The following is a 56,316-nucleotide window of genomic DNA, read 5'->3' as shown; positions in this document are numbered from 1 at the left end:
AACCGGCACTTTTTGGCAATCGATTCGACGAGTGTGAAGCGAGCGTCAGGGTCGAGGATCGCCAGGACAAGGCCAGGAAAGCCGGCGCCGGCGCCGATATCGAGCCATCCGCGACCCATGCCGGCGAGCGCAAGCAGCTGTGCCGAGTCTGCAAAGTGCCGGCTCCAGAGATGCGGCAGGGTGCTTGGACCCACGAGATTCATCCGCTGCTGCCATTCGGCGAGCAGGGCCGCGTAAGTGTCCAGCGCGGCCAATGTTTCACGTGGAACATCATAAGCGGCCGCGAAATCGTTGCGGCCGATCATGCGGCGCGGCGCGCAAAGGGAAGCAACGCCACCAACGCCGCCGGTGTGATGCCCGGGATGCGACTGGCGGCGCCCAGGGTTGTCGGGCTGGCAGCGGCCAGCCGGTCTGCCATTTCGTGGCTAAGGCCCGGCACGCGCCGATAATCGAGGCCGGTGTCGAGGGCGACATTCTCATCCCGGCGAAAATTGGCGACGTCGGCGTCCTGCCGATCGAGATAGGTCGCATAGGCCGAATCGACGCGGAGCGAGGCAAGCAGCGCCGGGTCGAGCGTCGCCAATTCGGGCCAGACCCCCGCAATCACGGCGTCGATGACCATGGGGAAGCGAAGCCATTCGAAGGCCGAGCGAATGACACCGTCCTGTCGCGCATCGATCCCCGCGGCCTTCATCTGCGCCGGTGACGCCGTGAGGCGGTCCAGACGACTGCGGGCGTTGGCCCGTTCGGCATGGGACGCGGCGAAGCGCTGTGCCTGGGCGGCGGGGACCAGTCCGTGCGCGATGCCCGTCGGCGTCAGGCGGGCGTCGGCATTGTCGGTGCGCAGCCGGAGCCGGTATTCGGCGCGCGACGTGAACATGCGATAGGGTTCACTGACGCCATGTGTCGTCAGATCGTCGATCATCACGCCGATATAGCTGTTGGCACGGTCGAGAATGAGCGGCGCCGAGCCAAGAGCGCTGGCTGCGGCATTGGCGCCGGCGACGAGGCCCTGGGCCGCGGCTTCCTCATAGCCGGTAGTGCCGTTGATCTGGCCGGCAAGAAACAGGCCCGGGATCGCCTTGACGGCGAGCGTCGGTGCCAAGGCGCGGGGATCGACATGATCATATTCGATGGCATAGCCGGGTTGCAGGATGCGCGCGTCTTCCAGGCCGGCGATGGTAGCGATGAACTTGGCCTGCACTTCGGCGGGCAGCGAAGTCGAAAGGCCATTGGGATAGATGGTCGCGTCGTCATAGCCCTCAGGCTCCAGAAAAATCTGGTGGCCCTCGCGATCACCGAAGCGGACGACCTTGTCTTCGATCGACGGGCAATAGCGCGGCCCAACGGAAGCGATATGGCCGCCGTAAAGCGCCGACTGGTGGAGGTTGTCGCGAATGACCTGGTGCGTCCGGATGTTCGTGCGGGTCAAGCCGCACGGAAGCTGGGGATCGGGGGTGCCACCGGTGACGCTGAATCGGGTCGCGGGGTGATCGCCATGATGCAGAGCGACGCGCGCCCAATCGATGCTGCGAGCGTCGAGGCGGGGCGGCGTTCCGGTCTTGAGGCGAGCGACCGGAAGGCCCAACCGGCGCAGGCCATCGCCAAGGTTGGACGCCGATGCGCCGACGCGGCCGCCGGCGTTGCGCTGGTCGCCCATGTGGAGGACGCCGCCGAGGAAAGTGCCGGTCGTCAGTACGACGGTCCTGGCGTCGATGTCCCCATTGGCGGTTGCGATGCCGACGAGTTGGTTGTCGTGAGAGCGCAGTGCTGTTGTTTGCGCAACGACGAGGTCGAGATTCCGCATGGCGTCCAATGCGGCGGCCATGGCTGTGCGATAGCGTTTGCGATCGACCTGCGCGCGGGGGCCGTGGACCGCTGGACCCTTGGAGCGATTGAGCGTCCGCGACTGGAGTGCGGCGGCGTCGGCCGCCGCGCCCATGACGCCGCCGAGTGCCTCGATTTCGCAAACGAGGTGCCCCTTGCCAATGCCGCCGAACGCCGGATTGCACGACAATGTGCCCGGGTCGCTGGCTTGCAAGGTCACCAATGCTACGCGGGCGCCCATGCGGGCGGCCGCAAGTGCAGCTTCGCAGCCGGCATGACCGGCGCCGACGACGATGACATCATATTGGGCCATGTCGCAGCCAATAGCGAAGTTTCGACAAATGTTCCACGTGGAACATCACATCTATTTGCCGATGCAGAACTGTCCAAAAATCCGGTCGAGGATGTCATCGACATCGACACGCCCCGCGATACGACCAAGGGCATGGGCCGCACGCCTTAGATCCTCTGCCCGCAACACCTCATCGTCGGTGCCGGCCGCCGCCTGCACTGCAGCGGCGGCGTCCGCAAAGGCCGCGCGGTGGCGGGCGTGGGCGAGAAGGGCGGGCTCGCCGGGCCGTGTTGCTGCGGCCGCCCAGTCTGCCAGCGCCGCCCGCAAGGCTGCAATGCCATCACCGGCCAGAGCCGACACGCGATAATCGACCTCGGTGACGGCGCTGGGATCGAGATCGCATTTGTTCAAGACCCGCCAAGCCCCAACCGGCATACCGCCTTCATCGACGCCGGGAGCCGAAATATGAAGGACAAGGTCGGCAGCGGCGGCGCGCGCCTTGGCACGGCGGATGCCTTCCAGCTCGATCGGGTCGTCGGTGGCGCGCAATCCGGCAGTGTCGACCAGCGTTGCAGCGGCGCCGTTCAGATTCATCGGCACTTCGATCGTGTCACGAGTGGTGCCGGCGATGGGGGTGACGATCGCCATGTCCCGCGTCGATAAAGCGTTGACCAGGCTCGACTTTCCAACATTCGGCGGACCGATCACGGCGATGGTCAATCCTTCGCGGATGCGCGCCGCGCGCCCTGAATCGGCCACCAGGGCATTGAGCTCTGCCGCTATCAGATGCAGGCGCTCGGTGCTGGCCTGGGCGATGTGCGCGGCGACATCGGCTTCGTCCTCGGCAAAATCGAGCCCGGCCTCGGCCTGGGCCAGCACTGAAAGGATCTGATCTCGCCAGCTATCGGCGAGCCGTGTCAGGACACCGCCGGCGAGGGCAAGCGCCTGGCCTCGCTGGGTGGCGGTTTCGGCGGCGATGAGGTCGGCGAGCCCTTCGACCTGGGCAAGGTCGAGGCGGCCGTTGGCAAAGGCGCGGCGCGTGAACTCGCCGGCCTCGGCGAGGCGGACATCCGGGTGGCGGGTCAGCGCGTCGAGCACGCCCGACACCACGGCAGCGCCGCCGTGGAGGTGCAATTCTGCCAGATCTTCGCCGCTGGCAGTCGCGGTACCCGGGAACACAACGATCAGCGCGGAATCGAGAAGCTGTGCGTTTGGGTCACGCAGGGTCCGCAACGACATCCGGCGCGGGGGCGGTAGCGAGCCGCAAAGTCCCGCAACTGCGGCAAAGGCCGCTGGGCCGGAAATGCGGATAATCGCGACGGCGCTCGGTGGACGTCCGGTCGCGAGCGCGGCAATTGTCGAGCGTGTCACCGCCGGGCAGCTGGCATCATTGCGGCGGTCGCGGCACCGCTGCCATGAACATCTTTTGCCATTGTTCGAATCCATCGGCGATGCCAGGCATCCAGGCCCGTGTCAGCCGCTCAAAGTCGGCCGGGTTGAGACCGTCGGTCATCGTCGTCTTCAGCCGCTCCAGATACAGATCGTGGACCGGGGTCAGGTCGGGCAGGCCGAAAAAGGCGCGCGCTTCCGCCGGCGTGCAATCGATGTCGAATGTCACCTTCATTGGCGCCTCCTGATGCGGCAACCGCCGCGCTTGCCTGTTCCCGGCCTGAGGGCTTGGTTCACGGACAATCGCACTCTAGCCTTCGTCGCCCGCATTGGGCAAGTTGGTTGCAGAAGGGCTTTGGGACGGGTGTGGATGCACGCTGGCCAATATCTTATAAAACAGCGGGTTACCGCGCAACATACGAGAACATGATATGCAAAGTGTGACGTTTGACGCGGTTGGTGGGCCCGAGGTTTTGCGCCTTGGCGAGATCTCACTCGGTCAGCCGGAGCCCGGACAGATCTTGCTGCGCCAGACTGCGGTCGGGCTCAATTATATCGACACCTATCACCGGACTGGCCTTTATCCGGTTCCTTTGCCGTCCGGAATCGGACTGGAGGGCGCCGGCGTTGTCGAGGCCGCCGGGGCAGGCGTGGCGCTCGTGCCGGGCACCCGTGTCGGCTATTGCTGGGGGCCGATCGGTGCCTATGCCAGTCACAGGTTGATCGGGGCCGACCGTGTCGTCGTGTTGCCCGACGGGGTCAGCGATGAAATGGCGGCGGCAGGCCTGTTGAAGGGTTGCACCACCGAATTCCTCGTGGAGCGCTGCGCGCGGGTGCAGCCGGGCCAATGGGCGCTGGTGCAGGCGGCGGCCGGCGGCGTCGGACTGTTGCTGGTGCAATGGCTGAAGCATGTCGGCGCGACGGTCATCGCGGTGGCAGGGTCGGCCGAAAAGGTTGCGCTGGCGATGGCCAATGGTGCCGATCATGGCATTGTCTTCGACGCATCGCTGGCGGAGCAGGTGCGCGGCCTGACCGGCGGCCGCGGGGTCGATGTCGTTTTCGATGGAGTGGGCAAGGCGACATTCGAAGCCTCGCTCGACTGCCTGGCACGGCGCGGGCTCAATATCAGCTATGGCAACGCCTCCGGGCCGGTGGGTGCCGTCGATTTCGGAATCCTGGCGCGCAAGGGATCGTTGTTCACGACGCGGCCGACGATGTTCGACTATTATGTCGACCGCAGCGAGATCGAAACCTATGGCGGGCGGGTGCTCGACATGTTCGCCAGTGGTGCGATCAAGGTCCATGTCGACCAGCGCTACGCCCTTGCCGATGCAGCACAGGCCCACCGCGACCTTGAAGCGCGCAGGACAACGGGTTCGACCGTGCTGGTGCCGTAATAGGGAATTGGGGGCTTTGGAGCCCTTAATCCCGCCGCGCCGTGAACACAAAGGCGGGCGGCCAGTTGCGCGGTTCGAGCTGAACGGTGACGTGGCGAAAGACGTGGCGCAGTTCCCTCAGCCAGGTGGTGGAATATTGATACCCAACCAGGCGCGCACCGGGGGCGAGGATGTCGGCGGTGGCATGGACGATGGCCTGGCGGACGGCCACCGGCATGATCGAGAAGGGAAGGCTGGAGACGGCAATGTCGGCATGGTCGATGCCGGCAGCGGCAAGGGCGGCGCCGACGGTCTCGGCCGAAGCGGCGACGACCGTCAGCCGCGGATCGGTGATCTCACGGCGCAGATAATCGACAAATTGGCCGTTGATTTCAAAGGCAAACAGTCGCGCGTCGGGGCCAAGCCGGGCAAGCAGGGCGCGGGTGACGCAGCCTGTGCCGGGCCCGTACTCGACGGCGACACGGATTTTCTGCCAGTCGGTGTGGCCAAGCAGCCGTTTGACGAGGCGCGGCGAGGACGGGATGACTGAGCCGACGCGTCGCGGATTGGCAAGAAAATTGCGAGCAAACAGCAGCCGCGGCCGGGCGCGTGCGAGCATGATCGAGTATCTCAGGCCGCAGCGCTGGGGCGCGCCGCGGCGCGGCCGTGCCACTGGGGCAACCAGCTGGCGCTTGCCGGCAAGGGCTGGCCGACGCTGGTGCCGAAATCGACAAAGGCCAGCAGCATCAGGTCGGCAAGCGTGAAGCGATCGCCGCAGACCCAGGTCCGGCCTTGCATCAAATGGTCGAGCCAGAGGAATTTTTCCTGCACCATGGCCTTCATTTCGGTGGCGGCTTCGACGCTCAGCAGGGTCATGCGCGGGGCGAACAATTGCCGACCTTCGCAGGCGCGAAAGCTGGTGGTCAGGGGATCGGCAATGGCAAGGTCGATGCGCCGCGTCCACATGCGGGTTTCGGCGCGCTCTTCGGGCGTCGTGCCGATGATCGGCGGCATGGGCTGCAGATCTTCGAGATAGTCGGCGATAACGGTGATTTCGGCAATGACCGTGCCATCATCGAGTTCGAGGGCGGGTAGCCCGCCGGTCGGAACCTTGGCGAGATAGCCGGCCTGGCGATTCTCGGCGCCCATCAGATCGACAGTGATCGTGTCGATCGCCATGCCCTTTTCGGCGATCGCCATGCGGACGACGCGGGGATTTGGCCCGATCGAATCATAAAGTTTCATGCAATGGGTCTCCCGGCACCAGCGTTTGGCCGGTGCCGGGAGACGTCATGGGCGGATTGACGACGCGGCGTCAATCCGCCTGTGCGATTGGCTGGGCCGGTCGCCGCGCCAAACGCCCCGGATCAGCGCGGATTGTAGCGCTTGCGACGATCGCGATCGTAATAATATTCGCGATTGCTGTTGTCGTAATAATAGCGCTGCCCGTTGCGGTCGTTGTAGCGGTTCTTGTCCTCGGTCACGACGCCGAGAATGGCGCCCGCTGCAGCGCCGAGGGCGGCGCCGGCCGCGACATTGCCGCCCGTGAGCGCGCCGACGGCGGCTCCACCTGCGGCGCCGATGGCACCGCCCTTCAGGCCGCGCGACGCTTCACGATTGCCATATTGGTCCGTGGTGCAGGCGCCGAGCGATGCGGCAGCAATGACTGCCATGACAGCGGTGCGAAAGGCCATTGGGGGAACTCCTTGGTGCGATATTACGCGCTGTAAACAAACGGATCGTCGGCTGGTTCCCTCAGGTGGCGAGTGCGGCGGCGTTGCGGGCCTGGGTATCGGCGTCGATCGGCCAGCCGCGAAGGACGATGATCGCACCGATGGCGAGGACCACCGCCGGAACGACGAACAGCAGCACAAGCCCGTCGATCGCCGATGGGGCGTTGGCGGCGCCGAGATTGGGAACAAAGCCGATCAGCTGCAGGATCGAATAGCTGAGGCCGACGGGAATGGCGTAACCGAGCTTCTGGACCGCAGCGAGGGCCGCATAGAAGAGACCCGTTTTCTGCTGGCCCGACCGCAGCGTTTCTGCGTCGGAGACATCGGCGAGCATGGCGCGCAGCAGGAAGGCCGGGGCGACGGCGGGGATGCCGGCAAAGACCATCGCAACCGCTGCGATGCCGAATTGATTGCCGGGAATGATGATCGTCGCGGTCTGGAAAACGCAATAGGCCATAAGCGACCAGATCAGCGCGCGATGTTTCGAAAAGCGCCGGGCGACGCGAACCCAGAGCGGCGCCGACAGCAGGCCGGCGGCAAAATAGAACAGCAGCAGGTTCATGGCGCTGGCGGTCGAATAGCCGCGCGCGGCGACGAAGAAGAACAGGAACAGCGCGCCGGTCATCCCCGGCGCCAGGCTGGCAAGCAGGTCGGCGAGCAGGATGCGGCGCAGCAGCGGCAGCTTCAGCACGGCCATGATGTCAGCGAACCGATGATGCTCTCCACCGGTGCGCGCCCGTTCGCGGACGCGCAACAGGCACCAGCCGACGGTGAGGGGCAGGGCCGCCATTATCGTCCATCCCATGGCATGGACGCCGAAGCTGGGATCGTCGCTGGCGGCCAGCTTCTGGGCCAGGGGCGGAACGCCGAGAATGAGGAAAAGGCCGAGCAGGTTGCTCGCCTGCCACCAGCCGAAGATGCGCGAGCGTTCGTGATAATCGTCGCTGAGCACCGCGCCCCAGGCGGTGTGCGAGACGAGCAGCGCCGAATAGCCGAGGTACATCAGCATCAGCCCGGCAAAGGCCCGCAGCGGTGTCAGCCCGGGGCTGGCCATGAACGTTGCGTAGACGCCCAGCGCCATGACCAGCGCGCCGCCGGCCATCCAGGGCCGGAACCGGCCGGCGCGTGTGTCCGTGCGGTCGACGAGATGGCCGACGATGGGATCGAGCGGAACATCGATGAAGCGGACGACGAAGAACAGGAAGCCGACCACAGCGAGGTCGAGCCCCAGGGCGCTGGCGTAATAGGGCGGCAGATAGACGACGACCGGCAGACCATTGGCCGCGATCGGCAGGCACGGCGCGGCAAACGCCGCCAAGGTGCCGCGGCTGATCTTCAACTCCGCCTCTCCCCAATTTGCAGTGCAACATTACAGTCGCTTAATGCCACGCTACGCAAGCCTCCGGATGGGGTCAACATGGACGAATCCGGCGTAGCGGGCATTGCGCCGCGGGCCGCCGTCTTATATCGGCAACACACGAAATCCCGTTCGTTCGGAGCCTTGCCATGTTGTCCCGCCCATTGCTTCTGCTTGCCGCCAGCCTGGCCGCGCTCACGCCGGCCGCCGCGCAGACTCCGGCCCCGTCGGCTGCCGCCGCCGCGCCATCGGCGCCAGTGGCGGCGACGACCCCTGCCGAGCGCTTGCGTGCGCTGTTCAACGCCAGCGACGAAGCCAGTCTCGACCGCAACCCGCTGGCGCGGGTGTTTCGCGGCGACCTGAGCCATGCCGGCGAATTCGGTGACAATATTTCGGACGCCTGGATCGCGGCCGAGAAGCAGGCGTCGCAAAACGACCTGGCGGCGTTGGGCAAGATCGACCGCAATGCGCTCAACGCCAATGACAAGGTCAGCTACGACGTGTTCAAATGGCAGACCGAAAGCGACCTGAAGGGCTTCGACCCGGCCATATTGGCGGCGACCACGGTGCGGCCGATCGACCATTTCTATGGGATCCACACATTCTTCCCCGAATTCTCGTCGGGTGAAGGTGCGGCGCCGTACAAGACAGTGAAGGATTATGACGACGGACTGGCGCGCATCCCGGGGTTCGTGACCTATATCGACACGGCGATCCTGCGCTTTCGCCAGGGTGTGAAAAGCGGCGTCGTCCAGCCGAAACTCGTCGTCCAGAACGTCATCGACCAGCTCGACAATCTGCTGAAGCCGGGCGTCGATGCCGCGGTGATGATGAAGCCGGTCAACAATTTTCCCGCTACCATTCCCGCGGCCGACCAGGCGCGGCTGAAGGCGGCCTATGCCGCCGCCATCGGCACCCAGGTCAACCCGGCGCTGACCCGGTTGCGCGATTTCCTGAAGACCGAATATCTGCCGGTGGCGCGCGACAGCGTCGGCCTGGGGCAGATGCCGGGCGGGGCGGACCTGTACCGCAACCTCATCCGCCGGACGACGACGACCGAAATGACCGCTGACGAGATCCACACGCTGGGCCTCGCCGAGGTGGCGCGGATCACCAAGGGCATGGAGGCGGTGAAGCGCCAGGTCGGCTTCAAGGGGACGCTGCAGGAATTCTTCCAACATCTGCGCACCGATCCCAAGTTCCAGCCGGCGTCGAAGCAGGACCTGACCGACCGTTTCTATGCCGTCGGCAAGCGCGTCGATACGACGGTGCCGGGCCTGTTTTCGACCCTTCCCAAGTCGAAGCTGGAAATCCGCCCGGTGCCGGCGTTCAAGGAAAAGACCGATGCCGCCGGGTCGTACCAGGGCGGCGCGCCCGACGGGTCGCGGCCAGGGGTGTTCTATTTCAACACCTATGACCTGCCGACACGATCGACCTGGGGCATCGAGACGCTGTACCTGCACGAAGCCATCCCCGGCCATCATTTCCAGATCAGCCTGGCGCAGGAGAACACGTCGCTGCCGCCGTTCCAGCGCTTTGGCGGCAACACCGCGTTCGTGGAAGGCTGGGCGCTCTATGCCGAAAGCCTGGGGCCGCAGCTCGGGATGTTCAAGGACCCCTATCAGCTGATGGGGCGGTACAATGACGAGATGCTGCGCGCGATGCGGCTGGTCGTCGACACCGGCATCCATTCCAAGGGTTGGACGCGCGACCAGGCAATCAAATATATGCTCGACAACAGCCCGATGGGCGAATCGGATGCCACCGCCGAAGTGGAGCGTTACATCGCCATCCCCAGCCAGGCACTGGCCTACAAGGTCGGCCAGCTGACGATCAGCCGGCTGCGCGCCAAGGCCGAAAAGGCGCTGGGGCCTAAGTTCGACATCAAGCAGTTTCACGAACAGGTGCTGATGACCGGGGCGCTGCCGATGGCGGTTCTGGAGAAGAAGATCGACGACTGGATTGCGGTGAAGAAGGCGGGGTAAGGGAGCGGGTCAGCCCTTTTCGTCGAAGCGGCTGAGCCGTTCACCGCCGAGAGCGACCAGGCCCAAAAACAGCCAGCCGAACATCATCATCGACCCGCCGATCGGCGCCAGCGCCGCGACCCAGCGCGGGGCGCCCAGTGCGAGTGCGTCGAGGTCGGCGGCGAAGATCAGGCTGCCCAGTGCCACCGCCCAGGCGCCGCTGCGCACCAGTTTCGTATTGCGCCAGGCGATCAGGCCGAAGACCGCGGCGACATGCGGCAGCTGGAACATGACGCCCGTCATGATCCATTCGCGCGCCTGCGGATCCTTGATGCCATGTGCGGCAAAGGTGCCGAAGGTCAGTGCCAGCACGGCATTGGCGGCGGCAAAGGCCGGCAACCAGCGCGGGGCGGCGCTCAATTGCTTGCTCGCAGCAATTCGCGCGCGGTGATCATGCGCATGATTTCATTGGTGCCTTCAAGGATCTGGTGGACGCGCAGATCGCGAAAAATGCGCTCAACCGGAAAGTCCATCAGATAGCCATAGCCGCCGTGCAATTGCAGCGCGCGGTCGGCGACGGCCATGCCGGTGTCGGTGGCCAGGCGCTTGGCCATGGCGGCGAAGCGGGTCTTGTCGGCAGCGCCATCGTTGACCTTGGCGGCCGCCTGGTACAGCAGCGCGCGGGCGGCGGCGAGTTCGGTTTCCATGTCGGCGAGCTTGAACTGGGTCGCCTGGAAATCGGCGATGGCCTTGCCGAACTGGCTGCGCTGGCGGGTATAGGCGATGGCCTCGTCCAGCGCTCGCTGGCCGCCGCCGAGGCTGCAGGCGCCGATGTTGAGGCGACCGCCGTCGAGCCCGGCCATGGCGATGGCAAAACCCTGGCCTTCGTCGCCGACGCGGTTGGCGACGGGGACGCGGACGGCGTCGAAATTGACCTGGGCGGTGGGCTGCGAATGCCAGCCGAGCTTGCGTTCCGGGGCGCCGAAGCTGACGCCGGGCATGTCCTTGTCGATGACGAGGCAGGAAATGCCGCGCGCGCCATCCTCGCCGGTGCGGACCATTGTCACATAGACGTCGTTGACGCCGCCGCCGGAAATGAACGCCTTGGTGCCGGTGACGAGATAATCGTCGCCGTCGCGGACGGCGCGGGTCTTCAACGCGGCGGCGTCGCTGCCGGAGCCGGGTTCGGTCAGGCAATAGCTGGCGATGCGGTCCATGGTGACGAGGTCGGGCAGATAGCGGGCGCGCACTTCGGCGCTGCCGAAGCTGTCGATCATCCACGCTGCCATATTGTGGATGGAGATGAAGGCGCTGGTGGAGGGGCAGCCATAGGCCATGGCTTCCATGACCAGCGCCGCCTCCAGCCGGCCAAGGCCGATGCCGCCGCTGTCCGCGCGGACATAGATGGCGGCAAAGCCGAGTTCGGCGGCAGCCTTGATCGTGTCCTTGGGATAGATGTGCTTTTCGTCCCATTGGGCAGCGAAGGGCGTGATGCGATCGGCGGTAAAACGGCGCGCCGCCTCCTGGATGGCGCGCTGGTCGTCGGTCAGGTCGAATTGCATGGCGGCGGGCCCCTGGTTGCGCTTGGCCTGTCTCTAGGCGGGCGCAGCGCACACGAAAAGGCCCCGCGCCGTCACAGGCGCGGGGCCGATCGGCCGCTATTCGCCCTCGCAGGTCAGGCGATGGCGGTGCGGCGACGGCGGGCGGCGGCGCCGACGAGGCCGAAGCCGGCGATCAGCATCGCCCAGGTGCCGGGTTCGGGCACGCCGGGGACGGGATTGCCGTCGACGATCACACCGTCATAGGCGAGACCGCTGGCGAACTGCGTGTCCGACCAGTTGGTGACACCGAAGGCGAGGCGGTAGTTGCCGGCAGCAGCGATGGTGTAATCGGCGCGGATCCAGCCGGTGTAGCCGCAACCGGTGTCGAAGCACCGCCCCGAATCGCCACCCAGCCCCGACCAGACCGGACCACCGCCGCCTCCGGTGCCGATCTGGATCGGGGTCGAACCCGGCGTCAGGGTGGCGAGCAGGCCGGGCAGGCCGAAGCCGGGCACCGTATCGCCGCTGGGCGTGGTGCGCGCGGTGAACAGCGTGGCAACGGCATTGCCGCTGACAGTCTGCAGCTGCGACCAGCCGTAATCGGCAAAGCCCGACCCGTCCGAGGTGACATAGTTGAAGTAGAAGGACAGCACGGAACCGGCGTCTGCGGCAAAGCTGCCGGTGGTGTTGATCGATCCGTTGGTTTCGGTGTCGACACCCAGGCTGCCCGCGCCCGATACGCCGCCCGCCGTGGTGACATAATCATAGGTGCCACCCAGCGGCGAGGCGGTGATATCACCATTGGCACCGGCAGTGCCGCAGCTGCCGACGCAAACGGCGCTGGCACTGGTGCCGGTCAACATGAGACCGGCGGTAAGGACGGCGACTGCTGCGGACTTGATGGTCGATGGGTTGGAATTGATGAACATGAACGGCTCCCCTGACGGTCGGCGAAATGGCCGACCGTTACGGGTCCAAAAGCAAGAGTTATGCCAAATGTTTCTACAAGGTGAATCAACAGGTTAATTTTTCATTGCCGGCAACTCTGTAAAGGATTTTTACACGCTTTTGGCAGAAAGACTGCCGATAGCTTGGCTGTGCCAAAGAGATGCGCCGCCGCGCCGGTGCAACGGTCGGGCCTTGCGGATTTGGCCCGGCGGGCTGGCGCAAAGGGCCCGTTTTTGGCATAGGCTGGAGATGACCAGTCCATCCACCTCTCCTGCCAGCGCGTCGTCCGAGCTCGTCGACCAGCTGGTGACCATTCACGCCGAATCGACCGCTGCGTTGCGCGACGCGCTGCGCGAGTTCATCGATCATGGCGTTACCCCCGATGCGGCGGCCCGGGTGCGCGGCGACTGGTCCTACCCGGAGCTGCGTGTCGATTATTCGGGCAACGACGCCGCCAACCGCCCGGTGCGGGCCTTTGCCCGGCTCAACCGCCCCGGCAGCTATGCGACGACGGTGACGCGGCCGGAGATGTACCGGGCCTATCTGATCGAGCAGCTCGACCTGCTGATGGCGGATTACCAGGTGACGATCACCACCGGGCGGTCGGAGGTGGAGATTCCCTATCCTTATGTGCTCGACGGCGCCGCCGACCTGCGGCTCGATGCGGCGGCGGCGTCGGAACTGGCGCGCTGGTTCCCGACGACCGAATTGCAGCAGATCGGCGACGAATTGCCTGATGGCCTGTGGGACGAAAGCCTGTCCGATACCCGGCCGCTGGCGCTGTTCGACGGGCCGCGCACCGATTTCTCGCTGGCGCGGCTGAAACACTATACCGGCACGGCGCCGGAGGATTTCCAGCATTATATCCTGCTGACCAACTATCACCGCTATGTCGACGAATTCGTCCGCTGGGGCTGCGGCCAGCTGGGCGAAGACGGCTATGAACGGCTGTCGTGCCCGGGCGGGCTCGACATCCTGCCCGGCGATGCCGCCCCCGGACGCGCGGCGGACGATGTGGCCTGGCGCAAATACCAGATGCCGGCGTGGCATTTGAAGGCACCGGGGCGCATCGGCATCACCCTTGTCAACATCGGCGTCGGCCCCGCCAATGCCAAGACGATCTGCGACCATCTGGCGGTGCTCCGGCCGGAGGCGTGGCTGATGATCGGCCATTGCGGCGGGCTGCGGCCGAGCCAGAAGATCGGCGATTATGTCCTCGCCCACGCCTATCTGCGCGACGACCATGTGCTCGACGACGTGCTGCCGCCCGAAATTCCCATTCCGGCGCTGTCGGAAGTGCAGAAGGCGCTGCAGGGTGCGGCAGAAGCGGTGACCGGCGCTGCCGGCGACGCGCTGAAACCGCGGCTGCGCACCGGCACGGTGGTGACCACCGACGATCGCAACTGGGAATTGCGGTTCTCGCGGTCGGCGCTGCGGTTCAACCAGTCCCGCGCCGTGGCGATCGACATGGAATCGGCGACGATCGCGGCGCAGGGCTATCGTTTCCGGGTGCCGTACGGGACGCTGCTGTGCGTGTCCGACAAGCCGCTGCATGGCGAGATCAAGCTGCCGGGCCAGGCCAACCGCTTCTATGAAGGGGCGATTTCGGAACATCTCCACATCGGCATCGAAGCGGTGAAGATCCTGCGCGAGGCGGGGCCAGGGCTGCATTCGCGCAAGCTGCGCGCCTTTGACGAGCCGCCGTTCCGGTGATCGCCGTCGTTGCGCTTTATGGTTTTGCGCCGCTGCCCGATAGTGCCGAGCGGGTGGCGCCGCTGCACGATCTGTGCGCCGCGCAGGGCGTGCGCGGGACGCTGCTGGTGGCGGCCGAGGGTATCAACGGGACCATTGCGGGGCCATCGGAGGGCGTCGCGGCGGTGGTCGCGGCCATTCGCGGCTGGCCGGGGCTGGGCGGGCTGGAGGTCAAGCATTCGGCGGCCGCCGCGATGCCGTTCCACCGGCTGAAGGTGCGGTTGAAGGCCGAGATCGTCACCATGGGCCTGCCCGACGTCGATGTGACACGCGGCGGCGCCTATGTGGCGCCGGCGGACTGGAATGCCCTGATCGATGACCCGGCGACGATCGTCATCGACACGCGCAACGATTACGAGGTGGCGGTGGGCAGCTTTGCCGGCGCGATCAACCCGGCGACCACCAGCTTTCGCGATTTTCCGGGCTGGTTCCGCGCCAATCGCGACGCCCTGTTCGCCGGCCGCGAGGGCGCACGAGTGGCTATGTTCTGCACCGGCGGCATCCGCTGCGAAAAGGCAACGGCGTTCCTGAAGGCCGAAGGCGTCGACCAGGTCTTTCACCTTCAGGGCGGCATCCTGAAATATCTGGAGGACGTGCCGGCAGATGCCAGCCGCTGGCAGGGCGAGTGCTTCGTCTTCGACGAGCGGGTGGCGCTCGGGCATGGCCTGGAACCCGGCACGCATGCGCTGTGTCGTGGCTGCCGCATGCCGGTCAGCGCCGCCGACCGCGCCGCGCCGCTGTATGTCGAAGGCGTCGCCTGTCCGGCGTGCGCCGGCACGCGCGACGCCGGGCAGCGCGCCGGGGCGGCCGAACGGCATCGCCAGGCGGCGCTGGCGGCGGCGCGGGGACAGGTGCACATCGGCGGCCGTTGCGCTTTCGTTCATGCAACCGAAATGGTAACCAGTCCGTAAAGACGGCGGGAGGATTTGCCGTGTCGGACGACGAAGCGTGGCGATATCGCAAGGCGCAGCAACTGGGCCTGACCGATACGCGTCCGGTCACGCCGGCCACGCCGGCCGGCCCTGCCGCAGATGTCCGCGGGCCGGCCCCTGTCACCCCGCCTGTGCCGCGGCCGTCGCCCGTGGCGCGACCGCCGGCGGCGCCGCCGATCCGGCCGCAACCGGCAGCAGCCTCACCGATGACCACCGGCAGCGGGCGCCTCACCCGGATCGGCGGCGCAGCGGCTGCCCTGGTGCTGGCGGCGACTGCCGGCTGGGGCCTGCACAGTGCGATCGGGCCGCGGCTTGCCCCTGCCGACCTGCCGATGCCGGTCCAGGCGCCCGTGCCGGCACCGGCCCCGGCCCCGACCACAGCGCCCGAGGTTGCAGCGCCGGCCGTGCCGGCCGCAGAAATCGCCCTGCCCGCGGCGGTCATCGAACCCCGGCCGCAGGTCATCGCTCGCGCTCCCGAACCGGCGGCAGCCGAACCGCCGGCGCCAGCGAGGCCCCGGCCGGTCAAGGCGGCGCCGATCACGGGGCCGAGCTTCAACTGCCGCTATGCCAGCACCGATGCCCAGCAGATGATCTGTGCCTCGCCGACGCTCGCGCGACTCGATGGCGCCGTGGCCGCGGCATATCGGGTGGCCGTCGAACGCGGCGGGGCGGCGGCGGAACGCCGGCTCGATCGCGAACAGGCGGCGTTTCTCAATGCTCGCGGCGCTTGCCGGACGCCGGCGTGCATCACCCGGCTGGCGACGCGGCGGCTGAAGCGCCTCGAGCGATACTAGCGGCGCCGGTCAGGCAGCCGGACCAGCACCAGCGCCGCCACCACCAGCGCCGCCCCGGCAATTTCGACCGGGCCGGGGATTTCGCCGAAGCGCAGCGCGCCGATGGTGGCGCTGATCGCCGGCTGGATGAGCAAGGTCAGGCCGACGACGAGCGGCCGCAGATGGCCGACGGCATAGACCACCAGTCCCTGGCCGATGACCTGGCTGCCCAGCGCCAGCAGCAGCAGCGGGGTCCAGTCGCCCGGCCAGATATTGCCGCTGGCGAGCGCGAACGGCAGCAGGAAGACAGCGCCGGCAAGCGTGGAAATGGCCAGCAGCGGCAGCGCCGCGACTCGCCCGCGGACGCCGTCGACGACGATCAGATAGCCTGTGTAAAGGACCGCGGCGCCGAGGCAGAGCAGGTCGCCGAACAGATGCTGTTGCGACACTTCGGCGCTTTGGCCGACAAGGAGCAAGGTGCCGGCGAGCGCGAAGCCGATGGCGAGCAGGGCCTTGCGCCCCGGCCGGTGGCGCAGGACCACGAAACCCCAGAGCGGCAGCAGGAAGCTGGCGGCGTTCGAGAGCAGCGTTGCATTGGCAAGCGTGGTGCGGACGATACCGAAATGCCAGAGGATGAGGTCGCTGGCGAAGAAGACGCCGGCGAGCGCGATCAGCGCCAGTGCCCGGCGATCGAGACCCTGGGCCATGCGCGCGGTCGATCCGGCGACGAGGCGCGCGAGGAGGAGCAGCGGCACGACGGCCAGCGCCAGCCGCCAGAAGGCGCTGGCCGCCGGTGGCACATCGGCCAGCCGCACCATCCATGGGCCGAACGCCAGCGCGGCGCTGCCGGCGAGCATCGCCGGAAAGGCGAGGCGCGGGGGCGCGGCAGGTGCGGCGGTGGCAGCGGACGTGGACATGCGCGGCGACGTAGCGGGAAAGGCGCGCGCTTGCGATGGGCGTTTTCGCAAGCTGTTTGCAGGCGTGGCAATCGGCGCTAGCAGGCAGCATCGATTGTTTGCCCGCGAGGTTTCATGCGCCACATTTACCTGCTCGCCGCCGCCTTGATCCTGCCCGCCCCGTTGCTCGCGCAGGCGCCGGCGCCCGCCGCTGCGGCTGCGCCCGCGGCAAAGCCGGCGACCGCCGCCGATGCCGAACTGGCGGCGTTCTTCGATGCCTATGACAAGGCGCAGCTGGCGCGCAGCCCGCAGGGGCAAAGCTATCGCGGCATCAAGACCGACCAGGACAAATGGAACGACGGCAGCGACGCCGCGGCGATCCGCAACCATGACGCCGACCAGAAGGCGCTGGCGGACATGCGGGCGCGCTTTGCCAAGGCCGATCTCAGCCCCGATTCGAAGCTGTCATACCGGTTGTTCGAAAAGGCGATGCAGCGCCGCGATGCCGGCTTCCGCTTCCGCCATGACAATTATGTCTTTGACCAGATGAACGGCGCGCAGAGCGAATATCCGGCGTTCCTGATCAACATCCATGGTATCAAGACCAAGGCCGATGCTCAGGCCTATGTGGCGCGGTTGCAGGGCATCGGCCCGGCGCTCGACCAGGAAATCGCGACCAGCGAAACGCGCGCCAGGGCCGGTGTGATGCCGCCGAAATGGGTCTATCCCTATGTCATCAACGATGCCCGCAACACGGTGAAGGGTGCGCCGTTCGACAACTCCGGGGTCGATTCGCCGCTGCTTGCCGACTTCAAGGCCAAGGTCGCCAGACTCGACATCGCGCCGGGCGAAAAGGATGCGCTGGTGGCCGACGCGACGAAGGCGCTGCTGACCAGCGTGCAGCCGGCGTATCGGCGGCTGGTGACGGCGATGGAGGCGCAGGAGAAGAAGGCCGGCACCATCGACGGCATCTGGCGGTTCAAGGACGGCGCCGCCTATTACGCCGCCAACCTGGCCAATTACACGACGACCGACATGACCGCGGCGCAGATCCACGCGCTGGGGCTGGCGCAGGTCGAACGCATCCATGGCGAGATGATGGAGATTGCCAGGAAGACCGGCTTCAAGGGCGCTCTGCCCGAATTCCTGGCGTATATGCGCAACAACAAGGCCTTCAACCTGCCGGAAGGCGAGGCCGGCAAGGCGGAATATCTGAAGCGCGCCAACGCCTTCCTCGACGATATCCGCCCCAAGCTGCCGCAATATTTCGCCAACCTGCCCAAGGCACCGGTGGTGGTGAAAGCAGTCGAGCCGTTCCGCGAGCAGTCGGCGGGCAAGGCATTCTACCAGTCGCCGGCGGAGGATGGGTCACGGCCCGGAACGGTCTATGTCAATCTCTACCGCATGGCCGACATGCCGACGACCGAGATCGAGCCGCTGATCTACCATGAAGGGCTGCCGGGGCATCATCTCGAGCGGGCCAATTCGACGGAGTTGAAGAATGTTCCGGCGTTCCGCAAGTTCGGCGGCTTTACCGCGTACAGCGAGGGCTGGGGGCTGTATTCGGAAAAGCTGGCGAAGGAGATGGGGCAATATGCCGACCCCAACGACGATTTCGGGCGGCTGCAGCTGGAACTGCATCGCGCCATCCGGCTGGTCGTCGACACCGGCATCCACGACAAGCACTGGAGCCGCGAGGACGCGATCAAATATCTGACCGCGAACAGCGCCGAACCGCTGGGCGGGATCGAAAAGGCGATCGAGCGCTATGCTGTCTATCCGGGCCAGGCGACGGCGTACATGGTCGGCCGGCTGAAGATTTCGGAGCTGCGCGACCGGGCGGAAAAGGCCTTGGGACCCGACAATTTCGACATTCGCGACTTTCACAATGTCGTGCTGAAGACCGGTGCGGTGCCGCTCGACATCCTCGAGGAGAATGTCGATGCGTGGATCGCGTCGGCGAAGCAATATGCGCAGGAGCCCTGAGCGAGCCCAGCTCAGCGGGAGCGCTTCGGCATTGACTTTCGGCGCTTTCGCCCCACATAGCGGATGAAATTACTCCGCTTTAAGGGTTGCCCTTGATCCGCCTCACCAACCTTGCCGATTACGCCGTCGTGGTGATGACAGCAGCGGCGCGCGAGCCGGGCGTCAGGCTGTCGGCGGCGCGGGTGGCGGACGTGACCGGAATTCCGGCGCCGACGGTCGCCAAGCTGATGGGAACGTTGGCGCGCGGCGGCCTGCTGACGGCGTCGCGCGGCGTCGCCGGTGGATTTTCGCTGGCGTTGCGTCCGGCCGCGATCAGCGTCGCTGCGATCGTCGAGGCTGTCGATGGCCCGATCGCGCTGACCAACTGCCAGGCGGGCGAAACGAGCAATTGCGCCATCGAGGGCCATTGCGGCGTCAGGGGCCATTGGGGCCCGATCAATCGTGCGGTACGCGACGCACTGGCAGCGGTAACGCTTGCCGACCTGTTGCAGCCGGCGGTGCAGACTGCCGGGCCCGTGCCCGCCGCGGTGTGCGCGACCGAGAAAGTGGAAGCATGACGGACAATAGTGCAGCGATCGACGCGCCGGTGGCGGACGCGCCGCTTCTCGACCAGGAAGCGCGTGCGGCTGTCGCCGATCTGGCGACCTACAAATGGGGCTTTACCTCCGACATCGAATCGGAAATGGCACCCAAGGGCCTGTCCGAAGACACGGTGCGCTATATTTCGGCCAAGAAAGGCGAGCCGCAATGGCTGCTCGACTGGCGGCTCAAGGCCTTTCGGCGCTGGCTGACGATGGTCGAGCCCGACTGGGCCAAACTCGACATCGCGCCGATCGATTATCAGGACGCCTATTATTACGCGGCGCCCAAGGCGAAGCCGACGATCGGGTCGCTCGACGAACTCGATCCCGAAATCCGGCGGACCTATGAGAAGCTGGGCATCCCGATCGCCGAGCAGGAGGTGCTGGCGGGCGTCGAGGGATCGCGCCGGATCGCCGTCGATGCGGTGTTCGATTCGGTCAGCGTCGCCACGACGTTCCGCGCCGAGCTGGAGCGCGCCGGAGTCATCTTCCGCTCGATCAGCGAGGCGGTGAAGGAATATCCCGACCTGGTGCGCAAATGGCTGGGCAGCGTCGTGCCGCAGCATGACAATTACTTCGCCTGCCTCAACAGCGCGGTGTTTTCGGACGGGACGTTCGTCTACATCCCCGAAGGCGTGCGCTGCCCGATGGAGCTGAGTACCTATTTCCGCATCAACGCCGCCAACACCGGGCAGTTCGAACGGACGCTGATCATCGCCGACAAGGGCTCGCATGTCAGCTATCTCGAAGGCTGTACGGCGCCGATGCGCGATGAAAACCAGCTGCATGCAGCGGTCGTCGAACTGGTGGCGATGGACGATGCCGAGATCAAATATTCGACGGTGCAGAACTGGTATCCGGGCGACGCCAATGGCGTCGGCGGCATCTACAATTTCGTCACCAAGCGGGCGAACTGCCTCGGCAAGCGCAGCAAGGTCAGCTGGACCCAGGTCGAAACCGGCAGCGCGATCACCTGGAAATATCCGTCCTGCGTGCTCAGTGGTGAAGATTCGGTCGGCGAATTCTATTCGGTGGCGGTGACCAACAATCGCCAGCAGGCCGATACCGGCACCAAGATGATCCACCTCGGCCGCGGCACCAGGTCGACGATCGTCAGCAAGGGCATTTCGGCCGGGCGCTCGCAGGGCACCTATCGCGGGCTGGTGCGGGTGGCGGCGTCGGCGGAAGGCGCGCGCAATCATACCCAGTGCGATTCGCTGCTGCTGGGGTCGGACTGCGGTGCCCATACCGTGCCCTATATCGAGGTGCGCAACCCGACCGCGATCATCGAGCATGAGGCGACGACGTCGAAGATCAGCGACGACCAGCTGTTCTATGCGCAGTCGCGCGGGCTCGATGCCGAGGCGGCAGTGGCGTTGATCGTCAACGGCTTCTGCAAGGAAGTGCTGCAGCAGCTGCCGATGGAATTCGCGGTGGAAGCGCAGAAGCTGCTCGGGATTTCGCTGGAAGGAAGCGTCGGATGAGGCGCGTCCTCGGCCTTGCCCTGCTGCTCGCCGCCTGTTCGCCCGCCGCGCCGCCCCGGCCGACCGAAGGCGCGGCGCAGCAGGCGAAGATGGATGCGGCGACCAAGGCCTATTCGGATTGCATCACCCGGGGCGCAGGCTCCGCCGATGTCGCTGGCGACGCTGCCGGGTCGATCGCCAATCGTGTCGTGCTGGCGTGCAAGGACCAGCGCAACGCGCTGATGGCCGATGTCATCGCCTTCCACCAGATCGGCCATCCCAAGTTCAGCATCGACCAGTCGAAGGCGGTCGCCGAAGCGTCGATCGCCACCATCGAGGACGAACTGCGCCAGCAGACAGTGGTTGCCATTGTCCAGCGCCAGACGGCCGACCCGAAAAAGGTGAACTAATGCTCGTCATCGACAATCTTCGCGCCGAAATCGACGGCAAGACCATCCTCAACGGGCTGTCGCTGACGGTCGGCGGCGGCGAGGTCCATGCCATCATGGGGCCGAACGGCGCCGGCAAGTCGACGCTGTCCTATGTGCTCGCCGGGCGCGCCGGTTACGAAGTGACGGGCGGGTCGGTGACCTTCATGGGGTCCGACCTGCTGGCCCTGGCACCGCACGAGCGCGCCGCCGCCGGCGTGTTCCTGGGGCTGCAATATCCCGTCGAAATCCCCGGCGTATCGAACCTGATGTTCCTGCGCACGGCGCTCAACGCCCAGCGTGTGTTGCGCGGCGAGACCGAAGCTTCGGGTGCCGAGTTCATGAAGCTGGTCAAGGCGGCGGCGGCGGAGCTGGGGCTGCCTTATGAGATGCTCAAGCGTTCGGTGAACCAGGGGTTTTCGGGCGGCGAGAAGAAGCGCAACGAAATGGTGCAGATGGCGGTGCTCGAACCCCGGCTGGCGGTGCTCGACGAGACCGACAGCGGCCTCGACATCGATGCGCTGCGGGTGGTGTCGGACGGCATCAACCGGATGCGGTCGCCCGATCGCGCGACGCTGCTGATCACCCATTATCAGCGGCTACTCGACTATGTCGTGCCGGATTATGTCCATGTGCTGGTGGCGGGGCGGATCGTGCGCACTGGCGGCCCGGAACTGGCGCATGTGCTCGAAGCCGATGGCTATACGGCGATCGCGGCGTGACGGCGGTCCCGACCCGGCGGCTGGAGGATTGGCGGTACAGCGATATCGCGCAGGTGGCACGCGCCTGGCCGGTGGCGGCCGAAGTCGTCCAGGTCGCGGCCGGTACGGCGGAGACGCGGATGGTCGTGCAGGATGCCGGTCCGGGCAGCGCGACCATCCGCCAGTTCGACGTGGTGATCGAGGCGGGCGGCGCACTGGCCTTCCACATCATCAACAGCGGCGGTGCCTATGGGCGGGTGGCGCTCGACGTGGCGCTGCATGCCGGCGCACGCTTCGACCTTGGCGGCATCATCATCGCCGGCGGCGAGCAGGTGCTGGAGATCGTCACCACGGTGCGCCATCTGGGGCCGGGGGCGGTGAGCAAGCAGGTCGTCCGCTGCGTGGCGGGCGGCACGGCGACCGCGACCTATCTCGGCAAGGTGGCCGTGGCACGCGCCGGCCAGCAGACCGATGCGGCGCAGTCGTTCAAGGCACTGTTGCTCGACCGGGGTGCGACGGCGAATGCCAAGCCCGAGCTGGAGATTTTTGCCGATGACGTCAAATGCGCCCATGGTGCGACGGTCGGCGAACTCGACCGCAATGCGTTGTTCTATCTCGAAAGCCGCGGTGTGCCGCCGCTGGCGGCGCAGGCGCTGCTGACGCGCGCGTTCCTGTCGGATGCGCTCGCCGGGATCGGCGACGACGACGCGCGCGAAGCCGCCGAAGCGCGGGTGACGGCGCTGCTGGAGGCCGTGGCATGAGCGGCGTGCTGGCCGAACAGACGTCCGACGCGACCCGCGTTCCGGAGGGAAGCCGGAAGGCCGATTTCCCCGGGCTTGCCGGCAATTGGGCCTATCTCGACACCGCGGCCACGGCGCAGAAGCCGCAGGTCGTCATCGATGCCATCGCGCGCGCTTATGGCGCCGATTATGCGACGGTGCATCGCGGCGTCTATGAACGGTCGGCGACCATGACCATGCGCTATGAAGCGGCGCGCGAGACGGTGGCGCGCTTCATCCATGCGGCGTCTCCCGGGGAGGTGGTCTTCGTGCGCGGCGCGACCGAAGGCATCAACCTGGTGGCGCAGAGCTGGGGCCAGCGCCTCGTCGCCGGCGACCGGGTGCTGCTGTCGGCGCTCGAACATCACAGCAATATCGTGCCGTGGCAGATGCTGCGTGACCGCACCGGTATCGAAATCGACGTGGCGCCGCTGACGGACGATGGCCGCATCGATGAGGACGCGCTGGAAGCCCTGCTGACGCCGCGCACGAAGCTGGTTGCCATCGCCCATGTGTCGAACGTGCTCGGCGGCGTCGCCGATGTGGCGCGGATCGCGCGCGCGGCGCACGCTGTCGGCGCGCTGCTGCTCGTCGATGGCTGCCAGGCGGCGGCGCGGTTGACGATCGACGTCCAGGCGATGGGTGCCGACTTCTACGTGTTTTCGGGCCACAAGCTTTATGGCCCGACGGGTATCGGCGTGCTGTGGGGGCGAGCCGACCTGCTCGACACGATGCCGCCGGTGCAGGGCGGCGGCGCAATGATCGAGACGGTGACCTTCGCGGCCACGACCTATGCCTCGCCGCCGCAGCGGTTCGAGGCGGGAACGCCGGCGATCGCCGAGGTGATCGGGCTGGCGGCGGCGATCGACTATGTCGAATCGATCGGGCTGGACGCGATCCACGCCCATGAAACGGCGCTGGTCGCGGCGGCGCGGGCGGCATTGGGCCGGATCAATTCGGTGACTTTGTTCGGGCCGCAGGACAGTGCCGGCATCCTGTCCTTCGCCATCCGGGGCGTGCATCCGCACGACATCGGCACCATATTGGATGAAAGCGGTGTCGCCATCCGCGCCGGGCATCATTGCGCCCAGCCGCTGATGGCGGTGCTCGGCGTGCCGGCGACGGCGCGGGCGAGCTTTGGCATCTACAATGACCTCGACGATGTGGCGCGGCTGGCGGCGGGCATTGAGCGAGTGACACGCATTTTCGGCGCCGTGACGGCGGACATTTGAAGTTTCGAGGACGGACACATGACTGAGCGCACATTCGAGGTTCAAGAGGTCAGCGAGGCGGCGCCTGTCGCCAAGGCGCCGCCGCTGCGCGCGCAACAGGAGCGCAACCCGGATTATCTCGAAGGCTTTCTGAACAAGGCGCCCGAGCCGCTGCATGCGGGACCGGGTGACGATCTGGTCGGCGAGATCGTCGCGGCGCTGCGCCAGATCTTCGACCCCGAGATTCCGGTCAACATCTATGACCTGGGACTGATCTACAATGTCGAGGTCGCCGACGGCCATGCCGTGGTGACGATGACGCTGACGACGCCGCATTGCCCGGTGGCCGAAACCATGCCCGGCGAAGTCGAAATGCGGGTGATGAGCGTGCCGGGCGTGGCGTCTTCCGAGGTCAACCTGGTCTGGGACCCGGCATGGGACCCGGGCAAGATGAGCGACGAGGCCAAGCTTGAAATGGGAATGTTGTGACCACTACCCTGCGCCGCCCGCGCCCGGCGCCGATCACCGTCACCGAGGATGCGGCGCGGCGCATCGCGGAAATCATCGCCAAGGCGCCGATTCCGGCCGCCGGTGTGCGGCTGACGACGCCCAAGCGCGGCTGTTCGGGGCTGGCCTACAGCCTCGATTATGTCACCGAGGCCAAGCCGGGTGACGAGGCGGTGACGACTCCTGGCGGCACGCTGTTCATCGACGGGGGCAGCCTGATGTACCTGATCGGCAGCCGCATGGACTGGAAGGAAGACGATTTCGCCGCCGGCTTCGTCTTCGAAAACCCCAATTCCAAGGGGAGCTGCGGGTGCGGGGAAAGCTTTACCGTCTAGGGCGAAATGACTGTGGTATATTTGGTCGGATACTTCATCGGACTTCTAGTTCTGGATTGGAGTAGCTGGATACAAGTCCGTCGATTAAGGTCTGTATGGACCGGATCGGAGTTTCAGGTCGACAATATCGGATGGTCGGCGAGATCGATGTTGCTGCCGCGATTTGTATTTTTGGTCGGAGGTACTGGCCTTCTTTTCTGGGCTCGACGCGATCTCTCAAGCGATTTACGTGTGGTACTCGTCGCCATAGTTGTCACGGTGTACATGATTTGGATATGGCGATCGGCTTGGCGGTCGTGCCCAGAACCTGACAAGAAGAGAGCTGACGCGCAGATTTAGCTTTAGGCTCGCGGACAAAAACATGAATAGTCGAACAACGATGCTTCTGCGATGCTTTTGCATTCTTGTGCTGCCCGCCGCGCTCGCAGGTTGCGTCGCGACGGCGGTGGCGGGCGCGGCGGTGGCCGTCGTCAAGGCGCCGTTTCAGGTTGCGGGCGCCGCCGTCGACGGACTGACGACGAGCCAGGAGGAAGCCGATCGCAACGCCGGCAAGAAGGCCCGCAAGGAGCGCGAAGCCGCCGAAAAGGCGCAAAAAAAGGCCGACAAGGCGGCGCGCAAGGCCGCCGATCAGGACCGCGATCCCAGCGACTGATACATGACCAGCGCGTCGACGGGCCCAAGGGCCGGGTGGTCGAACGCCGCCGGCAAGCGGCCGACGATGGCAAAGCCCATCGCCTGCCACAGCGCCACGGCGCGGCCGTTGGTGCTGACGACAAGGTTGAATTGCATGGCGCGAAACCCTTGCGCCCGCGCCTCCACGAGCGAATGGGCGCACATGGCGCGGGCGATGCCGCGCCCGCTGGCCGCCCCGGCAGTGATATAGCCGGCGTTGGCGACATGGCGGCCGCCGCCGGCGGCGTTGGCGCGCAGATAATAGCTGCCCAGGATCGCACCGTCGGATTCGAGGACGAAGGTGGTTTTTTCGGGCGCCAGCCAATAGGCGAGCGCGTCGGCCTCGGTCATGTCGCGGTCAAGGGCATAGGTTTCGCCGGCGCGAATCACCGGGGCGATGACCTGCCAGATGGCCGGCGCATCGTCGGCACGGGCAGCGCGGATCAGCATGGCGGGGTGCCGTTGCTGTCGTGATGCGTTACACCCGCCGCAATGCCTGCCATCGTTCGCCTCGCGCTCACCGATTTTCGCTCCTACGCCGTGGCGGCCGTCACCGCCGCACCGGGTGCCGTTGTCATTACCGGCGACAATGGTGCCGGCAAGACCAATATTCTCGACGCGATCTCGCTGCTCGGGCCGGGGCGGGGGTTGCGCGGCGCGGCGCTGTCGGATGCGGCGCGGAGCAGCGGCCCTGGCGGCTGGAGCGTGGCCGCGACCCTGGCCGCCGACGGCGGCGCCGTGGAGATCGGCACCGGCACCAGTGCCGCCGCACCGGAACGGCGGATCGTGCGCGTCAACGGCGCCGCGGCGACGGCGGCGACGCTGGGCGAATGGCTGGCGCTGGTCTGGCTGACTCCGGCGATGGACCGGATCTTTGCCGACACACCGGCGGCGCGGCGGCGGTTTCTCGATCGGCTGGTGCTGGCGCTGCACCCGGACCATGCCCGGCAGAGCGTGCGCTACGATGCGGCGATGCGCGACCGGACGCGGTTGCTGACGGGTGAGGCGCCGGCCGATACGCAATGGCTTGCGGCGCTGGAGGCGGCGATGGCCGAGCATGGCGCAGCGATCGCCGCGGCACGGGCTGACACGGTGGCGGCGCTGGCGGACGCCGTGGCGGCAGCGCCGGACGGGCCGTTCGCGCGGCCGCTGCTGGCGCTGGGCGGGGGCGAGACCGGCCCCGATTTCGCGGCGGCCCTCGCGCGGAGCCGGAGTGCCGATGCGGCGGCGGGGCGGGCGCTGTTGGGGCCGCACCGCGCCGATTTGCTGGTGACGCACGCTGCCAAGGGGGAGGCAGCGGCGCGGGGTTCCACCGGCGAACAGAAGGCGCTGCTGATCGCCATCATCCTCGGCCATGCCGAGCTCGTGGCGGCGCGCACCGGGCGGGCGCCGCTGCTGCTGCTCGATGAAGTGGCCGCGCATCTCGACGCCGGCCGGCGGGCGGTGCTGTTCGACCGGTTGGCAGCGACGGGGTCGCAATTGTGGATGACGGGGACCGACCCGGGGCTGTTTGCGGGCGTTGCGGGGGCGACGTGGTTGCGGGTGGTCGAAGGGCGAGTGGAGGGTTGAGGGCCCTGCGGTGCGTGCGCGGCATTGGCCCCCGCGACATTGCCGCGATTGACCGGTGCGGGCCGGGGCGCGACACCGGGGCATGACGTGTCTGTTTGTCGTGCTGGGCGACCAGCTGAGCCCCGGGCTGCTCGCCGCTGACGATCCGGCGGACACGGTCGTGCTGATGATGGAGGTCGCCGCCGAAGCGACCTATGTGCGGCACCACCAAAAGAAGATCGCCTTTCTGTTCTCGGCGATGCGGCATTTTGCGGAGGACCTGCGCGGTGCCGGCTGGACGGTCGATTATGTGCGGCTCGACGAGTCCGACAACAGCGGGGATTTCGACGGCGAAGTGGTTCGCGCGGCGCGGCGGCACGGGGCGACGCGCATCGTCACGACCGAAGGCGGCGAATGGCGGGTGCTGGCGGCGCAACAGGGCTGGGGCGCGCTGACCGGGCTGCCGTGCGTGGTTCGGCCGGACGATCGCTTCCTGATCGCACGCGCCGAATTCGCCGATTGGGCCGAGGGCCGCAAGCGGTTGGTGATGGAAGATTTCTACCGGGTCATGCGGCGTCGCACCGGGCTGTTGATGAACGGCGCCGAACCCGCCGGCGGCGCGTGGAATTTCGATGCCGACAATCGCAAGACGCCGGCAAAGGGCCTGGCCTATCCCCCGGTGCCGGGCTTTGCGCCGGATGCCGTCACTGCCGAGGTGCTCGATCTGGTCGGGGCGCGCTTCGGCAACCATTTCGGCGATCTCCTGCCGTTTGCGCACGCGGTGACGCGCGCGCAGGCGCTCGACTGTCTCGCCGATTTCATCGATGAACGGCTGCCGCGGTTCGGCGATTACCAGGACGCGATGGTGGCGGGGCAGGACCATCTGTTCCACAGCCAGCTGTCACCGCTGATCAACTGCGGGCTGTTGCTGCCGATGGAAGTCTGTGCGGCGGCCGACGCCGCCTATCGCGCCGGCGATGTGCCGATCAACGCGGCCGAAGGCTTCATCCGGCAGATTCTCGGCTGGCGCGAATATGTCCGCGGCATCCACTGGATCGCCGGGCCCGACTACACCGCGCGCAACCATCTGGCGGCGACGCGTGACCTGCCCGAGTTCTACTGGACCGGCGACACCGGCATGCGCTGCCTTGCCGAAGCGGTGGGCGCGACGAAGCGCCATGCCCATGCCCATCATATCCAGCGGCTGATGGTGCTCGGCAACTTCGCCATGCTGACGGGGGTCGATCCCTTCCAGGTCCATGAATGGTTCCTGGCGGTCTATGACGATGCCTATGAATGGGTCGAAACGCCGAACGTCATCGGCATGAGCCAGTTTGCCGACGGTGGCCTGATGGGATCGAAACCCTATGCCGCTGGCGGCGCCTATATCAATCGCATGTCGGACTATTGCCGGGGCTGCCGCTACAATGTGAAGCTGCGCACTGGCCCCGAGGCCTGCCCGTTCAACAGCCTGTACTGGGACTTTCTGGCCCGCCACCGCGACAGGCTGAAGGGCAACCAGCGGCTGTGGCGGATGTACGATGGCTGGGATCGCTTCGACGCCGATGAACAGGCCGCCATCCGCGCGCAGGCGGCGGATTTCATGGCGACACTCTAGTCGGGTCAGGGCTTGCCGGTCACCGGGCGGCGGTCGGCACCCTGGACACGGTCGCCGGGTTCCAGCGCTTCGCCGGCAAGGTCCGGGTTGCCGACGCCGCGATCGATGCTGCGGTCGGACTGGTCGGCGGTCGGCGCGCCCTGCTGGCTGGGGTGATCGCGATAGGTTGCGGCATTGTCGGCGGCACCGTCGCCGCGATTGGCAGCGTGATGGTCGCCGCCGCCGCCATTGGCCGCGCCGGCCTGGCCACCGCCGTGATAGCCGGTCTGGCTGCCGGTGGCACTGCGATTGCCGCCGCCCTGGCCGCCGCCGGTATCCTGCGCGTCATCGACGGCGGTGCCGTGCGGGGTGGCGTAGGACCCACCGCCCGACTGGCCGCCACCGAAGCTGCCGCCATATTGGTCGGCACCCTTGCCGTCCCGGACGCCCATGACGGTTGTCCGCGGGCTCTTCTCGCCGCTGGCCGCGTCACTGGCGGGCGCGCTGTGCTTGTCGTCGGTCATGGCCTGGTCCCTTGCTCTCGGCGTCTTAACCGGTGGTCCGACGCGTGGTTCCGGAATCGGCAACCGGAACCCTGACGCGGCGCGGGCGGTTGGTGAGCGCGAGGGAGTGCCAGCAATGACCGACGACGATCACAAGGGCGAAACGCCGGATGCGGAACGCCCGCTCGCCAGCCAGACCACGGGCGTGCCGGAGATTCGCCCGGCCGGACCCGAGGCGATCCCCGACCTGCCGCCGCGTCTGAAGCGCAGCTGGGACGACGTCGACCAGGCCGGAGATGAAAGCTTCCCGGCGAGCGACCCGCCCGGACAGGGTGTGGGCTGACCGCTCCGCTGCGGACAGGAACAAGACTCTCGCGTGCACGCGCGCGGGAGTCTATAGTGTGCCTTATGTGCCGCGCGTGTGACGCGCCGCGGCGATAAGGACAAGAATTTGAGCGACGAAACCCATCAGGCGCCGGCCGATTACGACGCCGATTCGATCAAGGTGCTGCGCGGGCTCGATGCCGTGCGAAAGCGGCCCGGCATGTACATCGGCGATACCGATGATGGCTCCGGCCTGCATCACATGGTCTTCGAAGTCAGCGACAATGCCATCGACGAAGCGCTGGCGGGCTATTGCGACCTGATCCTGATCACGCTCAACCCCGATGGCTCGGTCAGCGTCACCGACAATGGCCGTGGCATCCCGACCGGCATTCACACCGAGGAAGGCGTTTCGGCGGCCGAGGTCATCATGACCCAGCTCCATGCCGGCGGGAAGTTCGAGAATTCCGACGCCAATGCCTATAAGGTGTCGGGCGGTCTGCACGGCGTCGGCGTGTCGGTGGTCAACGCGCTCAGCGAATGGCTGGAGCTGACGATCTGGCGCGATGGCCAGGAACATTGGATGCGTTTCCGCCACGGCGATGCCGAGGCGCCGCTGAAGATCGTCGGGCCGGCGCCCGAGGGGAAGCGCGGCACGCGGGTGACCTTTCTGCCGTCGCCGGCGACCTTCAAGATCATCGAGTTCGACTTCGGCAAGCTCGAGCATCGCTTTCGCGAACTGGCCTTTCTCAACTCGGGCGTGCGGCTGCACCTGACCGATGCACGCCATGCCGAGGAAAAGACCATCGAACTTTATTACGAAGGCGGCATCGCGGCCTTCGTGCAATATCTCGACAAGTCGAAGACGCCGCTGATCGCGGCGCCGGTCGCCATCCACGGCCAATCGAACGACATCGGCATCGATGTCGCGCTGGAATGGAACGACAGCTATTACGAACAGGTCCTCTGCTTCACCAACAACATCCCGCAGCGCGACGGTGGCACCCATCTGGCGGCGTTCCGCGCGGCACTGACGCGCACGCTCAACAATTACGCCGAAAGCTCGGGGGCGCTGAAGAAGGAGAAGGTGTCGCTGACCGGCGACGACATGCGCGAGGGGCTGACCGCGATCGTGTCGGTCAAGCTGCCCGACCCCAAATTCTCGTCGCAGACCAAGGACAAGCTGGTGTCGTCCGAAGTGCGGCAGCCGCTGGAAGCGCTGATCGCCGACAAGCTGGCGATCTGGCTTGAGGAAAACCCCGGCCATGCCCGGACGATCATGGCCAAGATCATCGACGCCGCCGCTGCCCGCGAAGCCGCGAAGAAAGCGCGTGACCTGACGCGGCGCAAGGGTGCGCTCGACATCGCCAGCCTTCCGGGCAAGCTGGCGGACTGCCAGGAGCGCGATCCGGTCAAATCCGAACTGTTCCTGGTCGAAGGCGATTCCGCCGGTGGCAGCGCCAAGCAGGGCCGCAACCGGCAGTTCCAGGCGATCCTGCCGTTGCGCGGCAAGATCCTCAACGTCGAACGCGCGCGGTTCGACCGGATGCTGAGCAGCCGCGAGATCGGCACGATGATCCAGGCGCTGGGCACCGGCATCGGCCGCGACGAATTCAAGCTCGAAAAACTGCGCTATCACAAGATCGTCATCATGACCGACGCCGATGTCGATGGCGCGCATATCCGCACCCTGTTGCTGACCTTCTTCTACCGGCAGATGCCCGAATTGATCCGGAACGGGCATCTCTTCATCGCCCAGCCGCCGCTTTACAAGGTGTCGCGCGGGCGGTCCGAAGTCTATCTGAAGGACAATGCGGCGCTGGAGGATTATCTGATCGACGCCGGGCTGGGCGGGCTGGTGTTGCAGACCCCCGCCGGCCCGCGCACCGATGGCGACCTGCGCGCCGTCGTCGATCATGCCCGCAAGATGCGGGCGCTGATGGATTATGTGCCGCGGCGCTATCCGGCGCATGTCATCGAGGCGCTGGCGCTCAATGGCGGGTTGGCACCGCTGCTGTCGGTCGAGGGTGCGCGCACCGCGGCGCGGGCGACGGCGCTGTGGCTGACGGCGGCGGATACCGACACGGCGCGCTGGACCGCGGAGCCGGCGGAAGAAGGCGGCTATCATCTGCGGCGCGACTGGCGCGGCGTTGCCGACCATCACGTCATCGATGCGGGCTTTCTGGCCTCGCCCGAGGCGCCGCGGCTGCACGCCCTCGCGATGCAGGAAGCCGGCAGCTACATCGGCTCGGCGACCCTGGGTGACCGGCGCATCACCCGGCCGTCAGACCTTTTGCAGGCGGTGCTCGATTCGGGGCGCAAGGGACTGAGTGTCCAGCGCTACAAGGGCTTGGGCGAAATGAATGCCGAGCAGCTGTGGGAAACCACGCTCGACCCCGCCGCACGCACGCTGTTGCGCGTCGATGCCGACGAGGCCGACCTTGCCGACGAGATCTTCACCAAGTTGATGGGCGATGTCGTCGAACCGCGGCGGGCCTTCATCCAGGACAATGCGCTCAACGTTGCCAATCTCGACGTCTGACCGCCGCCGACCCACCTTTCGCTGCGATGACTGGAGCGTTCGACAACGGTTCACCCGATGCGTGCCAAAACCCTTGTACCGCCTGCGAACCGCATGAGGGAAAAGGAGTTTTCAGATGCGCAAGTTGATCATCCTGGGGTTGATGGCGGCCATTGCAGCGCCGGCGGCGGTGTCGGCGCAGCCCGGCGAGATCCGCCGTGACCAGCGGCAGTTGCGCGAGGAACAGCGCGAATATCAGCAGGCGCGTCGCTTCGGCGATCGCGGCGATATCCGGCGCGAGCGCCGTGACGTTCGCGATGCCCGGCAGGACCTGCGCGACAGTCGCCGCGATCGCCCGGTCTATGTTGCGCCCGTTCGCGGCTGGCAATACCGCCCGGTGGCGCAGGGATACCGCCTGCAGCCGGCCTTTTACGGTCCGCGTTACGTCATCGCCGATCCGCGCCAATATCGGTTGCCGGTGGCTGCCCGCAGCCAGCGCTGGATCCGCTATGGCGGCGACCTGCTGCTGGTCAACGCGCGCAACGGTCGCGTGATCCAGGTCGTTCGCGGCCGCTATTGATTGTCCGGGAGGGGCCGGCCTACCGCCGGTCCCTCCACGACGCTTGCAATTGCGAATCGTTCGCGTTACTGAGTCGGTTCCTCGCCCGGGAGCGCCGACGTCACCGCAATGCCCGACCCCAAGGCCCCGCTGGGCAAACCCCGCCTCAGTCGCAAGGCCTTCTGGCTCAAGCAGTTGCACAGCTGGCACTGGATGAGCTCCGCTGTCAGCCTGATCGGCCTCCTGTTGTTCGCGATCACCGGGCTGACGCTCAACCATGCCGCCGACATCGAGGCGCGGCCCGTGGTGACGGCGGCGAACGCCGTGCTGCCGCCGGCGCTGCTGCCGCTGCTGGCGACGGGCGGCGATGGCAAGAAGCCGCTGCCGCCACAGGTGGCCGAGTGGCTGCAGGGCGCTCTCGAACAGCCGGCATCGGGCGTTGCCGAATGGTCGACATCGGAAGTCTATCTGCCGCTGCCGCGACCGGGCGGCGACGGCTGGATCGCCATCGACCGGACCAGCGGCGCGGTCAGCAGCGAAACCACCAGCCGTGGCTGGGTTTCCTACCTCAACGATCTGCACAAGGGCCGCAACACCGGCCCGGCGTGGTCGTGGTTCATCGACATTTTCGCCGTCGCCTGCGTGATCTTTGCCACCACCGGCTTTTTCCTCTTGCAGCTGCACGCGGCGCGCCGGCCGATCACCTGGCCCCTGGTGGGCGCGGGGCTGGCGATCCCTGCGGCGATCGCCCTGTTTTTCATCCATTGAGGAGCGCTTCGATGCACGCCCGCACTTTGATTTCGCACAGCCTCGCGCTTGGCATCGCCGCCGCGCCGGCGGCGGCCGAAACGCTCGATCTCGGCATTGTCATCCCGCGCATGACCGTCGCCGAATATCACCGGCCCTATGTCGCGGTCTGGCTCGAACAGCCTAGCGCCGCGCCGCGCGCCTTGTCGGTCTGGTATGATGGCGCCAAGAAAGACAATGAAGGTGCCAAATGGCTCGCCGATGTGCGGCAGTTCTGGCGCGCCGCCGGCCGGTCGCTGCGCTTTCCGGCCGACGGCATCAGCGGCGCGACGCGGGCGCCCGGGGAGCAGAAGCTGAGCTTTGCCACCGGGCGCGGGCCGCTGCCCACGCTGGCACCGGGCAATTACACGCTGCTCGTCGAAGCGGCGCGCGAGGTCGGTGGCCGCGAGGTGGTGCGGCTGCCCTTTGCCTGGCCGCCCAAGCCGGGCGCCGTGGTCAAGGCCGCCGGCACCAGCGAACTCGGCACCGTCAGCCTCAGCTTCCGGAAATAGGGGACTTATCATGATCAATCGTCTGGCCTTGCTTGCTGCCGGCACCTTGCTGTTTGCCGCCGTGCCCGCTGCTGCCCATCGGCAATGGATGTTGCCGTCGGCCACCGTGTTGTCGGGTGATGACGTCTGGGTGACGGTCGACGCGGCAATTTCGAACGACCTGTTCTATTTCGATCACCAGCCGATGCGCGTCGCCGGGATCAAGGCGATCGCCCCCGACGGCAGTGACGCCGCCATCGCCAATGCGTCGACCGGGCGCTATCGCAGCACCTTCGACGTGCATCTGACGCAAAAGGGCACCTACAAGATCGAAAATGCGTCCTCGTTCGTCATGGGCAGCTACATGCTGAACGGCGAGGAAAAGCGCCTGCCGCGCGGCACCACCAGCGCCACGCTGGCGGCGGCGCTTCCGGCCGGGGCGACCAATGTGCGCACCAGCGAGGCGGCGAACCGCAACGAGATTTTCGTCACGGTCGGCGCGCCGACACAGGCGGTGTTCAAGCCCAGCGGCAAGGGGATCGAACTGGTGCCGGTGACCCACCCCAATGACCTGGTCGCGGGCGAGGCGGCGACTTTCCAATTCCTGCTCGACGGCGCGCCGGCGGCGGGACTCGGCGTGACGGTCATCCCGGGCGGTGGCCGCTATCGCGCGGCGCTGGGGCAGATGGACCTGAAGACCGATGCCCAGGGCAAAGTCGTCATCACCTGGCCGGCGGCGGGGATGTACTGGCTCAATGCCAGTGTCGGCGGACGGCCCGAGGGCGGTCCGATGGGTGCCGCCGGTCCGAACGGGCCGCAGCCAGGTGCGGCGGCAGCGGCCGGGGGACCCGCGCCGCGCCGCGCCAGCTATGTGACGACGCTGGAAGTCCTCGCGCCCTGATGCCGCGGGCAGCGGTCCCTGTGCCGCGCATCGCCATTCCGGTCGGCTTGGCGCCGGCCGTGGTGCGCCGGCATGGAGCGGGTGCGGCGGTGGTATCGGTCGGCGGTCCGTCGATGGGCACGCGCTGGTCGGCGCGCATCGTCGTCAACGACCCGGCGCAGGCCGAGTCGCTGACGCGGGGGCTGCAGGCTGTGCTCGATGGCGTTGTTGCGACCATGAGCCATTGGGACGCGGCCTCCAACCTTAGCCGCTTCAACCGCGCCCCGCCGGGCGAATGGCAGCAGCTGCCGCCCGACCTGGCAACGGTGCTGCGCGCCGGGCTCGACATTGCGGCACGCAGCAGGGGGGCGTTCGACCCGGCGATCGGCCATCTGGTCAATCACTGGGGTTTCGGCTGTCCGGGCGAAGCCGGAGCGGCGGGGTCGGCGCCCGATGCCTGGCGATCGATCGCGCTGGATGGCGATGCGGCACGGCGCACCGCCGACGTTCGCCTCGATTTGTCGGGGATTGCCAAGGGTTATGCCGTCGATGCGATGGCGCTGCACCTGACACGCCTTGGCCTGCGCGACTTTCTGGTCGAAGCCGGGGGCGAACTGCGCGGCGAAGGCTGCAAGCCCGATGGCACGCCATGGTGGGTCGACCTGGAGACGGTGCCCGGGCTGGCGATGCCGTTGACGCGGGTGGCGCTGTGCGGCCTGTCGGCGGCGACATCCGGCGATTACCGGAGGTACCGCCTCGAAGCCGGGACGCGGCACAGCCACAGCATCGATCCGCGCAGCGGCCACCCGATCGCCAATGGCGTGGCGTCGGTGACAGTCTTGCACCGCACCGCCATGGCCGCCGATGCCTGGGCGACGGCGCTGACGGTCCTGGGGCAGGCGGCAGGCATGGCGCTCGCCCGCGCCGAAAACCTCGCCGTGCTGATGATCACGCGCCGCGGCGAAGGGGCCGTCGAGGCGCTGTCGCCGGCGTTTGCGGCGATGCTCGAATAGTCGGCGCACCTCGTGATGCGAATGTTTCGCAATTGCGTTGACACTGAGAATGCCTCTCATTAACCACGGCGGAATGAAAACGCCGGGACAACGAAAAATGCATCGCACCAACGACCGCCGCCCGATCGCGGCCTCCTTTCTCGCGCTTGGCTGTGTCGGTGTGCTGCACACGGCGCCGACGGCAGCGGAAGTGATCGAGGCGGCAGAGGCACCCGCCATCGTCGTCACCGGCCACCGCGATGTCGTTCTGGAATCGCCCAAGTCGACGGCGCCGCTGCTCGACACGCCGCAAACGGTGACGGTGATCGGCGACCAGGTCATTCGCAAGCAGAACCTGCTGACGCTGCGCGACGTGCTGGCCGTGGTGCCGGGCATCACCTTCGGCGCCGGTGAAGGCGGTGGCGGCTATGGCGATTCGATCAACCTGCGCGGCTATTCGGCCAACAACGACATTACCCAGGACGGTGTGCGCGACAGTGCCCAATACAGCCGCACCGACCCGTTCAACCTGCAGCAGATCGAAGTCTACAACGGCGCCAATTCGGTGTTCAACGGCTCCGGGTCGGTCGGCGGGACGATCAACATCGTCAGCAAGGTGCCACAGGCGAACGATCTGACCGTCATCAGCGGCGGCATCGGCACGGATTCCTATTATCGCGGCACCATCGACAGCAATGTCCGGGCCGGCGACCTCGTCGCGGTGCGGCTCAACGCGATGATCCACCGCAACGATGTGCCCGGCCGCGATGTCGAGCGCTTCAAGCGCTGGGGCGTGGCGCCGTCGATCACGCTCGGGGTGGAAGGGCCGACCAGCCTGACTTTGGCCTATCTCCACCAGCGCGATGACAATACGCCGGTCTTTGGCGTGCCCTATTTCAAAAGTTCGGTGAACGCCGGGCCGCTGCCCGAGGCCGACCGCAGCGATTATTTCGGTATCGTCAACCTCGACGCGCAGCAGATCACCGTCGATCGCCTGACCGCCACCGCCCGTCACGCCTTCAGCGACGCGGTGGTGCTGCGCAATCTGTCCCGCTGGCAGCGTGTGGCGCAGGATACGGTGACGAGCGCGCCGCAGGGCACCTTCTGCCTGACCGGCTCCGGTCGGCAGCCGGTCGGCGCCAACGGCACCGCCACGCAGGGCCTTGCCTGCCCGGCAACCCTGGCGCCTGGCCTGTACCAGCCGTCGGGCCCGCGCGGGCTGGTGCGCGACCAGATCAACGAGATCATGGTCAACCAGACCGACCTGCGCATCGTTTCCGGCGAGAAGGGCCGGTTGCGCAATACGCTGGTGGTCGGCGCGTCCTTTTCCTGGGAGGATTACGACATCGTATCGGGATCGCTGATCCGCGATGCTGCCGGCAACGCGCTGACGCTGCCGACGATCGCCATTGCCAACCCCGACACGACCTACACCGGCCCGGTCAACCGCACCGTCACCGCCCAGTCGCGCAGCAGCACCACCAACAAGGCGGTCTATGCCTTCGACACGCTGGAAATCGGCGAGATGTTCGAACTCAACGGCGCCGTCCGCTATGAGAACAACAAGGCGAACTTCCGCAACCTGGCGCTGGGCTTTGTGCCGCCCGGCACGGCGGCGCTGACGCCGGCGCAGCAGGCGTCCCAGGTCAGCGACGAGAATCTGTTCTCCTATCGCGGCGGCCTTGTCTTCAAGCCGGTCAAGACGGTCAGCCTCTATGCCGCCTATGGCAATGCCAAGACGCCGTCGTCGGCCACGGTGCGGCTGGGCTGCGGTATCCCCGCCCCCGGCGCCGCCGACCTTTGCGCCGTGGCGCCCGAAACGGCGCGCAATTATGAAATCGGCGCCAAGGCCGACCTGTTCGACCGCAAGCTGCAACTGACGGCGGCGCTGTTCCGCAACGAACGCAGCAATTTCCGGACGCCCTCCAACGATCCGTCGCTGCCGACCAGCCTGCAGGTGCTCGATGGCCGGTCGCGGGTCGATGGCGTCGCCCTCGGCGCCTCGGGCAGCATCACGCCGGCGTGGACGCTGTTCGCCAACTACACCTATCTCGACGGCAAGGTGCTGCAGAGCGTCTCCAACTTCTGCCTTGCCAACCCCGGCACCACCGGCTGCGCCAACACCGCCGCCATCCCCGACCCGCAGGCGGGCAACCAGCTGATCCAGACGCCGAAGCATTCGGGCAGCCTGTTCACCAGCTATCGCCTGCCGTTCGGGCTCGAGCTCGGCTATGGCTTCACCTACCAGGGCAGCTTTGCCACCAACCAATCGGTTCTGGCCAATCCCGTCCAGTATCGGGTGGAGGATTATCTGATCCACCGCGCCTTCCTCTCCTACGCCTTTGCGCAGGGGATCACGGCGCAGCTCAACATCCAGAATTTCACCAACGAAAAATACTTCACCGGTGTGCGCAACAACGTCAACGCCACCACCGGCGCCGTCACCGGTGGCTGGGCAGTGCCCGGCGATGGTCGCTCGGCGGTGCTCAGCGTCTTCTACAGTTTCTGACGCCTGGCAGACCGGGATGCCGTCGGATAGGATCGTGCCATGTTGATCGCGATTCCGGCGGTGCTCGATGCCGATGTGCTCGGCGCCGTCCGCGCGCTGGTCGATGGCGCCGAATGGGTGGACGGCAATGTCACCTCCGGCCACCAGTCGGCGCTGGCCAAGCGCAACATGCAGCTGCCTGAAGCCAGCCCGGCGGCGCGCGAGGCAGGCGGCCTGATCCTCGATGCCCTGGGGCGGACGCCGCTGTTCATCGCGGCGGCGCTGCCGCACAGCATCTACCCGCCGCTGTTCAACAGCTATGAAGGCGGGCAGAGCTTTGGCCTCCACGTCGACAATGCGGTGCGGATCCAGCGCGGCAGCAGTTTCCGGATCCGGAGCGATTTGTCCGCGACGCTGTTCCTTGCCGACCCCGACAGCTATGACGGCGGCGAACTGGTCATCGAGCATGAATTCGGCGTCGAGGCGGTCAAGCTGCCGGCGGGGCATATGGTGCTGTACCCGGCGTCATCGCTGCACCGGGTCGAGCCGGTGACGCGCGGCCGGCGGCTGGCGAGCTTTTTCTGGCTGCAGTCGATGGTGCGCGACAATGACAGCCGGCGGCTGCTGTTCGATCTCGACAGCAGCATCCAGCTTCTTTCGCAGTCGCTGGGCCATGACGATGCCGAGGTCATCCGGCTGACCGGCATCTATCACAATCTGCTGCGCAAATGGACCGAGCTGTAACTCAGCGGTTGAGGCGGCCTTCGATGAGCGCCTCGACGACCGAGGGGTCGGCGAGGGTGGAGGTGTCGCCGAGGCTGGCGAAGTCATTCTCGGCAATCTTGCGCAGGATGCGGCGCATGATCTTGCCACTGCGCGTCTTGGGCAGGCCCGGGGTGATGTGGATATGGTCGGGCACGGCAATGCCGCCGATTTCATGCCGCACCGTGGCACGCAGGGCAGCGAGCAGCGCGTCGGAGGCCGGGATGCCGGCGTTGAGCGTCACATAGGCATAGATCGCCTGGCCCTTGATGTCGTGCGGGAAGCCGACGACCGCGGCTTCGGCGACATCCTGATGGGCAACGAGCGCCGATTCGACCTCGGCCGTGCCCATGCGATGCCCCGAGACGTTGATGACGTCATCGACCCGGCCGGTGATCCACCAATAGCCGTCCTTGTCCTGGCGGGCGCCGTCGCTGGTGAAATATTTGCCGCGATAGGTGGTGAAATAGGTCTGGGTGAACCGTTCGTGATCGCCATGGAGGCTGCGTGCCTGGCCGGGCCATGAGGCGAGAAGGACAAGGTTGCCGCTGATCTCCTCGCCGTCGGCGCGCGGGATGATCGTGCCTTCGGCATCGACCAGTGCCGGCTGCACGCCATAGAAGGGCAGGGTGGCGGAGCCGGGCTTGGTCGGGGTGGCGCCGGGCAGCGGGGTGATCAGCGCGCCGCCGGTTTCGGTCTGCCACCAGGTATCGACGATCGGCAGCTTGCCCTTGCCGACAACACGGTCGTACCAATTCCAGGCTTCGGGGTTGATCGGTTCGCCGACCGTGCCGAGCAGGCGCAGGGACGACAGGTCGTGCTTGAGCACCGGAGCATCGCCGTCGCGCATGACGGCGCGCAAGGCGGTGGGCGCCGTGTAGAAGATGTTGACGCGGTGCTTTTCGATCACCTGCCAGAATCGGTCGCTCGCCGGGTAGCTGGGGATGCCTTCGAACATCAATATGGTCGCACCGGCCGACAGCGGGCCATAGACGATATAGCTGTGGCCGGTGATCCAACCCACGTCGGCGGTGCACCAGAACAGCTCCCCGGCCTTGTAGTCGAACACCGTCTCGAAGGTCAGATTGGCCCAGAGCAAATAGCCGGCGGTGGTGTGGAGGACGCCCTTGGGCTTGCCGGTCGACCCGGAGGTGTAAAGGATGAAAAGCGGGTCCTCGGCATTCATCGGCTCGGGCGTGCAGGTGGCCGGCACCTGGCTGCGCAACTCGTGCCACCAATGATCGCGGTCGGGGTGCATTGCCACCTTGCCGCCGGTATGGCGAACGACCAGCACCGCTTCGACCTGGGCGGTGGCGTGGGTGTCGAGCGCCTCGTCGACACAGGCCTTGAGCGGCACGGTCTTGCCGCCGCGCCGGCCTTCGTCGGCGGTGATGACGAAGCGGCTGTCGGCATCTTCCAGCCGGCCGGCGATGGCTTCGGCCGAAAACCCGCCGAACACCACCGAATGGACGGCACCGATGCGGGCGCAGGCGAGCATCGCGACGGCGGCTTCGGGAATCATCGGCATGTAGATGGTGACACGGTCGCCGCGTTCGACCCCCAGCGCCACCAGTGCATTGGCCATGCGGCACGTGTCTTCGAGCAGTTCGCCATAGCTGATGCGGCGGCCGGGTGCGCCGGGTGCATCGGCTTCCCAGACGATCGCCGTCGCGGCCGGATCATGGCGATCGAGGCAATTGGCGGCGGCATTGAGCATGCCGTCCTCGAACCAGCGAATCCGCACCGGATCCCACGACCAATTGCCCATGACCGTCGGCGTGCGCAGCCAGTCGAGCCGCGGCAGCTGTTCACGCCAGAACCCATCGGGGTCGGCGATGCTGCGGGCATAGCGGTCGTGGTATTGCGCCAGTGTGGTGCGGGTGTCGGCGGCGGCGGCTTCGGGGACAGGGTGGATAGTATCGGTCATGGCAGGCATCCCAGGGTTGTCGCCCGTCGCGCGCGGGCCTTTGCGGCCTTCGTAGCAGCCGCGGAACTATCGGCGAAGCCCTGGCGTTGTGCTTCACACAACAGGAGAATCCGGGCATGGCTGAGTTTGAAACCGATCGCGATGGCCGCGTCGTCGAAGTGCGGCGGTCGTCGTCGGGCGGCTGGCTGATCGCGTTGCTGATCCTGGTGGCGCTTGTCGTGGCCGCATTTGCCTTCGGCTTCATCAATGTCGATCAGGTCAAGGAAGGCAAGGCACCGACCGTCAAGCTGGAAACCAGCGCTGGCGAGGCGCCGGTGTTCGACATCAAGACCGCCACGATCGATCTCGGCAAAAAGAAGGAAACGGTCAAGGTGCCGACCGTCGATGTCAGCAGCACCGACACGACAGTTACCGTGCCGACGATCAGCGTCGAACGCGCCGACGATCCCAACAAGCAGGATTGAGGCTTCGGCCGCGCTGTTCCCCGACCGGCGGCAATCTGGTTTCGGAAGGCGGCCTGTTCTAGACGGTCGGCGTGCCGCCATTCCCGCCTTCCCCCGCCATGGCCCGCGCGCTGGACGAGGCACGCCTGGCCGCGGCGCGTGGTGAGGTGCCGGTCGGCGCCGTGGTTTCAGGCCCCGACGGGCGATTGATCGCCGCTGCCGGCAATCGCACGCGCGAGCAGGCGGATCCGACAGCCCATGCCGAAATATTGGCGATCAGGGCGGCGGGGGCGGCGCTGGGCACCGAGCGACTGGTCGGATGCACGCTGCATGTGACGCTGGAGCCGTGCCCCATGTGTGCCGCCGCCATCGGCCAGGCGCGGATCGCGACGCTGGTCTATGGCGCGTCCGACCCCAAGTCGGGCGGCATCGAGCAGGGGCCGCGCATCTTCACCCATCCACAGGCCCATCATGTGCCGCAGGTCATCACCGGCATCGCCGCGCGCGAATCGGCAGAGCTGCTGCGCGATTTCTTTGCGCAGCGACGCGGCGAATCGCTGCGCCGGTAGCAGGCCCGACGCCGAGACGATGCCCTCAAGCCGGAGGTCGCCGCGGCGCGAGCCATTCCTCCAGCGCTGCATTGACCGCATCCGGTGCTTCCTGCTGCACCCAGTGCGAAACGTTGGGGAAGCGCCTGAGGGTGAAGTCGCTGACGAGCGGCGCATAGCCGTGGGTGAGTTCGAGGCCGAGCGCCGAGTCGGCCTCCCCCCACAGCATCAGGGTCGGGACCGCCAGCCGCGGCGCGGGTTCATCGAGGATGTCGGGGAAGTTGGCGCGATAATAGTTGATCATCGCCGTCAGCGCGCCGGGCCGGCTGGCGTTGGCGCGATAATGGTCGATCACGGCCGGCGGGAAGGCCGCCTTGTCGATCGCCATGCCGGTAAACGCCTTGCCGATGGCCTCGGCATGCCGGGCGCCGAGCAAGGCCTCGGGCAGCCACGGGAGCTGGAAGAAGGCGACATACCAGCTCTTGCGCTTCTGCGCCCAGCTGGCACGCAGCACGTCGCGAAACACCCGCGGGTGGGGGACGTTGAGGATGACGAGGCCGTCGAGCTGCCGGGTGTCGCGCAAGGCGAAGATCCAGGCGATGATCGCACCCCAGTCATGCGCGACCAGCAGCCGGCGGCGGGCGCCGAGCGCGTCGAACAGCGCCGCCGCATCGGCGACGAGGTGATCGATATGATAGTCCGACTGGCGTAACGGCCGGCTGCTGTCGCCATAGCCGCGCAGATCAGGGGCAACGGCGTGCCAGCCGAGGCCGGCGAGCACCGGTAGCTGGTGGCGCCAGGAAAAGCGGCTTTCGGGAAAGCCGTGCAGGCACAGGGCGATATCGGGGCCGTCCCCGCATTCATCGATGGCGAATTCGAGCCCGTTGGCGGCGATGCTGCGGGTTGTGATCGCCATCAGCCGTTGAAGTGCAGGCGCAGGCCCGGGCGCGGCCAGCGGCATCGGGCCATCTTGCCGGTGGTCGACAGAGTCACCCAGGCGTCCATCATGTCGGCACCGCCAAAGGCGATGTTGGTGGTCAGCAGGTCCGGGAAGGCGAAGAATTCCTGGGCACCGGTGACCGGGTCGACGGACGTGACGCCGGCTTCCTCGATCAGCGTCGCCTGGGCGATATTGCCGTTGGCTTCCATGGCGAGGCTGTCGAGATAGGTCTTGGTCCCCCAGGTCGTCACGAAACGTCCGGGGATGGCGGCGAGCGGCGATGGCGCGACAGTGCCCGGGCCGGTGACATCGAATTCCAGGATGACGCGGCCGGCGGTGACGGCGGCGTAGATCTTGCTGCCATCGGGGGACAGGCCGACACCGTTGAGGTTGGGGCCATGCACGGCGCAGACGCAGCTGCTGCCATCGGCCTTGCCGTAGAACAGCCCGCCCTTGGTCTCGTGATGCGGGAAATGCTTGCCGAGATCGGTGAACCAGAAGCCGCCGGCGGCATCGAAGACGATGTCGTTGGGGCCGGACAGCGCCAGCCCGTCGTCGGTCTTGTCGTACAGCCGCGCGACCTTGCCGGTGGCGATGTCGACGCGCTCGATGCGGCCGGTGGTGTAATCCTCGGCGGCGTTGCCGGGCAGCAGCATGCCGTCCTGCTCGTACCAGGCGAAGCCGCCGTTGTTGCAGACATAGATGGCGCCGTCGGGGCCGATGGCGGCGCCATTGGGGCCGCCGCCGGGCGTGGCGACGGTGGTCAGCGTGCCATTCGGGGCGAGACGGGTCAGCTTGCCCGCCTTGATCTCCACGAAGATGACAGACCCGTCGTCCATGGCGATCGGGCCTTCGGGGAACTGCAGCCCTTCGGCGACGATGGTGTGCGGATGCATGGCGAATTCCCCCGGGCGTCTTTTGCCGAGGATGGTGGCGCGGCCGGACGCCGCGCGCCATTGACGAAAAGGGGAGTGAGCCCGCGTCAGCGCGGGGCCGGACCTCGCAATGGTGCGAATTCGCTACCGGCGTTCCACAGCGGCCAGTCGCGGCTGTCGGCCAGCGCGCGGCCGACACGATAGGCGACGGTCGCTTCCTGCGCGGTGCCCGTAAAGTCCCAATCCGGATGGAAGCTGTCGCTGGGCTGGTGGTAATGGTTGGTGTTGTATTCGGCGACGATGGCATCGCCGCGGGCGAAACCGCCCGCGACAAGGTCACGGCCGGCGCGAAAGGCCAGCGACGGCACGCCGCGCCGGGCGAAGGGGTAGTGATCGGAGCGGAAATACCAGCCGGCTTCGGGGTTGGGCTCGTCGACAAGGGTGAGGCCCAAGTCCTTGGCTTCGCGGCGCAAGGCGTCTTCGAGCGGGGTGCGGCCACCGCCAATCAGCTCCAGATTGCGCGCCGCCGGCAGGGCGACGTGCGGATCGAGGTTGATGACGGCGACGGTGGCGGCAAGCGGTGTCGTCGGATTGGCGGCGTAATGATCGCTGCCGATCAGGCCCTTTTCCTCGGCCGTCCAGGCGGCGAAGATCACGCTGCGCGCCGGGCGCGGCCCGGCAGCAAAGGCGCGGGCGACTTCGAGCAGTTCGGCGGTGCCGGTGGCATTGTCGATGGCGCCATTTCGGATGGCGTCACCCGTCGCATCGGGGCCGTTGCGGCCATTGGCGTCCCAATGCGCGCCGTAAAGGATCGCTTCGGCCGGGCGGGTGGCGCCGGGGATGCGCCCGATGACATTGTGGCTGGTGACGGGCGTGGCGGTAAGCGTCGCGTCGGCCGACAGGGCGGCGCCCGGCATCGCGAAGGCGGCAAAGCCCGGGGCCCGGCTGCGGGCCTTGAGCGCGGCAAGGTCGAGGTTCTGGGCCTTGAGCAGGTCGGCAGCGGCGGCGCCGGACAGCCAGCCGCTGAGCTGCAGCGTCGATGGCTTGAGCGGGGCCGCGGCCATGGCGGGCAGCGCGTCGCCGCTGCCGACCTGGAGCCAGGGGTAGCTGGCGGCGGAGTCTTCATGGATGACGAGGATCCCGGCGGCACCGGCGCGTGCGGCCGCTTCGAACTTGCTGCCGATGCGGCCGGCAATGACAAGGCGCCGGCCTTCGAAGCCGAGATCCTTGCCGGCCTCGAAATCGGGGTCGTTGGCGAGGACGACGGCGACCTTGCCCGCCATGTCGATGCCCTTGTAGGGGTTGTAATCCGCGCCGCCGAAGCGGCCGACGATGCCGAAGCCGGCAAACACCAGCGGCAGGTCGGCGATGCGGGTGCGGCCCGGGTTGCGCAGGCCGAGCGTGGCGTCGCGGCCGAGCGTCAGGGTGTGGGCCGCGCCCCCGTGCGTCAGGGTCAGCGTGGCGCCCGGCGCGCGATCGAGGCGCACCAGCGGCACCGGCTGCAGCCATTGGCCATCGGGGCCGCCGGGTTGCAGCCCGGCCTTCGCCATCTCGGCCTGCAGAAAGGCGATGGTCTTGGTCTCGCCGTCCTCGCCGGGGCCGCGGCCAGCGAAGGCGTCCGACGCCAGGGTTGCGACATCGGCTTTGATGCGCGTTGCGGAAATCGGCGGCGGCGCGGCGGCGGTGAGGGCGATGGCGAACAGTGGGGTGAGGAAGCGGGCGGGGCGGTACATCGGCCCACATGGGCGAGAAGACGGGGCAAGCGCAAGTTGGGCCTTTCGCCGATGGCGTGCCGCGCCTAATGTTCACCCAACGTTCTGACGGAGAGACTGTTTGACCGAGGTGATGATCGCCGGCGCGGCCGGGTTGCTGGTGGCGCTGCTGCTCGGCTGGGCGTTATGGGCGCGGCCGCTCGCGGCGATGCGCGGCGAACGCGACGCGTTGAAGGCCGAGACGGCGATGGCGACTGCCGAAGTCGTTCGCCAGAAGGAATTGCGCGCCGGCCATGCCGTCGAGGTCCAGACGCTGACGGCGCGCAATGCCGAGCTTGCAGCGGCGGAGCACCAGCGCGAGGCCCTGGCAGGGGAATTGGCGGCGGTGCGCGCGGCGCAGGCCGAGCGCGACCGCGCCCATGCCGCCGAAGTGGCACGAACCGTCGATACCTTCCAGGCGCTCGCCGCCAAGGCGCTCGATGGTGCCCAGGCAAAGCTGGCGGAACGCGCCGAGGCCTTGATGGTGCGGCAGCGGGAGGCGGCGGGCGCCGGGCTGGAGGCTAATCGCAACCAGCTGGCGGAGCTGATCGCGCCGGTGAAGGACACTCTGGTCAAATATGAGGCACGGCTGGGCGAGGTCGAAGCCGCGCGGACGGAGGCCTATGGCGGTTTGAAGGAGCAGCTGGCGGCGGTCGCCGCGGGACAGCGGCAGGTCAGCGACGAGGCGGCAAAGCTGGTGTCGGCACTGCGATCGAGCAGCAAGACATCGGGCAGCTGGGGCGAACAGCAGTTGCTCAACACCCTGGAAATGGCGGGACTGCGCGCGGGCGTCGATTTCACCCTGCAGACCCATGTCGCAGGCGAAACGATGGCGCGGCGGCCGGATGCGATCATCAACCTTCCCGGCGGCCGCCAGTTGATCATCGATTCGAAATGCTCGCTGAAAGACTATCTGGAAGGCGTCGAAGCGACGGGCGAGGGCGAACGTCTGGCGGCGTTCAAGCGTCATGCCGAATCGGTGCGGCGACATGCCAAGGGGTTGAGCGACAAGGCCTATTGGAACGAGTTCGGCACCGCCGCCGATTTTGTGGTGATGTTCATCCCCGGCGAGAATTTCCTGTCGGCGGCAATGGAGCATGATCTGCCGTTGCTCGGCTGGGCGTTTGAACAGCGCATCCTGCTGGCGGGGCCGATCAACCTGCTTGCCATTGCCAAGACGGTGGCGCTGGTATGGCGGCAGGAGAAACTGGCCGAGGAGGCGCGCGAGATCGGCAAACTGGGCGCCGAGCTTCATGCAGCGATCGCGACGATGGCCGACCATGTCGCGGGTGTCGGCCGCAACCTGTCGCAGGCGGTCGGCAGTTATAACGCCTTTGTCGGTTCGCTCGAGGGCAATGTCCTCCCCAAGGCGCGGCGGTTTACCGAAATGGGGGTCGAAAAGGGCAAGAAATCTGTGGCTGCCGTAGGCGTCGTCGACGCTGCGGTCCGGGCCGTTGCGGCGCGCGAACTGTTGCCACGGCCGGCCCCGGCGCAATTGCCGTCAGCAGCGCAGGACGCCGCCGAATGAGCGGCGATCGAGAACGCCGATGACGACCATCAGCAACGCATAGATCGACAGGGTAATCTCGTCTTGGCCCGCGCCTTGACCGCGTCCCGTGCGGCGACGACGTCGGCCCGGGCAAGCAAAGCGCGGGCATGCGATTGTATCGGCGGCGATTCGAGCCAAGACCGAGACGGCCGTTGCCGCTCATGGCCGTGGCGACTAGGAAGGGACAAAAGGAGTTTCGAGCAATGGCGGGCGTGAACAAGGTTATTCTGGTTGGCCGATTGGGCAAGGATCCCGAATCGAAGAGCTTTGCCAATGGCGGGTCGGTGGTGAAGTTTTCGCTGGCGACGTCGGAAACCTGGCGGGACAAGCAGTCAGGGGAGCGCAAGGAAAAAACCGAGTGGCATAATGTGGTCATTTTCAACGAAGCGCTGGGCAAGATCGCCGCGCAATATTTGCGCAAAGGCAGCGAAGTCTATCTCGAAGGTTCGATCGAGACGCGCAAGTGGCAGGACCAGAGTGGCGCGGATCGCTACACGACCGAAATCGTGCTGCCGCGCTTTCGCGGTGAACTGGCGCTGCTCGGCGGGCGCGACAGTGGCGCGGCAGGCGGTGACCGTGCCGGCGACCGCGGCGGTTACGGTGGTGACGACTATGGCGCGCAAGCCACAGGCAGCAGCTTTGGCGGCGGCAACAAGCGGCCAGCATCGTTCGATGACGATCTGAACGACGACGTGCCATTCTAAGACGTTAACGGAACCACAGTTACAGCGTTGCGTTTTTGCAACGCGGTGGTGCAAAGCTGCCGTCGTCATTGTGGTTCGTTCGACGAAATGGACATTGCAATTGACGGCCAAGCAAAATTCTCCGATACGCCAATAGTAATTCGGGGTTTGAAATGGAGTTAAACATGGGTTCGATCACCAAGGCGTTCGTTGCTTCTGCACTGCTGGTTCAGGCTGCTGGCGCCATGGCGCAGACCGCCACGCCGGACGACGCCGCTGCCGCTGCACGCAGCAACCTGGCCGGCGGGATCGTCGTTGGCACGATCGTCCTCGCAACGGTGGTCGTTGCTGTCACTGGTGGCAACGACGGGCTCGACACGGTTGCTCCGGTGACGCCGCCGCCGGCGACCACCACGACGACGACCACGTCGACGACCACGCGCACGACCCCGTCGACGGTCACCTCGACCACCACGAACCGCTAATCCATATTCTGCGACAGGAGCCCCGGCGCGAAAGCGCTGGGGCTTTTGCACGCCCGCTGAGGGGGTACGGCCTGGAGCGACAAAGGCTGATAAGCTGTCGCTGCGGTCCGCCGATCAACCCGTTGGCGGTTTGAGCATCGCCGTATTGACGGGCGACATCAGCGGGATGACCTGCTGGCGTGTTTTCAACCAGGCGCCTGTGGCCGGGTCGACCCAATAGCTGTTGAGGATTCGGACGCGATTGTCGGCAATCATCGATTCGTCGATCCGGTACGCCTCGATCGCCTTCCCGAGCACCTTGATCATGGTCATCCCGGCATTGTGAAACCGGGATGTGAGTGTCGCGGTCACTTCGTTGTTGCGGTGGGCGACCACCGTCTGCCTGGTCAGTGACTTGCCGGCCAATTGGCGGACATCGCTCGACCAGCCCGGCCCGAAGGTCGTGCTGCGCAGTTCGACCTCGGTGCCGATTGCCCGGGTGATGAACGGACCGAAGGTGGTGACGGCCTGTTTTTCGGCCGTGTACCAGGTCAGGCGATCTTCCGGCTCTTCCTTCCCCAACACGATCAGCGACCGCGATTGCCCGTCGAACCAGAACAGCATCGAAGCATAAGGCAGGGAATCGGCATAGGCGCGGATATCGTCATCGGCCTTCTGGGGCCGGGTGTTCGTCACGGTGCTCCAGAATGGCGATGTCTTGCGGATATCGCCGGTGCACCCCGCCAGCCCGAGAGCAGTCACCGAAGCCAATAGATGGCGTCGGCTGAGTGGATCGACCATGCAAATATCCCGGTGTGTTGGTGCGATCAGCGAACGGTTCCGCTAGCACATGGATGCAACTTGGCTATATGGGACCGCCTGCGCGTTGGGAAGTCGAATTGGAGTGTGTTGCACAGTGACGTTTGCCCAACCGACGGCGCGCGATGTCGTCGACACACTTCTTTCTTCCTATCAAAAGGTTGCGTGCACACGCCGATTTGTGCGGCTGCTGTGCGGCGTCTCGCTCGCCGGACTGGCGGCTCTGCCCGCCCTGGCAGCGCCCTTCGAACCCTATCCGGTGCCCGCCCTGACCGATGATTTCGGCGGTGTCGGGCTCATGCAGACGCCGACGGCGCGATTCGCCCGCGATGGCCAGTTCACCGCCGGCTATAATATGGTCAGCCCCTATGACCGGTATTTCGTCACCTTGCAGGCGATGCCATGGCTCGAAACGACGCTGCGCTACACCTCGGTGCGCAATCGGCTCTACTCACAGGTTCCCGAGTTCAGCGGCGACCAGACCTACAAGGATCGGTCGTTCGACATCAAGATCAAGATCCTTGATGAAGGTCGTATTCGGCCGGCCCTGGCGATCGGCGCTCGCGATTTCGTCGGTACCGGATTGTTCAGTTCGGAATATATCGTTGCCAACAAGAATTTCGGGCCGCTCGATGCTTCGTTCGGCATTGCCTGGGGCAACCTTGGCAGCCGCGGGCATATCCGCAACCCGCTTACCTATATTTCGGATCGGTTCGAATATCGCGCGCCGTTCACCGCGGGCGGCGGCACGTTCAACAATGTCTATTTTCGAGGACCCCGCGCGGGCTTCTTCGGGGGCATTCAATATTCGATGCCGATCCGGGGGCTGACCCTGAAGGTCGAATATGATTCGAACAGCTACCAGCAGGAAGCGCTTGACAACAACCAGCCGGTGTCGTCGCCGATCAATGTCGGGCTCGATTACAGGATTCTGCCCTGGCTGAATGCAATGGCCAGCTTCGAACGCGGCAACAAGTTCGGGCTTACGGTGACGGCGACCACCAACTTCCACCGTGCGACCGTGCCGCCGAAGTTCGATGCGCCCGGCGCCCCGATCGGACCCGATGCCCAGCCGATTCCTGCCGTGGGCGCGGTGCCGCTCAATGTCCGCGCCGTCGCGCCGGCTTATGTCGACAGCGGTGCGCAACCCCGCACGTCCCCGCTTCCGACGACATCGGTCATCCCGGCGGCCGGCAGCGAGCGCGAGCGGCTGGTCAAGGCGCTCGATATCCAGGGCACAGCGCTCTACGCCGCCAGCTTCAAGGGCGACACGGTTGAATTGTTCGTTGCCCAGACACGTTTCTACAACGTCGCGACCGGCGTCGGCCGCATCGCACGTGCGGCGTTTTCGGTGCTGCCGTCCAAATATGAATACGTGAACATCGTTCTTGTCGAAAACGGCCTTGAGACGATGGCGGTCAAGGTGCCGCGTGCGGGCCTGATCGAAGCGGTCAAGGACCGGCGCGGGCCAGCAGTCGACAAGCTGCTGACCGAGGTGGAGGTCACCAATGCGCCGGTGACGCTGGGGAAAGCCGAATTCAAGGGTCCGGTCGATGCCGCTTATCCGCAGTTCCTGTATTCGATCCGCCCGGGTTTGAAGACGACATTGGGGCGGCCGGAACAGTTTGTTCTGTACCAGGCCTATGTGGCGCTGAACGGCGGTGTCCTGCTGGGCCGCGGATTCGATGCAACCGGCCAGTTCACCTTCAACGTCAGCAACAATTTCGACAAGTTGCGAATCGGCTCGGACAGCTTGCTGCCGCGCGTGCGGAGCGACATCGCCGAATATCTGCGCCAGGGCACCACGGCGATTTCGCATCTGCAGATGGACTATAATTTCAACATCGCATCGGGCCTTTATGGCCATGCTTTCGGCGGCTATCTGGAGGAAATGTACGCGGGCTTCGGCGGCGAGTTGCTATACCGGCCTGCCGTCCAGAATTGGGCGCTCGGCGTGGACCTCAGCTATGTCCAGCAGCGCAATTTCAACCAGCTGTTCGGGCTTCGCGACTACAAGGTGCTGACCGGCCATGTCACCGGTTATGTGACGTTCCCCAAGGCGCGCGTCGATGCGCAGGTCAGCGTCGGGCGTTATCTGGCCAAGGACTTCGGCGTCACCTTCGATGTGGCACGGACATTCGAATCGGGGGTCCGCGTCGGTGCCTTCGCCACCTTCACCGATGTGTCGGCGGAAGAATTCGGCGAAGGCCGCTTCGACAAGGGCATCTACATCATCCTGCCGCTCGACCTGCTCTACAACAAGCATGTGCGCAGCGCCGTGGGGATCGCCTATCGCCCGTTGATCCGCGATGGCGGCCAGAAGCTCGTCATCCGCCAGCCGCTGTTCGGCGTCACCGATCCGGCGCGCCAGTCCAACCTCGTCAGTGGCTGGAACGGTATTACCGAATAGGCGCCGGCGCCCCGGTCAGGGCGCCGACCATCCCGGTCAGAGCGGCGGTACGCGCAGGACCTGGCCGGGATAGATCTTGTCCGGGTCGGTCAGCATCGGCTTGTTGGCTTCGAAGATCTTCATGTACTTGTTGGGGTCGCCGTACAGCCGCTTGGCGATCCCCGACAGCGTCTCGCCCTTTTCGACCGGATAGAAGACGACGGCTTCTTCATCGGCGTCGGCATCGGGTGTCGTCGGCGGTGTGACCGTGGACGGCAGCGATGACAGCGGCACGCGCATCTGGTTGTCGACCTTGGTGATGCCGTCCTTGTTGCCGACCGCCATGACGATCTTCGACGCTTCGGCGCGGTTGACGGCAAGGCCGGTCAACGTGGCGATGCCATCGGCGAGGACGACGTTGAAATTCTGCACGTTGAGCCCGAGCTTGGCGATGTCGGCCTTGATGGAGTCCGCGTCGGGGCCAATGCCCAGCTTGTCCTTGACGAAATCGATGATGCCCATGGTCACTCCTCTGGTTGTCGTGCCTATTATGCCGTCGTGGATGACAGGCGCAATCGCACCTCAGTTCGCCGGCATGTGCCGGCGATAGCTGAGCGCTTCTGCAACGTGGATACGGCCAATCCGTTCCACGGCCGCAAGATCGGCCAGCGTGCGCGCCACGCGCAGCACGCGCGTATAGCCCCGTGCCGAAAGGCGCAGCGAATCGGCGGCCTGGGCGAGCAGCTTGCGTCCGGCGTCGTCGGGCGTGGCGGCGGCCTCCAGCAGCTTGCCATCGGCCTCCGCATTGGTGCGCGCCGGATGACCGGCGTAGCGTGCTGTCTGGATAGCGCGTGCGGCGGCAACGCGGGCGGCGACATCGGCGCTGGTTTCGGCGGGCGGCGGCAATGTCAGGTCGGCGGCGCTGACGGCGGGAACGTCGACATGAAGGTCGATGCGGTCGAGCAGGGGGCCCGACAGCCGCGCCTGGTAGTCGACGGCGCATTTCGGCGCGCGCGAGCAGGCGCGCGCCGCATCCCCCAGATAGCCGCAGCGACAGGGGTTCATGGCCGCGATCAGTTGGACGCGCGCCGGGTAGCTGACATGGGCTGCGGCGCGCGCCACCATCACCGTGCCGGTTTCCAGCGGCTGGCGCAGCGAATCGAGCACGCCGCGCTGGAATTCGGGCAGCTCATCGAGGAACAGGATGCCGAGATGGGCAAGGCTGACTTCGCCGGGCCGGGCGCGGGCGCCACCACCCACCAGTGCCGGCATCGAGGCACTGTGGTGGGGGCTGCGGAACGGGCGGGTGCGGACCAGGCGCCCGCCCTCCAGCTCCCCGGCCATCGAGGCGACCATCGACACTTCGAGCGCTTCGGCGGGGGTCAGTTCGGGCAGGATGCCGGGAAGCGCCGCGGCAAGCAGCGACTTGCCCGATCCGGGTGGCCCGGACATCAGCAGGTTGTGGCCCCCCGCGGCGGCGATTTCGACAGCGCGCTTGGCAGTTTCCTGCCCCTTGATTTCGGCCATGTCCGGGCCGGAGCGGACCAGTTCGGCAAGGCTGCGCACCGGCGGCGACAGCAGTTGCGTGCCCTTTAGATGGTTGAGCAGGCTGAGCACATCGGGCGCGGCGATGACATCGACCTCGCCGGCCCAGGCCGCCTCGCCGCCCTGCGACGCCGGGCAGATGAGTCCGAGCTCGTGCTCGGCGGCGTGCAGTGCGGCGAGCAACACCCCCGGTACCGGCGCCAGCCGTCCATCAAGACCGAGCTCGCCGACGACCAGAAAGCCTTCCAGCGCGTCGGCAGCAATGATGCCCATGGCACCGAGCAGCCCGAGCGCGATCGGCAGGTCATAATGCGACCCTTCCTTGGGCAGGTCGGCCGGCGACAGGTTGACGACGACACGGCGTGGCGGCAACGCCAGCCCGATGGCGTGCAGCGCCGCCTGGACGCGTTCGCGGCTTTCCTTCACCGCCTTGTCGGGCAGGCCGACGGTCAGAAAGCCGGCGGCACCGCTGGAAATCTGCACCTGGACATCGACGCGCCGCGCCTCGAGCCCGAGAAACGCCACCGTCCCGACATGAGCGACCAAGAAAAACCCCTTTTTCACCCGGCAACAGGCGACCCCGCAGCGACAGTAGAAGGCGATGCCGCCGGCCTCAAGCCCGGGTAGCAAACTGGCCAGAATGCCACCTTGTTGTTGCCATAACTGCCGCCTAGACGCAGGTCATGGTGAAGCGTCCGGCCTTTCTCGATACGCTCGTTCGCAGCCAGCCATTCCGCGTTTTCCAGCTGGGCCTGGGCGTCCTCCTGATGCTGCTGGCACCGATTATCGGCATCCCGACTCCCGGCCCGCTGGGCATCTTCATCTTCGGTTTCGGCTTTGCCCTGGTGCTGCGCAATTCCCGCTGGGCGCGGCGGCGTTACCTGCGCCATACGCAGCGCTATCCGCGGGTGCGGCGCGCCGTCAATTTCGGCCTGCGGCGCAAATCGAAGCGGCTGCCGATCACGCCTGCAGCGCCGCGGGTCGACACGGCGCCGTCCGTCGCCGACGGGTCGCCGGCGCCGGACCTGCGTCCGACCTGAGCTGGCGCCTGCCGCGGGCTGCCGTCGGCGCGCGCTGGAGGGGGTGCAATTGACGAAGGGCGCACGCGCTCCTACATCGCTGCCGTCCATGGCCGGCCCTGCGGCCGCGCCGTGCCTTTATTCAATGCCTCGTGCGTTAGGAAGTCCATGCTCGGTTTCGGCGGTCTCGCCAAGCGGCTCTTCGGGTCCAGCAATGAACGATACGTCAAGTCGCTTGGCGCGGTGGTGGCGCGAATCAACGCGCTCGAACCCCAGATTTCCGCCCTCTCGGACGATGCGCTGAAGGGCCAGACCGACAAGCTGAAGGCCGAGCTGGCCGCCGGCAAGACGCTCGACGACATTCTGCCCGAAGCCTTTGCGACGGTGCGCGAAGCGGCCAAGCGCACGCTGGGACAGCGCCATTATGACGTGCAGCTGGTCGGCGGCATCGTTCTTCACCGCGGCGAGATCGCCGAGATGCGGACGGGCGAGGGCAAGACCCAGATGGCGACGCTCGCCGTCTATCTCAACGCGCTGGCCGGCAAGGGTGTCCATGTCGTCACCGTCAACGACTATCTGGCGGCGCGCGATGCCAACTGGATGGGGCAGATCTACAAGTTCCTCGGCATGACCGTCGGCGTCATCGTCCCCAATATCGACGATGCCACGCGCCGCGAGGCCTATGCCAGCGACATCACCTATGGCACCAACAACGAATTCGGTTTCGACTTCCTGCGCGACAACATGAAGTACAGCCGCGAGCAGATGGTGCAGCGACCCTTCAATTTCGCCGTGGTCGACGAAGTCGATTCGGTGCTGATCGACGAGGCGCGGACGCCGCTGATCATTTCCGGCCCCACCGATGACAAGTCGGAAATGTACATGATCGTCGACGCCATGGTGAAGACCCTGGTGCCCGAAGATTATGAGGTCGACGAGAAGCAGAAATCGGTGATCCTGACCGAGGACGGCACCGAAAAGGCCGAACGCGCGCTGTCGGCAGCCGGGATTCTCGAAGGCGAGAACCTTTATGATTTCGAGAATACCCAGGCGGTCCACCATCTGAACCAGGCGCTGCGCGCCAATGTCATCTATCGCCGCGATACCGATTATATCGTCCGCAATGACAAGGTGACGATCATCGACGAATTCACCGGCCGCATGATGGACGGCCGGCGCTGGTCGGACGGGCTGCACCAGGCCGTGGAAGCCAAGGAAGGCGTCCAGATCCAGCCCGAGAACCAGACGCTGGCCTCGATCACCTTCCAGAATTATTTCCGCATGTATCCCAAGCTGGGCGGCATGACCGGGACCGCGGCGACCGAAGCGTCGGAGTTCTTCGACATCTACAAGCTGAATGTCGTCGTCATTCCGACCAACCAGCCCGTGCAGCGCAAGGACGTCGACGACGAATTCTACAAGGACGCCGAGCAGAAATACAAGGCGATCGTCAAGACCATCCGCGAGAGCTCGGCGCGCAACCAGCCGATCCTGGTCGGCACGGTTTCCATCGAAAAAAGCGAGATGCTGAGCGAGTTCCTGAAGAAGGAAGGCGTCGAGCATGTCGTGCTCAACGCGCGCTTCCACGAACAGGAAGCGCATATCGTCGAGCAGGCCGGGCGGCTGGGTGCCGTCACCATCGCCACCAACATGGCTGGCCGCGGCACCGACATCCAGCTCGGCGGCAATTTCGACGCGCGCGTGTCGCGCGAACTCGGCGACCTGCCGGAAGGACCGGAGCGCGAGGCCGCCGTCGCGCGCATCAAGGCCGAAGTGCAGGCCGAGCGCGAGGCGGTGCGGGCCGCCGGCGGGTTGTTCGTGCTCGGCACCGAGCGCCATGAAAGCCGGCGCATCGACAATCAGCTGCGCGGACGGTCGGGGCGCCAGGGCGACCCAGGTCTCAGCCGCTTCTACCTGTCGCTCGACGATGACCTGCTGCGCATCTTCGGCCAGCAGTCGATGCTGAGCCGGATGATGAACAACGGGCTGGAGGAGGGCGAGGCGATCGTCCACCCGTGGATTTCCAAGGCGATCGAGACGGCGCAGAAGAAGGTCGAGGCGCGCAACTACGACGTCCGCAAGCAGCTGCTCCAGTATGACGATGTCATGAACGACCAGCGCAAGGTCGTGTACGAGCAACGCGCCGACATCATGGATTCGGACACGGTCGGCGATGTCGTCGTCGACATGCGCACCGAAACCATCAACGCCATGGTCGCGACCCATTGCCCGCCGAACAGCTATCCCGAACAGTGGAACATCGAGGAACTCGACCTCGCGGTAAAAACGACTCTCGCGCTGCCGATCGATGTCACCGAATGGCCGAAGGAAGCCGCGATCGATCCGGAAATCGTCGTCGATCGGCTGATCGCGGCCGCGGATGCGGCGATGGCCGAAAAATCGGCACAGGTGCCGCCCGAAACCTGGGTGCAGATCGAAAAGAACTTCCTGTTGCAGGCGCTCGACCATC

The 56,316-nt window shown here is 66.4% G+C and carries 55 protein-coding genes (2 of these 55 running past the window's edge); 34 read left to right on the top strand and 21 right to left on the bottom strand.

Annotation, left to right across the window (positions count from 1 at the left end):
- The 4 genes in view from rsmG to GGQ62_RS09980 are tightly spaced (at most 51 nt apart) and all read right to left on the bottom strand, a layout consistent with a single transcriptional unit that may run on beyond the window.
- Positions 1-305, bottom strand: partial view of a 16S rRNA (guanine(527)-N(7))-methyltransferase RsmG gene (rsmG, locus tag GGQ62_RS09995; protein WP_152577447.1) — the 5' end (the start) only. 310 nt of this gene lie to the left of the window's left edge; the window shows 305 of its 615 coding nt (coding positions 1-305); its start codon is at positions 303-305; the stop codon falls past the left edge of the window.
- Positions 302-2,140 carry a tRNA uridine-5-carboxymethylaminomethyl(34) synthesis enzyme MnmG gene (mnmG, locus tag GGQ62_RS09990; RefSeq protein WP_152577448.1) on the bottom strand — a complete coding sequence of 613 codons (1,839 nt, stop codon included), beginning with the start codon at positions 2,138-2,140 and terminating at the stop codon, positions 302-304. The genes rsmG and mnmG overlap by 4 nt, the downstream gene beginning before the upstream one ends.
- Before the next feature lie 51 nt (positions 2,141-2,191).
- Positions 2,192-3,565, bottom strand: coding sequence for a tRNA uridine-5-carboxymethylaminomethyl(34) synthesis GTPase MnmE (gene mnmE / locus GGQ62_RS09985; RefSeq protein ID WP_152577449.1), 1,374 nt, complete (start codon positions 3,563-3,565; stop codon positions 2,192-2,194).
- Positions 3,507-3,743: a DUF6489 family protein gene (locus tag GGQ62_RS09980; RefSeq protein ID WP_152577450.1), complete on the bottom strand. Its 237-nt coding sequence runs from the start codon at positions 3,741-3,743 to the stop codon at positions 3,507-3,509. Before GGQ62_RS09980 ends, mnmE begins: the two co-directional genes overlap by 59 nt.
- 286 nt (positions 3,744-4,029) lie before the next feature.
- Here GGQ62_RS09980 and GGQ62_RS09975 point away from each other — a divergent pair, with 286 nt between their 5' ends.
- Positions 4,030-4,905, top strand: coding sequence for a quinone oxidoreductase family protein (locus tag GGQ62_RS09975; protein WP_341533742.1), 876 nt, complete (start codon positions 4,030-4,032; stop codon positions 4,903-4,905).
- A gap of 25 nt (positions 4,906-4,930) precedes the next feature.
- Here the strand turns inward: GGQ62_RS09975 and GGQ62_RS09970 are convergent, their stop codons facing one another.
- The 4 genes from GGQ62_RS09970 to GGQ62_RS09955 form a co-directional block, all read right to left on the bottom strand.
- On the bottom strand, positions 4,931-5,503 hold the full coding sequence (locus GGQ62_RS09970; protein ID WP_152577452.1) for a class I SAM-dependent methyltransferase: 573 nt from the start codon (positions 5,501-5,503) through the stop codon (positions 4,931-4,933).
- A gap of 11 nt (positions 5,504-5,514) precedes the next feature.
- Positions 5,515-6,129, bottom strand: a complete 615-nt coding sequence (locus GGQ62_RS09965; protein WP_152577453.1) for a glutathione S-transferase family protein — start codon at positions 6,127-6,129, stop codon at positions 5,515-5,517.
- A gap of 122 nt (positions 6,130-6,251) precedes the next feature.
- Positions 6,252-6,578 (bottom strand): YMGG-like glycine zipper-containing protein, encoded by a 327-nt coding sequence (locus GGQ62_RS09960; RefSeq protein ID WP_152577454.1) that lies wholly within the window; start codon positions 6,576-6,578, stop codon positions 6,252-6,254.
- 61 nt (positions 6,579-6,639) lie between these two features.
- Positions 6,640-7,956 (bottom strand): MFS transporter, encoded by a 1,317-nt coding sequence (locus tag GGQ62_RS09955; RefSeq protein ID WP_152577455.1) that lies wholly within the window; start codon positions 7,954-7,956, stop codon positions 6,640-6,642.
- 167 nt (positions 7,957-8,123) lie between these two features.
- Between GGQ62_RS09955 and GGQ62_RS09950 the strand changes: the two genes are divergently transcribed.
- Positions 8,124-9,959: a DUF885 domain-containing protein gene (locus GGQ62_RS09950; protein ID WP_152577456.1), complete on the top strand. Its 1,836-nt coding sequence runs from the start codon at positions 8,124-8,126 to the stop codon at positions 9,957-9,959.
- Positions 9,960-9,968: 9 nt separating this feature from the next.
- On the opposite strand, the gene GGQ62_RS09945 is transcribed toward GGQ62_RS09950, so the two are convergent.
- From GGQ62_RS09945 to GGQ62_RS16390, 3 genes are all read right to left on the bottom strand, one after another.
- The gene (locus GGQ62_RS09945; RefSeq protein ID WP_153401221.1) at positions 9,969-10,358 is read right to left on the bottom strand and encodes a DUF423 domain-containing protein; all 390 of its coding nucleotides are present in this window, start codon (positions 10,356-10,358) and stop codon (positions 9,969-9,971) included.
- Complete coding sequence (locus tag GGQ62_RS09940) at positions 10,355-11,500, bottom strand: acyl-CoA dehydrogenase family protein (RefSeq protein ID WP_152577458.1); 1,146 nt, start codon at positions 11,498-11,500, stop codon at positions 10,355-10,357. Before GGQ62_RS09940 ends, GGQ62_RS09945 begins: the two co-directional genes overlap by 4 nt.
- Before the next feature lie 113 nt (positions 11,501-11,613).
- On the bottom strand, positions 11,614-12,408 hold the full coding sequence (locus GGQ62_RS16390) for an NF038132 family protein (RefSeq protein WP_243446091.1): 795 nt from the start codon (positions 12,406-12,408) through the stop codon (positions 11,614-11,616).
- 268 nt (positions 12,409-12,676) lie between these two features.
- On the opposite strand from GGQ62_RS16390, the gene GGQ62_RS09930 reads away from it, so the two are divergent.
- From GGQ62_RS09930 to GGQ62_RS09920, 3 genes are read left to right on the top strand one after another with little or no spacing between them, the layout of a single operon-like run.
- Positions 12,677-14,140 carry an AMP nucleosidase gene (locus GGQ62_RS09930; RefSeq protein WP_152577459.1) on the top strand — a complete coding sequence of 488 codons (1,464 nt, stop codon included), beginning with the start codon at positions 12,677-12,679 and terminating at the stop codon, positions 14,138-14,140.
- Positions 14,137-15,090 carry an oxygen-dependent tRNA uridine(34) hydroxylase TrhO gene (trhO, locus tag GGQ62_RS09925; protein WP_152577460.1) on the top strand — a complete coding sequence of 318 codons (954 nt, stop codon included), beginning with the start codon at positions 14,137-14,139 and terminating at the stop codon, positions 15,088-15,090. Before GGQ62_RS09930 ends, trhO begins: the two co-directional genes overlap by 4 nt.
- A 20-nt stretch (positions 15,091-15,110) precedes the next feature.
- Positions 15,111-15,905 (top strand): lysozyme inhibitor LprI family protein, encoded by a 795-nt coding sequence (locus GGQ62_RS09920; RefSeq protein WP_152577461.1) that lies wholly within the window; start codon positions 15,111-15,113, stop codon positions 15,903-15,905.
- Here GGQ62_RS09920 and GGQ62_RS09915 read toward each other — a convergent pair.
- A complete protein-coding gene (locus GGQ62_RS09915; protein ID WP_152577462.1) occupies positions 15,902-16,801 on the bottom strand; it encodes a DMT family transporter in 900 nt (299 codons plus the stop codon). The two genes, GGQ62_RS09920 and GGQ62_RS09915, sit on opposite strands and share 4 nt — an antisense overlap.
- Positions 16,802-16,915: 114 nt before the next feature.
- Between GGQ62_RS09915 and GGQ62_RS09910 the strand changes: the two genes are divergently transcribed.
- From GGQ62_RS09910 to GGQ62_RS09865, 10 genes are all read left to right on the top strand, one after another.
- On the top strand, positions 16,916-18,766 hold the full coding sequence (locus GGQ62_RS09910) for a DUF885 domain-containing protein (protein ID WP_152577463.1): 1,851 nt from the start codon (positions 16,916-16,918) through the stop codon (positions 18,764-18,766).
- Positions 18,767-18,858: 92 nt separating this feature from the next.
- Positions 18,859-19,323 (top strand): SUF system Fe-S cluster assembly regulator, encoded by a 465-nt coding sequence (locus tag GGQ62_RS09905; protein ID WP_153401223.1) that lies wholly within the window; start codon positions 18,859-18,861, stop codon positions 19,321-19,323.
- The gene (sufB, locus tag GGQ62_RS09900; RefSeq protein ID WP_152577464.1) at positions 19,320-20,831 is read left to right on the top strand and encodes a Fe-S cluster assembly protein SufB; all 1,512 of its coding nucleotides are present in this window, start codon (positions 19,320-19,322) and stop codon (positions 20,829-20,831) included. Before GGQ62_RS09905 ends, sufB begins: the two co-directional genes overlap by 4 nt.
- On the top strand, positions 20,828-21,220 hold the full coding sequence (locus GGQ62_RS09895) for a hypothetical protein (protein ID WP_152577465.1): 393 nt from the start codon (positions 20,828-20,830) through the stop codon (positions 21,218-21,220). The genes sufB and GGQ62_RS09895 overlap by 4 nt, the downstream gene beginning before the upstream one ends.
- The gene (sufC, locus tag GGQ62_RS09890) at positions 21,220-21,960 is read left to right on the top strand and encodes a Fe-S cluster assembly ATPase SufC (RefSeq protein ID WP_152577466.1); all 741 of its coding nucleotides are present in this window, start codon (positions 21,220-21,222) and stop codon (positions 21,958-21,960) included. Before GGQ62_RS09895 ends, sufC begins: the two co-directional genes overlap by 1 nt.
- Positions 21,957-22,700, top strand: coding sequence for a SufD family Fe-S cluster assembly protein (locus tag GGQ62_RS09885; protein ID WP_152577467.1), 744 nt, complete (start codon positions 21,957-21,959; stop codon positions 22,698-22,700). The genes sufC and GGQ62_RS09885 overlap by 4 nt, the downstream gene beginning before the upstream one ends.
- The gene (locus tag GGQ62_RS09880) at positions 22,697-23,950 is read left to right on the top strand and encodes an aminotransferase class V-fold PLP-dependent enzyme (RefSeq protein WP_152577468.1); all 1,254 of its coding nucleotides are present in this window, start codon (positions 22,697-22,699) and stop codon (positions 23,948-23,950) included. The genes GGQ62_RS09885 and GGQ62_RS09880 overlap by 4 nt, the downstream gene beginning before the upstream one ends.
- Positions 23,951-23,968: 18 nt before the next feature.
- Positions 23,969-24,418 (top strand): DUF59 domain-containing protein, encoded by a 450-nt coding sequence (locus GGQ62_RS09875; RefSeq protein WP_152577469.1) that lies wholly within the window; start codon positions 23,969-23,971, stop codon positions 24,416-24,418.
- Entirely contained in the window at positions 24,415-24,771 is a 357-nt protein-coding gene (locus tag GGQ62_RS09870) for a HesB/IscA family protein (RefSeq protein ID WP_152577470.1), read from the top strand. The genes GGQ62_RS09875 and GGQ62_RS09870 overlap by 4 nt, the downstream gene beginning before the upstream one ends.
- Positions 24,772-25,150: 379 nt before the next feature.
- A complete protein-coding gene (locus GGQ62_RS09865) occupies positions 25,151-25,423 on the top strand; it encodes a hypothetical protein (protein ID WP_152577471.1) in 273 nt (90 codons plus the stop codon).
- Here the strand turns inward: GGQ62_RS09865 and GGQ62_RS09860 are convergent.
- Positions 25,399-25,893: a GNAT family N-acetyltransferase gene (locus GGQ62_RS09860; RefSeq protein ID WP_152577472.1), complete on the bottom strand. Its 495-nt coding sequence runs from the start codon at positions 25,891-25,893 to the stop codon at positions 25,399-25,401. The two genes, GGQ62_RS09865 and GGQ62_RS09860, sit on opposite strands and share 25 nt — an antisense overlap.
- A gap of 42 nt (positions 25,894-25,935) precedes the next feature.
- On the opposite strand from GGQ62_RS09860, the gene recF reads away from it, so the two are divergent.
- Together recF and GGQ62_RS09850 are read left to right on the top strand one after the other, a co-directional pair.
- Positions 25,936-27,012, top strand: coding sequence for a DNA replication/repair protein RecF (gene recF / locus GGQ62_RS09855; protein WP_152577473.1), 1,077 nt, complete (start codon positions 25,936-25,938; stop codon positions 27,010-27,012).
- Positions 27,013-27,094: 82 nt separating this feature from the next.
- Positions 27,095-28,609 carry a cryptochrome/photolyase family protein gene (locus GGQ62_RS09850; RefSeq protein WP_152577474.1) on the top strand — a complete coding sequence of 505 codons (1,515 nt, stop codon included), beginning with the start codon at positions 27,095-27,097 and terminating at the stop codon, positions 28,607-28,609.
- Positions 28,610-28,614: 5 nt separating this feature from the next.
- On the opposite strand, the gene GGQ62_RS09845 is transcribed toward GGQ62_RS09850, so the two are convergent.
- Entirely contained in the window at positions 28,615-29,112 is a 498-nt protein-coding gene (locus GGQ62_RS09845) for a hypothetical protein (RefSeq protein WP_152577475.1), read from the bottom strand.
- Between the two features lie 115 nt (positions 29,113-29,227).
- On the opposite strand from GGQ62_RS09845, the gene GGQ62_RS09840 reads away from it, so the two are divergent.
- From GGQ62_RS09840 to GGQ62_RS09800, 9 genes are all read left to right on the top strand, one after another.
- Complete coding sequence (locus tag GGQ62_RS09840) at positions 29,228-29,434, top strand: hypothetical protein (RefSeq protein ID WP_152577476.1); 207 nt, start codon at positions 29,228-29,230, stop codon at positions 29,432-29,434.
- Positions 29,435-29,542: 108 nt separating this feature from the next.
- Complete coding sequence (gene gyrB, locus GGQ62_RS09835) at positions 29,543-31,957, top strand: DNA topoisomerase (ATP-hydrolyzing) subunit B (protein ID WP_152577477.1); 2,415 nt, start codon at positions 29,543-29,545, stop codon at positions 31,955-31,957.
- 115 nt (positions 31,958-32,072) lie between these two features.
- The gene (locus GGQ62_RS09830) at positions 32,073-32,516 is read left to right on the top strand and encodes an RcnB family protein (protein ID WP_152577478.1); all 444 of its coding nucleotides are present in this window, start codon (positions 32,073-32,075) and stop codon (positions 32,514-32,516) included.
- Positions 32,517-32,624: 108 nt separating this feature from the next.
- Positions 32,625-33,263, top strand: coding sequence for a PepSY-associated TM helix domain-containing protein (locus GGQ62_RS09825; protein WP_152577479.1), 639 nt, complete (start codon positions 32,625-32,627; stop codon positions 33,261-33,263).
- 11 nt (positions 33,264-33,274) lie between these two features.
- On the top strand, positions 33,275-33,793 hold the full coding sequence (locus tag GGQ62_RS09820) for a DUF2271 domain-containing protein (RefSeq protein WP_152577480.1): 519 nt from the start codon (positions 33,275-33,277) through the stop codon (positions 33,791-33,793).
- A gap of 10 nt (positions 33,794-33,803) precedes the next feature.
- Positions 33,804-34,673, top strand: a complete 870-nt coding sequence (locus tag GGQ62_RS09815) for a DUF4198 domain-containing protein (protein ID WP_167649565.1) — start codon at positions 33,804-33,806, stop codon at positions 34,671-34,673.
- A 113-nt stretch (positions 34,674-34,786) separates the two neighbouring features.
- The gene (locus GGQ62_RS09810) at positions 34,787-35,665 is read left to right on the top strand and encodes an FAD:protein FMN transferase (protein ID WP_152577745.1); all 879 of its coding nucleotides are present in this window, start codon (positions 34,787-34,789) and stop codon (positions 35,663-35,665) included.
- 73 nt (positions 35,666-35,738) lie between these two features.
- Positions 35,739-38,153: a TonB-dependent receptor gene (locus GGQ62_RS09805; protein WP_243446092.1), complete on the top strand. Its 2,415-nt coding sequence runs from the start codon at positions 35,739-35,741 to the stop codon at positions 38,151-38,153.
- A gap of 39 nt (positions 38,154-38,192) precedes the next feature.
- Complete coding sequence (locus GGQ62_RS09800) at positions 38,193-38,876, top strand: Fe2+-dependent dioxygenase (RefSeq protein ID WP_152577482.1); 684 nt, start codon at positions 38,193-38,195, stop codon at positions 38,874-38,876.
- A 1-nt stretch (position 38,877) separates the two neighbouring features.
- On the opposite strand, the gene acs is transcribed toward GGQ62_RS09800, so the two are convergent.
- Positions 38,878-40,821, bottom strand: coding sequence for an acetate--CoA ligase (gene acs / locus GGQ62_RS09795; RefSeq protein ID WP_152577483.1), 1,944 nt, complete (start codon positions 40,819-40,821; stop codon positions 38,878-38,880).
- 116 nt (positions 40,822-40,937) lie between these two features.
- On the opposite strand from acs, the gene GGQ62_RS09790 reads away from it, so the two are divergent.
- On the top strand, positions 40,938-41,285 hold the full coding sequence (locus GGQ62_RS09790) for a hypothetical protein (protein WP_153401225.1): 348 nt from the start codon (positions 40,938-40,940) through the stop codon (positions 41,283-41,285).
- A gap of 98 nt (positions 41,286-41,383) precedes the next feature.
- On the top strand, positions 41,384-41,833 hold the full coding sequence (locus GGQ62_RS09785; protein ID WP_152577484.1) for a nucleoside deaminase: 450 nt from the start codon (positions 41,384-41,386) through the stop codon (positions 41,831-41,833).
- Positions 41,834-41,858: 25 nt separating this feature from the next.
- On the opposite strand, the gene GGQ62_RS09780 is transcribed toward GGQ62_RS09785, so the two are convergent.
- The 3 genes from GGQ62_RS09780 to GGQ62_RS09770 form a co-directional block, all read right to left on the bottom strand.
- Complete coding sequence (locus tag GGQ62_RS09780; RefSeq protein WP_152577485.1) at positions 41,859-42,728, bottom strand: alpha/beta fold hydrolase; 870 nt, start codon at positions 42,726-42,728, stop codon at positions 41,859-41,861.
- Positions 42,728-43,648 (bottom strand): SMP-30/gluconolactonase/LRE family protein, encoded by a 921-nt coding sequence (locus tag GGQ62_RS09775; protein WP_152577486.1) that lies wholly within the window; start codon positions 43,646-43,648, stop codon positions 42,728-42,730. The genes GGQ62_RS09780 and GGQ62_RS09775 overlap by 1 nt, the downstream gene beginning before the upstream one ends.
- Before the next feature lie 86 nt (positions 43,649-43,734).
- Positions 43,735-45,360, bottom strand: a complete 1,626-nt coding sequence (locus GGQ62_RS09770) for a M28 family peptidase (protein ID WP_152577487.1) — start codon at positions 45,358-45,360, stop codon at positions 43,735-43,737.
- A 109-nt stretch (positions 45,361-45,469) separates the two neighbouring features.
- On the opposite strand from GGQ62_RS09770, the gene GGQ62_RS09765 reads away from it, so the two are divergent.
- From GGQ62_RS09765 to GGQ62_RS09755, 3 genes are all read left to right on the top strand, one after another.
- On the top strand, positions 45,470-46,906 hold the full coding sequence (locus GGQ62_RS09765; protein ID WP_243446647.1) for a DNA recombination protein RmuC: 1,437 nt from the start codon (positions 45,470-45,472) through the stop codon (positions 46,904-46,906).
- A gap of 224 nt (positions 46,907-47,130) precedes the next feature.
- Positions 47,131-47,631 carry a single-stranded DNA-binding protein gene (gene ssb, locus GGQ62_RS09760; RefSeq protein ID WP_152577489.1) on the top strand — a complete coding sequence of 167 codons (501 nt, stop codon included), beginning with the start codon at positions 47,131-47,133 and terminating at the stop codon, positions 47,629-47,631.
- A 164-nt stretch (positions 47,632-47,795) separates the two neighbouring features.
- Positions 47,796-48,095, top strand: coding sequence for a hypothetical protein (locus GGQ62_RS09755; protein WP_152577490.1), 300 nt, complete (start codon positions 47,796-47,798; stop codon positions 48,093-48,095).
- A 114-nt stretch (positions 48,096-48,209) separates the two neighbouring features.
- On the opposite strand, the gene GGQ62_RS09750 is transcribed toward GGQ62_RS09755, so the two are convergent.
- Positions 48,210-48,836, bottom strand: coding sequence for a YjbF family lipoprotein (locus GGQ62_RS09750; RefSeq protein ID WP_167649564.1), 627 nt, complete (start codon positions 48,834-48,836; stop codon positions 48,210-48,212).
- A gap of 238 nt (positions 48,837-49,074) precedes the next feature.
- On the opposite strand from GGQ62_RS09750, the gene GGQ62_RS09745 reads away from it, so the two are divergent.
- The gene (locus GGQ62_RS09745; RefSeq protein ID WP_167649563.1) at positions 49,075-51,303 is read left to right on the top strand and encodes a YjbH domain-containing protein; all 2,229 of its coding nucleotides are present in this window, start codon (positions 49,075-49,077) and stop codon (positions 51,301-51,303) included.
- Between the two features lie 36 nt (positions 51,304-51,339).
- Here the strand turns inward: GGQ62_RS09745 and lysM are convergent, their stop codons facing one another.
- A complete protein-coding gene (gene lysM / locus GGQ62_RS09740; RefSeq protein ID WP_152577493.1) occupies positions 51,340-51,804 on the bottom strand; it encodes a peptidoglycan-binding protein LysM in 465 nt (154 codons plus the stop codon).
- Positions 51,805-51,864: 60 nt separating this feature from the next.
- Positions 51,865-53,373, bottom strand: coding sequence for a YifB family Mg chelatase-like AAA ATPase (locus GGQ62_RS09735; RefSeq protein ID WP_152577494.1), 1,509 nt, complete (start codon positions 53,371-53,373; stop codon positions 51,865-51,867).
- A 137-nt stretch (positions 53,374-53,510) separates the two neighbouring features.
- Between GGQ62_RS09735 and GGQ62_RS09730 the strand changes: the two genes are divergently transcribed.
- Together GGQ62_RS09730 and secA are read left to right on the top strand one after the other, a co-directional pair.
- On the top strand, positions 53,511-53,867 hold the full coding sequence (locus tag GGQ62_RS09730) for a hypothetical protein (protein ID WP_152577495.1): 357 nt from the start codon (positions 53,511-53,513) through the stop codon (positions 53,865-53,867).
- 147 nt (positions 53,868-54,014) lie between these two features.
- Positions 54,015-56,316, top strand: the 5' portion of a protein-coding gene (secA, locus tag GGQ62_RS09725) for a preprotein translocase subunit SecA (protein WP_152577496.1). 464 nt of this gene lie beyond the right edge of the window; the window shows 2,302 of its 2,766 coding nt (coding positions 1-2,302); its start codon is at positions 54,015-54,017; the stop codon falls past the right edge of the window.

Origin of the sequence: Polymorphobacter fuscus (genome assembly GCF_011927825.1) — a bacterium.
Taxonomy (GTDB): Bacteria; Pseudomonadota; Alphaproteobacteria; order Sphingomonadales; family Sphingomonadaceae; genus Sandarakinorhabdus; species Sandarakinorhabdus fusca.
Note: the sequence above shows the minus strand (reverse complement) of the source record. Positions and strands in the feature narration are given on the sequence as shown.

Coding starts and splice junctions, on each gene's coding strand:
- GGQ62_RS09770 (WP_152577487.1), bottom strand. CDS start 45,360: ATGTACCGCCCCGCCCGCTTCCTCACCCCACTGTTCGCCATCGCCCTC.
- GGQ62_RS09820 (WP_152577480.1), top strand. CDS start 33,275: ATGCACGCCCGCACTTTGATTTCGCACAGCCTCGCGCTTGGCATCGCC.
- GGQ62_RS09780 (WP_152577485.1), bottom strand. CDS start 42,728: ATGGCGATCACAACCCGCAGCATCGCCGCCAACGGGCTCGAATTCGCC.
- GGQ62_RS09805 (WP_243446092.1), top strand. CDS start 35,739: ATGAAAACGCCGGGACAACGAAAAATGCATCGCACCAACGACCGCCGC.
- GGQ62_RS09785 (WP_152577484.1), top strand. CDS start 41,384: ATGGCCCGCGCGCTGGACGAGGCACGCCTGGCCGCGGCGCGTGGTGAG.
- GGQ62_RS09845 (WP_152577475.1), bottom strand. CDS start 29,112: ATGACCGACGACAAGCACAGCGCGCCCGCCAGTGACGCGGCCAGCGGC.
- sufC (WP_152577466.1), top strand. CDS start 21,220: ATGCTCGTCATCGACAATCTTCGCGCCGAAATCGACGGCAAGACCATC.
- GGQ62_RS09930 (WP_152577459.1), top strand. CDS start 12,677: ATGACCAGTCCATCCACCTCTCCTGCCAGCGCGTCGTCCGAGCTCGTC.
- GGQ62_RS09950 (WP_152577456.1), top strand. CDS start 8,124: ATGTTGTCCCGCCCATTGCTTCTGCTTGCCGCCAGCCTGGCCGCGCTC.
- ssb (WP_152577489.1), top strand. CDS start 47,131: ATGGCGGGCGTGAACAAGGTTATTCTGGTTGGCCGATTGGGCAAGGAT.
- GGQ62_RS09840 (WP_152577476.1), top strand. CDS start 29,228: ATGACCGACGACGATCACAAGGGCGAAACGCCGGATGCGGAACGCCCG.
- GGQ62_RS09915 (WP_152577462.1), bottom strand. CDS start 16,801: ATGTCCACGTCCGCTGCCACCGCCGCACCTGCCGCGCCCCCGCGCCTC.
- GGQ62_RS09810 (WP_152577745.1), top strand. CDS start 34,787: ATGGGCACGCGCTGGTCGGCGCGCATCGTCGTCAACGACCCGGCGCAG.
- GGQ62_RS09970 (WP_152577452.1), bottom strand. CDS start 5,503: ATGCTCGCACGCGCCCGGCCGCGGCTGCTGTTTGCTCGCAATTTTCTT.
- GGQ62_RS09815 (WP_167649565.1), top strand. CDS start 33,804: ATGATCAATCGTCTGGCCTTGCTTGCTGCCGGCACCTTGCTGTTTGCC.
- sufB (WP_152577464.1), top strand. CDS start 19,320: ATGACGGACAATAGTGCAGCGATCGACGCGCCGGTGGCGGACGCGCCG.
- acs (WP_152577483.1), bottom strand. CDS start 40,821: ATGACCGATACTATCCACCCTGTCCCCGAAGCCGCCGCCGCCGACACC.
- GGQ62_RS09965 (WP_152577453.1), bottom strand. CDS start 6,129: ATGAAACTTTATGATTCGATCGGGCCAAATCCCCGCGTCGTCCGCATG.
- GGQ62_RS09895 (WP_152577465.1), top strand. CDS start 20,828: ATGAGGCGCGTCCTCGGCCTTGCCCTGCTGCTCGCCGCCTGTTCGCCC.
- GGQ62_RS09830 (WP_152577478.1), top strand. CDS start 32,073: ATGCGCAAGTTGATCATCCTGGGGTTGATGGCGGCCATTGCAGCGCCG.
- mnmE (WP_152577449.1), bottom strand. CDS start 3,565: ATGGATTCGAACAATGGCAAAAGATGTTCATGGCAGCGGTGCCGCGAC.
- GGQ62_RS16390 (WP_243446091.1), bottom strand. CDS start 12,408: ATGTTCATCAATTCCAACCCATCGACCATCAAGTCCGCAGCAGTCGCC.
- recF (WP_152577473.1), top strand. CDS start 25,936: ATGCCTGCCATCGTTCGCCTCGCGCTCACCGATTTTCGCTCCTACGCC.
- GGQ62_RS09850 (WP_152577474.1), top strand. CDS start 27,095: ATGACGTGTCTGTTTGTCGTGCTGGGCGACCAGCTGAGCCCCGGGCTG.
- GGQ62_RS09790 (WP_153401225.1), top strand. CDS start 40,938: ATGGCTGAGTTTGAAACCGATCGCGATGGCCGCGTCGTCGAAGTGCGG.
- GGQ62_RS09800 (WP_152577482.1), top strand. CDS start 38,193: ATGTTGATCGCGATTCCGGCGGTGCTCGATGCCGATGTGCTCGGCGCC.
- mnmG (WP_152577448.1), bottom strand. CDS start 2,140: ATGGCCCAATATGATGTCATCGTCGTCGGCGCCGGTCATGCCGGCTGC.
- GGQ62_RS09825 (WP_152577479.1), top strand. CDS start 32,625: ATGCCCGACCCCAAGGCCCCGCTGGGCAAACCCCGCCTCAGTCGCAAG.
- GGQ62_RS09860 (WP_152577472.1), bottom strand. CDS start 25,893: ATGCTGATCCGCGCTGCCCGTGCCGACGATGCGCCGGCCATCTGGCAG.
- GGQ62_RS09875 (WP_152577469.1), top strand. CDS start 23,969: ATGACTGAGCGCACATTCGAGGTTCAAGAGGTCAGCGAGGCGGCGCCT.
- lysM (WP_152577493.1), bottom strand. CDS start 51,804: ATGGGCATCATCGATTTCGTCAAGGACAAGCTGGGCATTGGCCCCGAC.
- GGQ62_RS09880 (WP_152577468.1), top strand. CDS start 22,697: ATGAGCGGCGTGCTGGCCGAACAGACGTCCGACGCGACCCGCGTTCCG.
- GGQ62_RS09910 (WP_152577463.1), top strand. CDS start 16,916: ATGCGCCACATTTACCTGCTCGCCGCCGCCTTGATCCTGCCCGCCCCG.
- GGQ62_RS09730 (WP_152577495.1), top strand. CDS start 53,511: ATGGTGAAGCGTCCGGCCTTTCTCGATACGCTCGTTCGCAGCCAGCCA.
- GGQ62_RS09960 (WP_152577454.1), bottom strand. CDS start 6,578: ATGGCCTTTCGCACCGCTGTCATGGCAGTCATTGCTGCCGCATCGCTC.
- GGQ62_RS09755 (WP_152577490.1), top strand. CDS start 47,796: ATGGGTTCGATCACCAAGGCGTTCGTTGCTTCTGCACTGCTGGTTCAG.
- GGQ62_RS09940 (WP_152577458.1), bottom strand. CDS start 11,500: ATGCAATTCGACCTGACCGACGACCAGCGCGCCATCCAGGAGGCGGCG.
- GGQ62_RS09775 (WP_152577486.1), bottom strand. CDS start 43,648: ATGCATCCGCACACCATCGTCGCCGAAGGGCTGCAGTTCCCCGAAGGC.
- GGQ62_RS09865 (WP_152577471.1), top strand. CDS start 25,151: ATGCTTCTGCGATGCTTTTGCATTCTTGTGCTGCCCGCCGCGCTCGCA.
- GGQ62_RS09980 (WP_152577450.1), bottom strand. CDS start 3,743: ATGAAGGTGACATTCGACATCGATTGCACGCCGGCGGAAGCGCGCGCC.